Genomic DNA, 45,786 nt, shown 5'->3' on the forward strand with positions numbered 1-45,786 from the left:
GAGATCGTCAAGAGCGGCAAGATCACCAAGACTTTCACGCCCGACGAGCTCAAGGCGATCAACCTGAAGACGCCGGATCAATACACCCTGATCGGGGTTTCGGTGCCGCAGCTCGATATCCCCGCAAAGACCAACGGCACGGCAAAATACGGCATCGACGTCATGCTGCCGGGCATGGCCTACGGCAAGATCATCACGCCGCCGGTGCGCTACGGCGCCACCGTCAAGTCGGTCGATGACAGTGCGGCGAAGAAGGTGCCGGGCTTCATCAAGGCCGTCACCCTCGACGACAAGACCGGATCGACCACCGGCTGGGTGGTGGCGGTGGCCAACACCTGGGCCAATGCCGCGAAGGCCGCCGCGGCGCTGAAGATCAGCTATGACGGCGGTCCCAACGCCAGACTGTCGAGCCAGTCGCTGCTCGACGAGGCCAAGCGGCTGCAGGCGCTCGACGATTCCGGGCAGTTCTTCGTCAAGGACGGCGATACCGCCGCGGCCTTCGGGACGGCCGCCAAGGTGCTGGAGGCGGAGTACACCACCAGCATCAACATCCATGCGCCGCTGGAGCCGATGAACGCCACGGCCGAGTTCAAGGGCGACATCCTGCACATCTATTCCGGCAACCAGTTCGCGACGCGCTCCGGCGCGATCGCGGCCGGCGCGGCCGGGATCGACCCCAAATTCGTGGTGATGCACCAGATGTGGCTGGGCGGCGGCTTCGGCCGGCGTCTCGACGCCGACATGATGGTGCCGGCAGTGCAGGCGGCGAAAGCGGTCGGAAAGCCGGTCAAGGTGATCTACTCACGCGAAAACGACATGACCATGGACTATTCGCGCCCGCTCACCTTCCAGAAGGTCAAGGCAGGTCTCGACGCCGATGGCAAGTTGATCGCGCTCAACCACGACGTGGTCTCGGCGTGGCCGACCAAGCGCTGGGGCATCCCCGATTTCCTGTCGCCCTCGGTCGACAAGAAGGGTCCTCTGGATGCCTTCACCGTGAACGGCGCGGACTTTTTCTATTCCGTGCCCAATCACAACGTCCGCGCCATCCTCAACGAGATGGCGCACAACGCCACCCCGTCGGGCCAGTTGCGCTCGGTCGCGCCGGGCTGGACCTTCTGGGCGGTCGAAAGCATGATCGACGAACTGGCGCACGCCGCCGGCAAGGATCCGGCGCAGTACCGGATCGCTCTGCTGGACGGCAAGGGCAAGAACGACGGCGGCGCGCAACGCCTGCGCAACACCCTGCTCGCCGCGATGGGCATGGCCGGCTACGGCACCAAGGCGCTGCCGAAGGGTGAGGGCATGGGCGTCGCCTGCGTCTCGTCGCAGGAACGGGCGACCGCCAGCTGGACCGCCTGCGTGGCCCATGTCGCGGTGGCGCCGTCAGGCGAGGTCAAGGTCAAGAAGCTGACCGTGGCCACCGATGTCGGCACCCAGGTGCACCCCGACAACATCCGGGCCCAGGTCGAGGGCGCGGCGCTGTGGGGGCTGTCGCTCGCGATGTACGAGAAGGCGACGCTGAAGGACGGCGGCATCGAGCAGAAAAACTTCGACAGCTACAAGCCGCTGCGGATGAGCCAGGTGCCGGAAATCGCCATCAATGTCATCGCCAACGGCGACAAGGCCACCGGCGTCGGTGAGCCGGCGGTGACCGTGGTCGCGCCCGCACTCGGCAATGCGATCTTCAATGCCTGCGGCGCGCGGGTGCGCGCGCTGCCGATCACGGCAGAGGCGGTGAAGGCGAACATGAAGGCGTAAGGCGAGCGCGTCATCGATAGCGATCATCCGCCGGAGGTTTCCTCCGGCGGATTTTTTTCTTGGCGACTATGCCAGCTGCCGTCATTGCGAGCGCAGCGAAGCAATCCATGCTTTCCTTGCGCTGCGAGATGGATTGCTTCGCTGCGCTCGCAATGACGATAATGGAAGGCTTTCGTAGGGCGGGCTCACTTTAACCCGCCATATCGCACGGATCGGCGGGTTAAAGAGAACCCGCCCTGCGCAAGTGGCACGCGCCAGGACGCGGCGGTTGTTGCCAGCGGTGTCCTGTGACACCATCCAGGCACCGTTTTCTCTGACTTCCGGATGCCTATGCCACCTCGAAAATATGCCTGGGAAAAGCTGTCGGATGAGGAGTTGCTCAAGCAACGCCTCAGCAGTTTGAGGGTCAAGATCGAAGGCACATGGCTCGAGGATTGTCTCAGCACGCTGAATGATGAACTGCAGGCGAAGGGTATCCGGCTGCGGCCGCATGCATGGATATCGAGCGAATGGTTCAGTCCGGCGGATGTGCCGGGCATCGCGATTCCCTTCTATCTCGCCCATCCCCGCCTGATGAAACTCGAGAAGAAAATGATGCTCGACGTCGAGGGCGGCACCTGGTCCGAATGCATGGCCATTCTGCGCCACGAGGCGGGCCATGCCGTGCAGCACGCCTGGCAGCCGCAACGCCGCCGGCGCTGGCAGCAATTGTTCGGCCCGTCTTCGAAACGCTACCCGCGCCACTACCGGCCCAATCCGGCCAGCCGGCGTTTTGTCCAGCATCTTCGGCTCTGGTACGCGCAGAGCCATCCGGACGAAGATTTCGCCGAAACCTTCGCGGTGTGGTTACGCCCGCGCTCGAACTGGCGGACACGGTATGCCGGTTGGCCCGCGCTGAAGAAGCTTGAATATGTCGACGAACTGATGGACGAGATCGGAGGGACGCGGCCGCCGGTCATGACGCGGGAGCGCGTCGATCCGCTGCATGGGCTCAGCCAGACGTTGGGCGAGCACTACAAGAAAAAGCAGGCGTTCTACGCCTTCACGCCACCGAAGACCTATGACCGGGATCTCTCCCGTCTGTTTTCCGCCGATCCGCGACATCGACGGGAGCCGCCGGCCTCGGTCTTCATCAGGCGGCACCGCGCCCAGATCAGGCAGCTGGTCGCGCGGTGGACCGGCGAGAACCAGCTTACGCTCGATGCCGTTCTCGACGACATGATTTCCCGCTGCCGCGAACTCGATCTGCGTGCCGCCGGATCCGAACGAAAACTCGTGATCAACTTCACCATCCTGTTGACCGCCAAGACCATGCAAACGATGTTCGGACCGTCGCGGCGCAAATGGATCGCGCTATGAGACGCCTGCGCATTCTGGTGCTGATGCACCCGGACTTCATGCCGCCGGACTCCGCCGACGGGTACACCGCGCAGGAAATCAACGTATGGAAAACCGAATTCGACGTCGTGAGCACCTTGCGTGCGGCCGGCCATGAGGTTCGTCCGCTCGGCGTGCAGGAGGAAATCAAGCCGGTGCGCGAGGCGATCGAAAGCTTCAAACCGCATATCGTGTTCACGTTGCTGGAGGAGTTCCACAACAAGTCGGTGTTTGACCAGCACATCGCGAGCTATCTCGAGCTGATGAAGATCCCGTATACCGGGTGTAACCCGCGCGGCCTGATCCTGGCGCGCGGCAAGGACCTGTCCAAGACGCTGGTGCAGCATCGCCGGATCGCGGTGCCGGCCTTTGCCGTGTTCCCGATGCGCCGCAAGGTCAAACGGCCGCCGCGCCTTGCGCTGCCGTTGATCGTCAAGAGCCTGAGCGAGGACGGATCCTTCGGGATCTCGCAGGCGTCGATCGTCGATACCGACGAAAAGCTCGCAGAGCGCGTCGCCTTCGTTCACGATCGGCTTGGAACGGCCGCCATCGCCGAACAGTACATCGAGGGACGTGAGCTGTATGTCGCGGTGCTCGGCAACAATCGGCTGCGCGCCCTGCCGGTGTGGGAATTGAAATTCGGCAGCATGGGCGGGCAGGGGGCACGGCAGATAGCCACCGAAAAGGCCAAACACGATCCCGGTTATCAGGAACGCGTGGGAATTGTAGACGGGCCGGCCAACGACCTTGCGCCGGAGGTGTCTGCCCGCATCCAGCGAACAGCGAAACGCATCTACCGCACCCTGAAGCTCGATGGCTACGCACGCATCGACTTTCGCCTCGCTGCCGATAGCACTCCGTATTTCATCGAAGCCAATCCCAATCCGGAAATAGCGAAGAGCCAGGAGTTCGCTACAGCCGCCCGGCACGACGGGCTTGACTACCCCGACCTGCTGCATCGCATTCTGGCCCTCGGAATCAGCCGGGCAAAGGCCGGCGCATCCGTAGGCTGAAAGGCAACGCAAAATGGTCGTGCATTGGAATCAACCTCCCTCAATATCATTGCGAGGAGCCCTTGCGACGAAGCAATCCATCTCGGTTACCGGCGCCGCTGTGAAATGGATTGCTTCGCTGCACTCGCAATGATGTTGATGGGCCATACCGCATTCCCATAATCGTTAAACTTGTAATGTTCGCGCTAGCTTCGCATTCACGATGCCCATTAAGCCCCGAAGAACCCCTCGTCATGTAGCCTTGGTTGCAAGTTCGCCGACGCCATACCGAGGTTCCATGACTGCCCCAGCCCCCCAGTCTTCGTCCAAACGCCGGTTGCTGCTGGCGTCGGACCGGAGCGATCAGAGCAGTGAGCTGGCCAGCATCCTGCAGACGGTGAGCGAGGTCGATACCGTCTCGATGGCCGATCTTCCCGACGCGCCCAGCCAGTTCGCGGGTGTCGTGGTCGATATCAATCTGCGGTCGCCCGAATGCGTCCAGCTGGTCCGCAACAAGCTGCGCTCGGAGCCCTACCGCGCGATGCCGCGGCTGTTCGTTCTGGCCGACGCGCTTCATCACGGCTCGATGCAGGCCTGGGCGCTCGGTGCCACCGATACCATCGCGCGGCCGTTCGATGCGCAGGCCATTCTGCAGCGCATCCGCGCGGCGTTTCCCGATACTCACGGATATGACGCCACCGATCGCGGCAAGGCGCTGAACCGGGGCGTCGAGGCCGCGCATGCGGTGTTGGTCAAGATGTTCGAGAAGCTTCCGCAGGGTACGCCGCTGCAGTTCAGCGACGTCGTGGCGGCCGAAAGCAAAATTCTCAAGGCCATCAAGCACTCGTCGCTGCGCGAATGGCTGACCACGGTCGGCTGCCACCACACCGACACCTATCGCCATTGCCTGTTCGTCACCGGCTTTGCCGTCGCGTTCGCGCAGCATCTCGGCATGCGCGACGACGATCAGCGCCGGCTGGCGCGCGCCGCCCTGCTGCATGATGTCGGCAAGGCCTTCATTCCCGTTGATATCCTCGACAAGCCGGGACCGCTGACATCAGCGGAAGTGAGCGAAGTACGCCAGCATCCGCGCCGCGGCTTCGACGCGCTGGCGGCCCAGGGCGGCTTCCCGCCGGAAATGCTGGACGTGGTCCTGCATCATCACGAACTTCTCGACGGGTCAGGCTATCCCAACGCCCTGCGCGGCAATCAGATCAGCGACATCGTGCGGCTGATCACGATCGTGGATATCTACGCGGCGCTGGTGGAGAAGCGCGCCTACCGGATGCAATATACCCACGCCGGGGCGTTTGCGATGATGGAGGAGATGGGAGACAGGCTTGATCAACATCTGCTCCAGGCGTTCCGTCCGATCGCGTTCGGGTATCATTGAGGGTTACGGCGAGCACCAACCATCGTTCGTCATTGCGAGGAGCTCTTGCGACGAAGCAATCCAGCTTTGCCAAGGCAAGCAAGATGGATTGCTTCGCGGAGCCTGTCATCCTGCGGCGCTTCGCGCCGACCCGCTGGCTCGCAATGACGTCGAGAGGGCTTTGCCCGATCTCTAACGGCTCGCTAATCCAGCAGCTTCCGCAACTCCGCCTTCGCCACCTTCTCCAGCGTCGAGCGCGGCATCTCGTCGACGAAGTGGATTTCGCGCGGCACCTTGAAGTCGGCCAGCGCGCTGCGGCAGGCAGCCATCACGGTGTCGTGCAGGTCCTTCGGCGCGCCCTCGACGCCGGCGACGGGAATGATGAACACGACAGGCACCTCGTCGAGCATCGAGTGCTTCTTCGCCACCACCGCGGCCTCGCGCACGCCCGGCACCACCGCGATCACCTGCTCGATCTCGGAGGCCGCGACGTTCTCGCCGCCGACCTTCAGCATGTCCTTGGCGCGGTCGCCGAACTTTATGAATCCGTGGTCCAGCAGAGTGACCCGGTCGCCGGTGATGAAATAGCCGTGCTCGTCGTAACTCTCCCGCGTCGCCTTCTCGTTGTGCAGGTACTCCTGGAACAGCGACAACCCGGGAATGCCCTTGATCAGCAGATTGCCGGTGTCGCCGACCGCCGTCGGCGCGCCGTCGTCATCGGTGATGCGGATGGCGTATTCCGCAGCAGCCCGGCCGATCGACATCGGAATGTTGGGCTGGTCGACTTCGCCGACGATGCCGTGGGTGATGGTCTCGGTCATGCCCCACCAGCCGATCATCTTGATGCCGAAGGCCGCGAACGCCGGCGGGTCGTTGATCGCGGTTCCCCACAGCCGAAACTTGTGTTTCCGGGGAATTTCGTGGTCGAGCAGCGCCTTCATGCAGAACGGAATCGTCGAGGTCCAGGTGCAGCCGTGCTGGAGCGCGACGCTCCAGAACCGGCTCGCGGAAAACCGCGGCTGGATCACGCAGGTGGCGCCGACCCACAGGCTCGCCAGCATCGAATAGGCCAGCGCATTGGTGTGGAACAGCGGCAGATAGGTCTGGTGCACATCGCCTTCGTGCAAATCCTGGTGGGCGGCGTTGATCTTGGCGCCCCACAGCGCGTTGGCGTGGGTCCACAGCACCGCCTTCGGGCGCGATGTGGTTCCGGAAGTGTATTGCACGCTGCAGGGGGCCAGCGGATCGGTGGCGCGGCGTGGCCGGTCGGCGCTGTCGGCGAACAGCGCCTCGAAGCTGTCGCCGCGCCGGGTATTAAAACCCTGCGCAGGCGCGGCCCCCGAATCATGCGAAATCACCGCGAGCCAGCGCAAATTCCGGCAATGCGCCGCCACCATTTCGGCATAGGCCGGCTGGGTGATCGCGGCCACCGCGCCGCAATGATTGGCAAAATATTCCATTTCCGCCGGGGCCGAGCGAGTGTTGGTGGTCACAGCGATGGCGCCGAGCTCGACGCAGGCGAACCAGGCCAGCATGGCCTCGATGCAGTTGTCGAGATGGATCAGGACATACTCGCCGGGCTTGATGCCGCGCGCGACGAGCCCCGCGGCCAGCGCGCCGACCCGCTCGTGAAATTCGCCGTAATTCCAGCTCCGCGCCGGCGCATCGAACGGCGCCCAGACCAGAAACGGATGGTCGCGCCGCGTCTCGGCCCGCATCCGCAGCAGCCACGGCACATCAAGCCCCGCGAACGGCCCCACGATACCCGGCGCCGCCTGTGAATTTTGCATGGATCCTCCCACGCAGCCTTGCCGGCTGCTTCAGTGTTGTTGCTTGGGAGTAGTTCTGCCATTGGATGGCGCGGTGGGCAAATCCGCAATCCTCGTCATTGCGAGGATCGCCAGCGACGAAGCAATCCAGCGTCCTTGCTTGCCGCAAGCTGGATTGCCTCGCTGGCGCTCGCAATGACGGTCAGGGGGTTACGCCTCTCCCTCATACGACGAAATCTCGATCAAACTGCCGTCGGGGTCCCGGCAATAGACCGACCGCAGCGTGCCGCGGGCGCCTTGTTTCGCGACCGGGCCTTCCTCGATCGCCACGCCATGCGCCTTCAGATGCGCCACCACCGCGTCCGGCGCGCTCGAGGTGAGAAAGCACAGATCGTCGCTCCCTGCGGTTTGATGGTCCGCGGTGAACCACTCCACCTTGTCGGCGTCGCGCGGTCGCACATTGATCTTCTGGTTCCCGAACTTGAGCGTCGTCCGCGGCGTCTTGCCCGGGCCCGGGTCGAACACCTGGACCTCCATGCCGAGGATCTTTCGATACCATTCGGCGGAACGCGCCACGTCGGCGACATTGATCACGATATGATCGAGCGCGTTCACCATGACAGCCATGCATCATCCTTTCGTCGCGTCCAAGGGTGAACTGCCACACTGGCCGTCCCCCGCTTTGTTTGTTACAACGCGGCCCGTTGTCAATTCAACAGGTGCGGACCGCGCGATACGACGCGGCCGCCGGGAGAAAAACTGCATGACCTCACGTCGTACCGCGATTTGTCTGATCGCCACGGGTATTTCGATCGGCATTTCGGCAATCGCCTCGATCGGCAGCGCCGCGGCGCAGGATTATCCGACCCGCCCGGTGAAATGGGTGGTCGGCTATCCGCCCGGTGGCGCTACCGACATCATTGCGCGGCTGATCGGCCAGCGGATGTCCGAGCGGCTCGGCCAGCAGTTCGTGATCGAAAACAAGCCCGGCGCCGGCAACAATATCGCCACGGAGTCCGTGATCAATGCAGCACCCGACGGCTATACGCTTCTGTTCGTCAATCCCGCCAACTACATCAATGCCTCGCTCTACGCCAACCTCAAGTTCAACGTCGTTCGCGACATCGCGCCGATCGCGGCGTTCAATCGTGTGCCCAACGTCATGACGGTCGCCAAGGACGTGCCGGCCAAGACGGCGGCCGAGTTCATCGCCTATGTGAAGGCCAACCCGGGCAAGGTGAATTTGGCGTCGTCGGGCAACGGCACCTCGGTGCATCTGTCGGGCGAAATGTTCATGATGATGACGGGCATCAAGATGCAGCACATTCCCTACCGGGGCGCGGCGCCCGCGATCACCGACATGCTCGGCGGCCAGGTTCAGCTGATCTTCGACAACATGCCCTCGATCCTGCAGCACATACGTGCCGGTTCGCTGCGCGCGCTGGCGGTGACCTCGACGGCGCGATCCTCGCTGTTGCCCGACGTGCCCGTCCTCGCCGACACCATTCCGGGCTACGAGGCGAGCGCGCTGTTCGGCGCGGGGGCTCCAAAGAACACACCGAAGGAAATCATCGAGAAACTGAACAAGACGTTCAACGAGGTGCTCGCGGAACCCGCGATCAAGGCCAGACTGATCGATCTCGGCGGCGAGCCGCTGCCCGGGCCGCCGGAGGCCTTCGGCAAGATGATCGCGGCCGAAACCGACAAATGGGAGAAGGTGGTCAAGGCCGCCGGCCTCAAGGTCGAGTGATCTGCGTCACGGAACCTGGCGGGCGTGATCTGGTTTTCTAGGCGACGACGCAACTCAGACGAGGAAACCAGATCATGCGCTATGCAACATTGGCACTGTTGGCGACCGTGGCGGCAGGCGCCGCCACGATGATCAGCCCGACGCCTGCCGCGGCTTACGATTACCCTTATTGTGCTCAGGGCAGGGGTGTCGGTATTCCCGGCGAGTGCTCCTACCAGACCTATGCCCAATGCATGGCGAGCGCTTCTGGGCGCGGGCTCTACTGCAACGTCAATCCCCGCGCCGCCTTGAATCAACAGCCGCGCGGGCGGGTCTACCGCGGTTATTGAAATCCGGGATTAGCTGCCATCTCCGGTCACCGGGTTCGCCAACGGCGAGACCCGGTGACCGCGTATGACCGGATCATGCATGCTCCCCAATTCGTGAAAAGCCGCCGCACTTGACGCGGTCTTCTCGTCGTTATACTAAACCTTATGGTTAAGTATAACGACGAACTCCTGAACCGTACCTTCGCCGCGCTGGCGGATCCGACGCGGCGCGCGCTGCTGGCGCGGCTCGGCAGCCGGGACAGCATCTCGGTGAGCGAACTGGCGCAGCCGTTCGCGATGTCGCTGCCCGCGGTCATGAAACATCTCGACGTGCTGTCGGACGCAGGGTTGGTCGCGCGCGAGAAGACCGGGCGCACCGTGGCGTGCCGGCTCACCGCCAGCCCGATGGAGCAGGCGATGGAATGGCTCAATCGCTACCAGCGCTTCTGGTCCGAAAATCTCGACCGCCTTGCCGCATTCGTGGAGGAAGACACATGGCCACCCCATCAGCCGCTGCCGGCAACGCCGGGCTCGCCAGCCGGCCGAGCCTCACCCTCAAGCGTCGTCTCAATGCAATCCCCGAAAAAGTCTACGCCGCGTGGACCGACCCGGAAAAAATAGCGCGCTGGTTCGGGCCCGCGCAGGTCAGGGCCGGCTCGGTGCAGGCGAGCATCGACCTGCGCGTCGGCGGCCGCTACCGCATCAGCTTCGAAGGCGGCGACGGCGAGTATTTTCAGGTCGACGGCGTCTATCGCGAAGTCGTGCCGAACGCGCGGATCGCGTTCAGCTGGGCGTGGCACTCGACGCCCGAACGCGAATCGCAGGTCACAGTGTCGCTGCAGCCCGACGGCAGCGGCACGCTCCTGACCTTGCACCATGAACAATTCTTCAACGAAGCCGCGCGCGACGGCCATGCGCGCGGATGGGACGCATTGTTCGACAAGCTGGAAAAGTACCTCGCCTGAAGCAAGGAGGCAGCCATGCAACCGCACAAGATCGTTTCGCGCGCGGAATGGATCGAAGCCCGCAAGGCGCACATGGCGCTTGAGAAGGAATACACCAGGGCGCGAGACCGCCTGAGCGAGCAGCGGCGTGCGCTGCCCTGGGTCAGGGTGGACAAGGCCTATTCGTTCGACGGTCCGAACGGACCGCAGACACTGGGCGATCTGTTCGCCGGGCGGAGCCAGCTGGTGGTGCAGCACTTCATGTTCGCGCCCGACTGGACCGAGGGCTGCAAGAGCTGCTCGTTCTGGGCCGATGGCTTCGAGCGCCCGCATCTTGCTGCCCGCGACACCACGCTGGTGGCGATATCGCGCGCGCCGCTGCCCAGGCTTGCGGCGTTCAAGGCGCGGATGGGCTGGACCTTCGACTGGCTGTCCTCGGCGGCAAGCGACTTCAACTACGACTACGCCGTCTCGTTCACGCCGGACCAGATCCAGTCGGGCGCCAAAATCTACAATTTCGGCACCAGCGGCTTTGGGATCGAGGAAGCGCCGGGGATCAGCGTGTTCTTCCGCGACGATGCTGGCAATATCTTCCACACCTATTCCTGTTTCGCCCGCGGCCTCGACATGATGAACGCCGCCTACCACTATCTCGATCTGACGCCGCTCGGCCGCCACGAAGAGGGGCTACCGTACCCGATGGACTGGCTGCGGCTACGTGACCAATACCAACCGGCCGCGATTCAGGCGTCCTGTTGTCAAAGCTGAATTCGTCCTGACACCAACAAAGAGAAATGCCATGCCTTACGTCGACGGCTTCATCGTCGCGGTTCCCAGGAAGAACATCGCGGCCTATCGCAAATTGTCCACCAAGTGCGGCAAGATCTGGCGCGAATTCGGGGCGCTGGACTACCGGGAATGGGTGGCCGACGACGTCAAGGTCGGCAAGCTCACCTCGTTCCCGCGCGCGGTCAAGCTCAGGAAGGGAGAGGTCGTGGTGTTCTCCTGGATCACCTACAAGTCGCGCGCCCAGCGCGACAGGATCAACGCCAAGGTAATGGCGGATCCGCGGCTCGCGAACATCATGGGTCCGAATTCGCAACCTCCGTTCGACGGCAAGCGGATGATCTATGGCGGCTTCAAAAGCCTGGTCAAAGTCTAGCGCCGCGTACCGCTGTGCGGAATTCTCAAGCCTGCGGATAACTCGCCGCCTGCGCTGGACGCCGGCGCCGGGGCCACGCTAATCAAGCCTCAACGATCGCGCATAACAACAAGAACCGTTGCGGTCCAAGGCGCTGGCGTGAGTTTGCAGATTACCATTCTGAAAGTCCTGGCCAGTCACGACAGGGGCCGAGCCACGCTCGCTTCTCTCAACCGGGACATCGCGATCCTCATGGCCAGCGGCGCGGAATGGAGCGCGCGGACCAGGCGTTTGGCCGCGCGGGTGGCCGCCATCGATATTTTCGGCAGCGGTTACGTGCTGCGCGACGCCGAGGGATGGCAGATCACCGAAGCCGGCAGAAAATTCCTCGACGCGCTTGAAGCCATCACCCAGGATAACCAGCCGCCGGTTTTGATCCGGCGCCCGTCCGATGTCCCCGAGCCGTCCGCCCGCCCGGAAGGCGCGCTGATCGTGATCGGTCACCGCTTCAAGAGCCGGATCGGGCGCCACCGCGATGCGGCCCCGCGCAATCCCAGGGCGATCTAGTACGCAAGGACGGTTCAGGCGGCGGGCCTGGCCTGCTCGCCGGCGATGGCGCGATCAATGGCGTCGATCAGGACCTGGGTCTCGATGAATTTGAGCCGCGCCCGCTCCGCCTTGTCGCGATCGAACGGGGCGGCCAGCGTCTTGGCGAAGGCGTCGCGGTCTTCGACCATGCGCTCACGCGCCTTTTTCAGCGTCTCAAGTCGCTCGCTCATGTCAGGCTCGCCTTCTGTGGTGGCACATCCGGCCCGCCGCGCCAGCGGAGCCAATCCAGCTGAGACGACAGCGTTCGTGCCAGGATATCATAGCAGACACGCCGCCACCACGTGGCATGAAAATGCAGGAAGACGGGCTTGAGGACGGAGACTGTTTGCGTCTGATCGATGTCGTGTATTGTCGCAGAATCCACGACTGTCATGGTCTCTCGTCGCCGGCGCCTATGTCGCTGCGCGGGGAATACCCGGTGCCAATGTTTGACACCAGGTGATAGAATGTTTTCTGTATCAAGGAAGTCGGGATTTGCTCGCAAAGCGAAAGTCAGCCAGTCAGTTCAATCGCGCAGTTGCGGACTTCGCGGCTGCCGTTGAGCTTCGGCCGCTTTGGATCAGGCTTGGCTGGAACGACATTCTCTATCGATATAGACGCTCGACGCTGGGGCCGCTCTGGTCCACGGCAAACACGGCGATCATGGTCATTGCGCTGGGATTGGTCTATTCCCAGATTTTCAACATGCCGATCCGGCAATTGTTGCCCTACATTTGCGCCGGACTGATCGTATGGGGATTCATCAGCTCGATCATGCTTGATGCGGGGACGCTTTTCTCCGGTTCGGAGAGCTACATCAAACAGATACGTCTGCCTTATTCGCTTCACGCATGTCGCTTCGTGTTCAGCAAGTTGATACTCCTTGCTCACGATTTCCTCATCTATATCGTCGTGATCGTGTATTTCGAAGCATGGCCAGGCGCGGTTGCGCTATGCGCAATACCCGGGTTCCTGCTGCTGACGATCAACGCCCTGCTCATCAGTCTGACGATTGGAATGGCTTCCGCCAGGTTTCGGGATATCCCACGCCTCATTGCCAGTTTTATACAGGTCGTATTCCTGATTACGCCCATTATCTGGACCCCGGACTTGCTCGGGCCGCGGGTGTATCTTGCATACGCAAACCCCTTGTTTCACCTGATTGAGGTTGTGCGCGCACCCTTGCTCGGCTCCTTGCCGTCCGTGCAGACGGTAACATCGACGCTGGCAATAACCGCGACAAATCTTGTTGTTACGATTTGGTTCTTCGTCCGGTTTCGCGGCAGAATAGCTTACTGGATATGACTTCGATGATTTCGGATGGAGTGAGCGAGAGCGTTATCAGTCTCGACCGGGTATCGGTTTCGTTTCCGGTCTATCAGGGCGGATCGCGTTCGTTGAAAAAGCGCGTCCTCTACCATGGATCGGCGGGCAGGATCGGACGCGACGCGAGCCACAAGATCATTATCGAGGCGTTGCGGGAGGTTTCCTTCTCGCTGTCTGCGGGAGACAGGCTGGCGCTGATCGGCGCCAACGGCGCCGGAAAGACCACGTTGCTGCGGACGATCGCGGGAATCTACGAGCCCATCGAAGGCAGTGTCGTCACACGCGGGCGGATTTCCCCGATGTTCGACATCAGCCTTGGAATCGATGCGGACCTGAGCGGCTATGACAACATTCGCCTGCGCGCGCTCCTGCTCGGGCTGTCGCCGGGCGAGATCGAGCAGTACTTGCCCGACATCGCCCAATTCACCGAGCTCGATGAATATCTCGACATGCCGGTGCGGACCTACTCATCGGGAATGATATTGCGACTTGGTTTCGCAGTCGCGACGTGCTTCCAGCCGGAAATATTGCTGATGGACGAATGGATTTTGGCCGGCGATGCTCATTTCATGGGCAGGGCAGAGGCGCGGGTCCGGAGTTTCATCGAACGCGCGAGCGTGATGGTGCTGGCTTCGCATAATCTCCCGCTGTGCAGCCGCTGGTGCACCATGGGCGTCTGGCTTGATCAGGGGCGCGTCAAGGAAGTGGGGCCGGTCGACAAGGTCATCAAACAGTACACGACATCCGTCGCCCAGGGAGGGTCGCGCTGATCAACGTCTCACCAGGCCCAGCCGGTAGCTCCAGTGAAAGACAAACTGGCGTAACAAATAGGGCGCGATGGCGCGGGATATTTCGAGCTGGCTCGGTATGTATCCCAGCATTCTCAAGCGAAGGCTTTGCATTTCCTTTCGTCCGAGTTCGTAGTTTTTGGTGGTCTTCTGTTCGTCATGCACGCGAAAGCAGGCGAGAAACCCTCTCAGTCGCGCAAATTTGAATCCGGCAGCCTGGGCGCGCAACATGAAGTCCCAGTCCAGCGCATACTGAAAATTGACGTCAATCGGACCTATGGCGTCCCACACGCGGCGCCGCCAGAACATGGTTTCCTGTGGAACATACCCTGCATAGTGAAGGGCCTCGTCGCTATGCGCCGGCAAAATGGCGCGACCGATTTCGGAGCCGGCATAATCGATGAAAATGCGATGCCCGTAGACGATGTCGATATCCGGCCTCTCGGCGAAGAAATTGGCCACGCAGGCCAGTGCTCCCGGCAGCAAGGTGTCGTCACTGTTGAGATAGGCCATGATCTCGCAGTCAACGCCCGCGAAGCCGCGGTTGATCGCATCGGCCTGTCCCCGGTCCGGCGCGCTTAGCCAGCTGATTTTGTCGCCGTAGCCCTTCAGGATTTCGACGCTGTCGTCCACGGAGCCGCCGTCCTGGACATGGTAGAACAGCGCCGGGTAATTCTGGGCGAGGATGCTGTCGATGGTCGCAGCCAGGAATGGCGCCTGATTGAAGCTTGGCGTCACGATCGCGATGCTGGGAACACGACTGGGCAATGCCGGTGAGCGCGGCAGGGAATGCAGATCGAGCGGGCGGGGTGAATGCTGCTCGAATGTCCACATCGGCGGACGCAGCCAGAAGCGGCGAAGATGCGCACGAGACCTGGCATAAGCCTCCTGCAGTTGGCCCTGACTCGTCTCAAGGCCGTCCAGCCGTTCCTCGATTTTCTTCAGTCGTTCCAGCAACTCGCGCGTTAACTCGTCGTCCATCTGGCCGCAATCCATAAAATAATGTGGTTCGGACGTTCAAGCTGCGTCCGATGGGCCCGAGCGTAATTTGCATTGGTCGTTCGGCCTACCATTGGCCGGGCGACGTGGCAAACCGAACCTGTACTCGGTTGCAATCGTTCTCATGACCGTCAAGGCGAGTGTGTCCGCCGGCGACATCGCTGATGGCGCGACGCTGGCTTGCGATGGATTTGTCCGGCGCTTCGTTGACGCGATTTCGATGCTGCAGTATGCTGTGACATATTGTCAACCAAGGTGTGCCCGTTTCTTGAGCTGAGGACTAGATTTTGACCGTCGCTTACAAGATCCTTGAGGCTGATATTTCACACAACAGGTTCGATGACGAGATCATCGCCGTCAATCTTGCAACCGGATCCTATTTCAGCCTTCACAATACGGCTGCCGAACTGTGGAGCTTGCTGGAGCGCGGTCCGGCTACCGCGGACTCTCTGAGCGCGGCATTTGCGGATGTGCCGGCAAGCGCAAGCGAGGAAATCGGTATGTTCCTGACGCGCCTGCAGGACGAAGGATTGCTGACAACCAGCACAGAGGACCCGGTACGGCTCACCTCGGCGCGAGCCTATGCGACGCCTGTCGTCGAAGAGTTCGACGAGTTGCGCGAACTTCTGCTCGCGGACATCGTGCACGATACCGATGAGGCCGGCTGGCCGCATCTGATCACGACGTAAGGCAATCAATTGTTCGCGGGTGATGTGAATACGCCGCGGACATCGCCGGTTTCGGATCAGGCGTATCGGCTATTGGATCGGGTGCTGTCGATCGCGCCCGCGGTGCGCTGCAGCTACGAGATCGGAGCGCAGAATATTGCAGTCCACTATCTTTCGGAACAACTTTACTCCCGCCTGCATCCATCGCTGGCGCACCTTTGCAGCGCGTCGGATAGGCCCGCTGAACTGACGATCGTTGCGCAGGTCAGTGAATCGCCGCCGCTCCAGCTTAGGAATGACGAATGGACTGTCGCAGGTCAGCGCTGGTCGCAATCCGACGCATCGCCAGACGCGGTTTCGGCGAACTTCACCCCCGGCGACGGCGGGCGCCTCGACCTGATTGCGCCGACCCGGCGCGTTGCATTGTCGTCGTTCCGCGACATCAACCTCATTCCGGCCTGGGACATGGCAACGCCATTTCGCGATCTCCTGCAACGGTGGTTCAGGGAGCATGATGGCCACCTGATCCATGGCGCTGTCGTCGCGGATGGACGAGCTGCGGTGGCCCTGGCCGGAACCTACCGGGCGGGCAAGTCCAGCACGGCCTTTGCGTGCCTGCACCACTCCATCCTCGAGTGTCTTGGCGACGATGTCTTTCTCGTGCGCAGACTCGGCGGCGAATGGCATGCATTCAGCCTCTACAACGCCTGCAAGCTTCTGCCTCACGACGTGGATCGCTTCACGCAAGATCTCACGGCACTCGACGACTCGGTGCGCGGCGACGGCAAGCCGACATTCTATCTCTATCCGGCGTTTGCCGGCCGGTTGCCGCGCCAGCGGCGGCTTGCCGCAATCCTGCTGCCGCGCATCACGGGGGAGTTCGAGACGACCGTCGCGCCGGCCAAACCCGGGGAGACATGGCGTGCGCTGGTGCCGTCGACCTTGGCTCTCACGCCGGCAACTCCGGAAGGCATCAAGTGGCTGACGGCCCTTGCCCGCGACCTGCCATCCTGGTGGCTCAACATTGGAACGCATCGAGAGGCGATACCGCCTCGTATCGAGGAGCTGATTCGTCTTGCCGGGCAAACAGGTTTGACGGCGCAGACAGATCTGGTTCCTCACTCGTCATGATCTCGATCAGCGTTGTCATCCCCGCCTGGAACGCCGCTCGCTATATCGGCGATGCCGTCGACAGCGTTCTGACCCAGTCGGCGGCGCCGGACGAGATCATTATCGTCGACGATGGCTCCACGGACCACACTTCCGAGTGCGTCCGGGAGTTCGGCTCTCGCGTCCGGTTGATTGCGCAGTCCAATGCGGGGGTTGCGGCAGCGCGCAATCGCGGCATCGCCGCGGCGCATGGCGAGGCGATTGCCTTGCTGGATGCCGATGATTTGATGGCGCCCCGGCGCCTCGAGCTCCAGCGCGCGGTGCTTTCGCATGATCCGCATTGCGGGATCGCACTGGGAAAGCAGCTGACTTTCCGTTCGGAGCAGGAACGACTTGCCCTCGACAGCAGCCCGCCCAATCTCTCCGCCGTCCGCCCGGGCTATGTGCCGAGCGCCGCGATGATCCGTGCCAGTGTGTTCGGTGTGGTCGGGCTATTCGACGCCGGGCTGCGTATTGGCGACTTTCTCGACTGGATCACGAGGGTACAAGCGCACGGCGCGCCGATCATGGAGATGGAACAGGTTGTCGCTTACCGGAGGCTTCACGAAGGCAGTCTCTCCCGATCGGCCGGCACACAATACGCGAACCTCGTGCACAGGCTGCGCGGGAAGACCGGCAAGACGGAATGAGTGCGCAGTCGGGTCCGGGCCGTTTTCATCCCGTCTGGCCCCATGGCGTGTGGCCGAACGCCAATCAGGAAATGCTGATCAAGGCCGCCTTGCTCGACGATGCAGGCGCGGCACGTGCTGCCTTTCGCGACTGGAGCCGGGCCGACGATCTGTTCTTCGTGGACAACGGCCTCAACCTGTTCCTGATGCTGCTCTACGAACGCCTCAAACACTGGGGAGAAGCCTATCGTGACCATGATCGGCTGCGCGGGGTCGTGCGCCATGCGTGGGTCATGCATCAGAGATTTCGCCGGGATATCCGCGAGGTAGGCAGCACGCTTGGTTCGGCTGGAATCGAGATCATGCTGCTCAAGGGGGCAGCGCTCAACGTGAATGCCTATCCCGATGCCAATCGGCTCATGTCGGATATCGATATCGCCGTCCCCCACGGCCAGTTGGGCCAGGCGATCGAAGCGCTGAAGCGCGCGGGATGGAATGCCAATTTCCGCAATCTGGACCTGCTGCCGACGGCCACCCATGCCTGCCAGTTCTTTCGTGGCGACAGCCAGCTCGATCTTCACTGGGAGTTCTTCCACGGCCGCCCTCTCGACCCGGCGATCATGGCCGATATCTGGAAGTCAGCGCGGACCACCGCGCTCGACGGGGTCCATTATCGTCTGCTGTCTCCCGAATTCGGCCTGATTCATACATGCGAGCACGGCTTGCGCTATAATTCGACCCCACCCATGCGATGGCTTGCGGATGCATTCTTCCAGATCAGGCATGGCGGCGCCATCGATTGGCGGGTCCTTCAGGCGCTGGCCGCGCGTCTCGGTCTGTCGCAGCACGTCGGGCTGACCCTGAACTATCTCGCCTCCAGACTGCAGCAACCGGAAGCGATCCTGGCCTTGCAAAGCGTGCCGCGCTGGGATGGCGATTTCTGGTCTCGTGCCGAACTGGCTCTCGAGATTCGGCGAACGCCCGGCTGTCATCAATTCTGGCGCGAACTGCCATCCCATATTCCGTCTTATCTGCGTGTTCGGCGCCGGTTTCGCGGCCTGCGCCTTTCCGACTACATCCGTGCCGTCAATAATTTCGAAGGACCGCTCGCTCCCATCCTCCGCCGTCTCACGCGGCTTCAGCTTCGCGCGATCCTGGAAGGGATCGAGGCTCGACGCCGCAAGCTCGCACGATGGTGGCGGGGCGACAGGACCACATTGGAGCTCTCGCTGTTTCAAGAGACCGGCTGGACTGGCTGGTTTCCGCCGGAAGATGTTCCCGACGGCTTTCTTCGCTGGTCGGAACCGCGCGCATCCTTCCCGGCACCGATCTCCTCGCAACACGGGTTGCTCGCATTGACGGTGCTGGAAGTCCGGCCTCTCGATGCCGGGTTCCTCGAAAGCTTCCGTGTCCGGCTCAATCGAACGCTGATTGCCAAAGGCTCGATCCGGATTGATGGAACGACCATCATCGTGCCGCTGCCCCTCGCCGGACGTCTCGACCGGAGGGAGCAGCGCATCGAACTGGTATGCGATCCCTGGTTTGCCCCCGGCGACCCGCGCCCGCTCGGGATACCCGTCCTCGGTGTCACTCTGAAAAGCGATCGGCCATGAACCATTCGCAACCGCGCGGGACGATCCGGATCGGGGAACAGCAGGTGTTCGGTCATCACCGGTCGGGATGGGCGATCGCCATCGATGCGCTAAGGCCGGAGCATTCCGATGCGGGCGTCCTTTTCGACGGCTTCCTCGACAGGACCTTCAGCCGGGAAATGAACCCGCGCTACCAGCAGGATCTTCCCTTCGCACGTCCCTGGACCGGTTTCTTCCACAACCCTCATTCCTTGCCGGCGTGGTTCCCCGACGGACCGAGGATCGAGCGAATGGTGGCATCGGACAAGTTCCAGCAAAGCCTTCCACATTGCGTGGGTCTGTTCACCTTGTCGGAAGATCTTGCCGAATTCCTGCGCGCGCGGGTCGGTGTCGCGGCGTCGGCACTTGTTCATCCAACCGAGATTCCGTCCGCTCACTTCGATTTCGAATCGTTCCTCGCCAACTCCGACAAGAAAGTCATCTCCATCGGGTGGTGGCTGCGCCGGACACTGTCGATCCAGTATCTTCCGCTCGATACGACGTCCCCTTACCGCAAGATACGCCTCAAACTCGGCGATCCGCTTCTCGACAACACGCAGAAGGGATTGTCGCGACTAGAGTTTGTTCACGAATGGCGCAATCGTAAGCTCGACTCCAGATATCGCGACAACACGATCGAAACCAGCTATTTGCCGCCATCCGACTACGATGACTGGCTCACCCGCAACATCGTGTTTCTCGATCTGCTTTGCGCGGGTGCGAACAACGCTGTGATCGAGTGCATTGCGCGTGGAACGCCGCTGCTCGTCAACCCGCTTCCCTCTGTCGTCGAATATCTTGGTGCGGACTATCCATTGTACTTCCATTCACTCGAGGAAGCGGCTGAAAAGGCGTGTCAGTTCGATCTGGTGCTGAAGGCTCACCACCATCTGATGGCCAATCCGGTGCGCCTGCGGCTTGCGCCGGACGTGTTCCTGCACAGCTTCCGGCAATCGGCGGTCTATCAGCGTCTCCTTGAAGTGCAGCAACGTTCAAGCGGGGAATAGCGTTCGCTCGGGCACTTGATGGACCCGGTCAATCGCGCGGGCCGTCGCGCGGACGACCTAACCGGCGTCCTGCAGACGCTGGCGCACCCGACACGATTCGAACGTGTGACCTTTGCCTTCGGAGCAATATAGGCTGCCCATCCGAAAAACGCGATAGGGCACGCTATGGTACACTATCTCTCTGTAATCTCTATACCTTCTCAAGGGTCCGAGCGACGTTCCTATCCGAAAGTTCGCCGTGATTTCCGCCCGCCTGCTTACGCGGTGCTTACGCGAGAAATCCGGCTCGGGAAGGAAGAAGCACGTGCCTAAGATCACTAAGAGGGTCGTCGACGCCGCCGAAGTCCGAGAGAAGGACTACGTTGTCTGGGACGACGAATTGCCTGGCTTTGGACTCCGCGTGTTTGCCTCCGGCAAGCGGAGCTATGTCATTCAGTATCGGGCCGTTGGCCGCTCGCGTCGCTATACGATCGGACTTCACGGGGTCTGGACGCCTGATACCGCGCGGCAGGAAGCAAAGGTCCAGTTCGGCCGAGTGGCACAAGGTGACAACCCAGCCGAAGAACGCCAGCTCGACCACAATGCTACCACTGTCAAAGAACTCTGCACCCTCTATCTGAACGATTTGCAGGCCGGCCTGATCCTGGGGAAAGGCAGGCGTCCGAAGAAGCCGTCGACGATCGGCACCGACACAGGCCGCATTGAACGTCACATCATTCCGCTCATAGGCACGAGGCGCGTTAGAGACCTCACAAAGGCTGACATCAACAAGGTGCTGAAAGACATCATGGTCGGAAAGACACGGGCGGCGGTCAAGACCAAAAAGCTGCGCGGAAAAGCCATTGTCCGTGGCGGCGCCGGTACCGCAACGCGCACTGTCGGTCTCCTCGGCGGTATCCTCACCTATGCCGTCGAGGCTGGCATCATCGAGACGAATCCAGCCCATGGTATCCGCAAGCCAAAAGACAACGTTCGCAAGCGCCGACTGTCGGAGGCGGAGTACCGAACACTTGGGCAAATGCTGCGAGCTGCCGCCGAGGAGGAGAAGTACGCGACGACGGTAGATATCATTCGACAGATCGCGTTGACCGGCTGCCGGCGCAGCGAAATTATCACCCTAAAATGGACGGAGGCCGACACCCAGGCAAGCTGCTTGCGATTGGAGGACAGTAAGGAAGGGGAATCCATTCGCGCAATCGGCCTACCCGTGGTCGAGTACCTCGAACAGCGTCGGATCGATGCCCTCGGCACCTACGTCTTCCCCGGCCTAGGCGAAGACAATGCCTTCGGCAGCTTCCCGAACCATTGGCAGAAATTGTTCAAAGACTCTCCACTCTCAGATGTAACGCCACACGTCCTGCGCCACAGCTTTGCGAGCATCGCCAATGATCTTGGTTTCACCGAGGTGACGATCGCGGCCCTTGTTGGCCACGCTAAGGGGTCGGTGACGAGCAAATATATCCATACGCTCGACACAGCTCTCATCATGGCTGCGGACACGATCGCGGGCTATATTCAGGGACTCCTTGACGGGATCGAGTTCAAGCAAACCGCTTACGCACTGGACCGCGATTCACGGAAAGCCGCCTTGGCCCGTTTCCTGAGTAAGGCTGTGGCTGGTGATGATGAGAAGGCTGAAGAGGAGCGCCGTCTGGCTGCGTAGAAGGCTGCGGCGTGTCTGTTATGCGATCCAGAGCCAATCCAGGGCGTTAAAAACTCGAGTCGATCCTACACCTGATCCACGTTTTGCGGAACTCTACGTAGTTGAACTTGGCGTGGCGCGCCGAATCACACTGGCCGAGCACCATGCCGTCGTCGCGAGAACCCATCTGGCCGCCGCAGCGCGGCCGACGTCCAGTCGGCGCTCGACCGGCGCGCGACACCTTGACTTACGCATTCTTCGATTATGAGACCTCTTCGTCGTAGGCGAGGTCCAGGCCTTCGGCGCGTTCGAGTTGGCATTGAAGCATCGCCTCAACGGCCACGGCTTGCCTCTGGCGGGCTTTTTCATGCGAGACATGCTGTTTCCAAGCGTTACCAAGCATTCCATTGAAATTTTTATTAGCTTGATTGCTTTCTTCCGAGTTGTGCCGTCGGCTAGAATAGACCTTATGTGCGGCGCGTACCGAGCGGCATCATTTTAGGATTCTACCACCACCCGAGGCTATGCCCTGCCAAGGCTGCGCTGGTTAGCGCTGTAATCAGAGGCGCAAGTTGGCCGATCGCATTTAGCGCCTTCTGAAAATCTTCTAAACGAACAGGGCGACGTTTAGCCATGGTCCCCGGCCTCCGCGGATTCTAGCGCCGGCCGCTCATTAACAGGGCATCGAACCGGCAACGCATTTATCGCAACTTGCGACCAGCAGCGTAAGGTTAAGCTCGGCGTCCCGTAATCCAGAGCGAGAAAAGGCCCCGCCGCTATTTCTTGGCGATCGCGGCACCCAAAATAGTCGGCGGCGCGTTCCGCATGGCCATGCGCCAGCGGCGCGCTTCGAAGGCAGCGGCGCGGGCGCGCTCTTTGCGTTCCTTCACCAGCTCCCTGATTTGGGTGGCGATCGCGCTCGCCGTGTTTCCCAGCTCGATCCCCTCATTCCGCAGCCGCCGAGAAAGAACGGCCACCGTTTCACCATTCTTAACTACAGCTTCGTCGTAAGCAGCAAGCAAACGGTGATCGCGGTCGGCCGCCAGTATCCTACCCCGACCACGCTTCGGTTTCCGTGTGGCCTTCGCAAAAAGCTTGCGCGCTTGATCCTCTCCAATGTGACTCACGGCCGCCTTGAACGCAGCGATCACGCCGTGCTCGACCTTAGCTATTCGTTGTTGTCGTTGCTCATCGCTCTCGCAGGCTTGACCTAATATAGTTAGATGATGAAGGCCAAAGATATCTGGCCGCGGCTCAAGCGGAGGGTAGAAAGGGCGCGTCGGCATTTTCATATACAGTGTCCCCCACGCTGCTGTTTGATCAAATCACCGCTGGCAAATGAGAGAAGCCCGCTGCGATGGAGCCGTAGAAGCGGTGGAGCCCGTTGAGAACACGATAGCGGTAAGGTGAATGCGCAAACTCAAATAGCGGCATTTCGAACAAGGGTACTGGCTCTATGGAGTCGTCAGCAACAAAGCCCTTCAAGAGCCGGACTAGCCGCTCACGATCAAAACCATGCCAATCCTTGGGATGTGTTGTGAACCGTGGGACCGGTTCGATCGCCATAAGGGGAATCAGCACGGCTTCCCCGTCGGGCAGATAGGATGTCGCCCTCGGCTTGAACTCAATCATGCCTGCTTCGGATAGCCAATCGTCGGGTATTTCGAATTCGCAGGGAAAATGAGGCATAGAAAAGCGCATCAGGAGCCTTTTGCACAGCTCGACAATTGCTGCACGAACAACATTTCCCTATCTGTACGCATCATGCCCTCCGGGCATATTATTGCTGAGCACAGCATCGTATCGCAAATGAAGGCGGGGCAAATCTTTGGCCAGCACCGACGTCGAAGGTCAACGCAGCACCTACACCTAAATCTGTCCCCCCCCCATTCTAATTGAGTATGAACCGCGATGCGGTAAGCGCTTTAACTGGATAGACTAAGATCAAGATATTGAACGTTGTGTCGAAGGCTTCCGCGACGCACTCATGGGCCTGACCGTTCCGGTCCGTGATCGAGATGGTCGTCGGTCGGGTCATCCGTCGGCCTATTGGCAACACCCGTCCCAGTGAATGATCGAGTGTAATTGCCAGCTCGGCAGGTTGTCCGAATTGCTGCCTAAACGACCCTGAGATTTCGATCCTGCGGACATCAGCGCGCGCGCCTGTGCGTTCACAGTATGTGATCGGCTCAAGTACGTAGACGGCGCAAGCCCGGTGATGGGTCCGCGCAAATTCGCGGCACGACGCATAGACAGACGCGCCGAATTTGCCGGCCAGCTTCATCGGCGTCTTGATCTCAAATTTGTGGTCCGCCGCCATATCGCGGTAGCCGTCGCCCTGAAAAAGAACGAAGCGAGCAAAGTTATTGGCTTCGCGCTCGAAAAGGTCGGCGATATCCGGAGCGAGGGTCTTTTCGCAATCCTGAAAGATGCGGAACAGCTTGCGGTGTGTGGGGAGCTCGTGATGTCCGGCTTCGTGCAGCTTGAGAAAGTTCTGCTTCGATGCATGCATCGTGTGGTCGATGTGGATGAGGCTTTCGTCGGCGTCATAGATGCCAAACACCTTGGAGATCGCGGACTTCAACACCTCTGCCGCATGCTCTGCCTTGCCCATCAGGTATTCGACGATCCGTCGCGGGTCGAACGCGCTCGCGGGCGCAATTTTGAGCTTCGCTGCCTCAAGGATATCCGGGATAGGTGTAGGAAAGACGCCCCATCCAGCGGCTCGGTCTAAAGCGCGCCGTGCAGCCAACTGCACGGCGCCTAACTGCTCGGGGTCGAGACTGCTGTCGTCGGCTTTTGCCACTAGGGCTTTTTCCTGCTGCGTAGATAACCTAGAAACTTAACAAGCTCGGCCTCTTCCTCGCCCGTCAAATTATGCTCGGCGAATGTTGCAACGCGCCCATGCCGCTGTTCGGCGGTGCTGCGGGATCGTGTAGGCGCAACAAAGCCTGCGCGTTCCATTAAGTTCTCGTAGCTAACGGCGTATAGCTCGGCGAGTGCGTGCAGGATATTCGGACTTGGTCTTTTGATTTGATCGTTTTCAATCTGGCTTAGGTAAGCGTTCGAAACAATTTTGTTGGTAGCTCTCTCGACATCGCGCTGAGAGAGCTGGCGGTCTTCACGGATTGAGGCGAGAAATTGTCCAAGCGTGAGCTTGATCTCCGCTCCCACGCTTTTCTTGGCCATGACATCACTCCTCCAAAGTCGTTGATTCACCTCACATATTTAGCCTCATCTGATAAGAATGTCAAGCGTGCCCAGTGAATGCTTGACAAACCTAGCATGCCACCTTATCTTATCATCATCGCTTCGGTATGGACCGGGGGAATTCAAAAAGGTGAAGCAGATGGAAAATGTGGTTACGGGCGGCCAGGGCCGCGATGACAATGTCACGGGCCAAGGCGGGCGCGGGCCCGACTCCGGGGGCCATTTCTTCACCACGCTCAACGGAGTGACCGTGAAGTTCGCGGAGGCCATGCCGAAGGGGGAACACGTTCTCGACAAGGCGGATTTGAAGCCGGCCAGCGACTATGTGCTGATCCAGCTTATGGCGCACAGCAGCCGCTCGGTGGGGCTTGAGGAGGCGGTGGACTTGCGGGCAGAAGGAACCGAAGTGTTTCGTGCCTTCAAGAGCGATCGCATCTTCCGCTTCACCAATAACGGACACGGCTTCGAGTGGGGCGAGGACAAGATCCCCGAGTCCGAACTGCGCACCATCTGCCACGTCCGCGAGGACGAGGTTCTGGTCCTGGAGCGCGACGGCACCGACATCGACCTGAAGCCGAATGACGCTCTCGACCTTGGTCAGGCCGGGACCGAGCACTTGCACACCGAGAAACGCCTCATCACGGTCTTCTATGAGAACGAGCCACGCGAAATCGCGCGCGGCACCTACACCACCGAGCAGCTCAAGCAGAAGTTCGGCGTGCAGGAGGGCTACGTCCTCGAATTCATCAACGAGGAGGGGCAGCTCACGCCGCTCAAGCCCGGCGCGAAACTCAAGGTGAAGGAGGGAATGAAGTTCTTTGAACAGGTTCCCTGCGGAGGCTCTTCGTGAGCGACGTCGCCAGCAAAGAGTACGCCAATCTCAAAGTCATGCACGCTGACGCCGTCCTCCTCAAGGAGGGCGGCCAGCCCGTGGCCCTGCTGCCGGGCTTCGGGTTCACCGCTGGCGATCAGCCGTTCAAGATGGACCTGTTACTGGTGCCCTTCGCGCATTCCGGCTACGTCACGCGCCTTTTCTTCGAGCGCCAAATTCAAGGTCGCGCGGGCAACTGGAACCAGCACCGCGTGGTCGAGCGCAATTGGTGGGCGCCGTCATGGAACCACGTGCCGGCCTCGATGCGCTGGACCCAAATGCTATCCGCTCACCTGCGAGCCGTCGCATGAAAATTCGCTTCAAAGTCACAAGTGCCTTGCTCACCACGATCCGCATTGATTTGCGGCGACCGCACCCGTTCGCCCACGAACGCGTTGGCTTTATTGCCGCAGGATTGGCTGCGGCGCACGACGAACTTTTCATTTTGGCCCGGGAATACCGTCCTGTACGTGATGACGAATATCTTCCCGATCCTCGCGTCGGCGCGATGATGAGCGCAGAAGCTATTCGCCGTGCTCGCCAATGGGCGATGGATGACCGCGTCGCTATCTTCCACGTGCACACGCATGGCGGCCAGGGCATCCCGGGCTTCAGCGGCATCGATATTCGTGAAAACGGCAAGTTCGTTCCGAATTTCGTTTCGGTTGCCCCGCACAGCGTGCACGGCGCCATCGTACTCAGCGACAAGTCTGCGTTCGGCCAAGTGTGGATCGACCGTACGTCTCCCCAGCCCGTTATCGCCAAATTCAGTGAGGTTGGCATGCCACTTCGCAGTTGGAGCACAATATGAGCCGTCTTGACCGCCAAAGCTTCCTTGGTCCCCAAAGCGACGCCGTTCTGGATGCCGCCACGATCGGGATCGTCGGGCTCGGCGGCGGGGGTTCTCACATCGCGCAGCAGACTGCACATATGGGCGTCGGCGGTTATGTAAATGCTGATCCGGACGTTATCGAAGATACCAACACCAACCGATTAATTGGCGGTACGCTGGCAGACGTTGCGGTGAGCCTTCCAAAGGTTACCATTGCCGAGCGACTAATCCACGGCTTGCAGCCAAACGCTCGCATCCTCTCGATTCAGAAAGATTGGCACGCTGCGGTCGATGACCTCAAGCTGTGTGATGTCATCTTGGGAGCGGTCGATGGTTTCAAGGAGCGAGAGCAGCTTGAACGCTTCGCTCGCAAGCACTTGATCCCTTACATCGACATCGGGATGGATGTTCACGATCTCGGCAAAAAGGGCTTTCTGGTTAGCGGTCAGGTGATCCTGTCCATGCCGGGCGCGCCCTGCATGCGTTGCTGCGGATTCATTACCGATGAACGACTGGAGCAGGAAGCCAAGCGGTACGGCGCAGCAGGCTCGCGCCCGCAAGTGGTGTGGTCAAACGGCGTGCTGGCATCCACGGCGGTTGGCCTGCTCACGCAGATACTAACGCCTTGGTATCCGAACCCGCCAACCTTCGTCTTCCTTGACTATGACGGCAACAAGGGAACCATCATCCGTAATCAGCGCATGGAGCTGCTGACGAACCATGTGTGCCCGCATCATCCGCCCGACGAAACCGGCGACCCGCTCTTCGACATCCGCCAGCAGAGTTTTGCTTCGCGGCCCACGATCTTGCCGTCCCGGATTGCGCCCTGGTACCGCCGGATGTGGAATCGCCTCCGTAAGAGGCCAGATTGACCACGGTGCGCGAAACAGAACAATTCCAGCGCAAGTGGTCGATTTCGTCCACATTTAAGCTTATGAATCTACTTGGCTATTCGTCACTGTGGACGACTTCAAAATCGGCCTTTGTAAAATCGTCCGCCCACCCTTACGGTGGCTTGCCCGACATTTTCTTCTGTCACGCGAGTCACATGACCCCAGAGAACAACAAAAAGACTGACATCCAAGCCGATTTCCTCCAACTCGCTCGCATTGCGTTGTCCGGCCGTCCTCAAGACGTACAGGTTATCCTACGCCGTGCCGCCAAGCGTTATCACGCTTTCGTGCCGCAATTTGCGGACGCGTTAACCGCGCTCTTGCATGAACTACCTTCACATGCTTCGCCCCTGCGGCAGCAAGCTGAAGTGCCGCTCCCCGTCGATATCGACTCGCGACTGCATCTCATGCGCGTCGAGGCAGAGCCATTCCTCGAACATGAACCGGTCTTCGCGCCGGGTCTTGCAACTTCATTGCAGCAAATTGTCGAGGAACGTCGGAATCCGCAGGCGCTTGTCCGCGCCGGGCTCGATCCTATGCGGGCCGCGCTCTTTGTCGGCCCGCCAGGCGTCGGCAAGACAATGGCCGCGCGATGGTTAGCAAGGGAGCTGAAACGTCCACTCCTCATTCTCGACCTTGCCGCCGTCATGAGCAGCTTGCTTGGTCGAACCGGTAGCAACCTCCGTCATGTGCTTGAATATGCCAAGACCATTGATTGCATTCTGTTGCTGGACGAACTCGACGCGATCGCCAAGCGCCGCGACGACCATGGCGAGATTGGCGAACTGAAACGGCTTGTAACCGTGCTCATTCAGCAAATTGACGACTGGCCATCTTCCGGCGTTCTGCTCGCTGCGACTAATCACCCGGACCTTCTTGACCCGGCGATCTGGCGCCGGTTCGAGCTGCACATTGAATTTCCGCTTCCCGATCAGGATGCGATTAACAGCTTTATCGAAGGACGCCTCGGGCCGTATTTTCCTGCGACCAAAGCCTGGAGCCGCCTGCTAGCCCTCGCGTTCGCCGGGCGGTCCTTCAGCGACATCGAACGCGATTTGTCGACGGCGCGTCGTGGGGCAGCTTTAGGCGATGCGCCGCTCGAGGAACACCTTGCCGGTCTTTTGACGAACAAATCTCTTCCGAAGACGAGGCGCATTCATCTTGCCGCGGCCATCGTGAATCAAGGGCTTTTGTCACAACGTAAGGCCCGCGAACTAACGGGTATTGCCCGTGACACCATTCGTGTTCGCGCCGCGCGTAAGCGCGTGCCGACACGCACTAAAAAGAGAGATTCATCATGACGAAACGCAACTTCCTTTTAGGCAAGGGCGAGCGGCTTGTTGAAGATGTCGCCGGCGTGCGTGGCGGCGGGCCGAAAAGCCACCCTTATACGTTCAGGGAAGCCAGAGAGCGCATCGCGCCCATGCTGGCGCGCGTGGTGAGAGGTATCGACCAGTTACCCGATGCCGCCTGCCCAAACGACCGCGCCGTTGCGACGATCACCCTCAATCCTGAGTATATTGCCAAGTCGTACTTCCCTGAAAAACTGTTTGAGTCGGTTGGCTTGGAGCTGGTCGGTAGCCGCCCGCGGCGGATCACACCGGAAAAGCGCTCCAAGGGCCGCGAACCCGAAGAGACGATCACAACTGAGTTGTTCGTGATGGGTCCGCGGTCAGCCTTTCGTGCCTGGCGCTCTTCGCTGCCGAATTTGCGCGAGGACGCTGTCACCGCCAGCGACCTGCCCACGATTGAGGAGGTCGCGGCACCGACTGCCCGCGACAAGATCAAAGGTCGGCTTCCGAAAAAGGGGAATGTCGTCCTTGAAGCTGTTCTTCACAGCGATGGCGGAAGCGGTGCGAATAGCGTCGTCACGCAATTCAAACACTACCTTGGCGAAATCGGGATTGATCAACCGCTGGACCGCCGCTTCGCCGCAGGTGGACTGTGCTTTGTGGAATTGGAGGCTCCGGTCGAACTAGCCGACCGCATCGCGACATTCACTCCCGTGCGGGCCTTGCGGCAAATGCCAACGCTGCGAATTTTGCGTCCAAGCTTCCGGTCTTCACGCGTACCTATGGAAGCGATCCAATTACCCGATGCGGGCCCGATCGATCCGAAGATCCGTGTAGCGATTTTTGACGGCGGATTTCCGAAGGGGCATCCGATCAGCAAGTGGGTTAAAGCTATCGAACCACCGGGCATCGGAAGCCCCCTGGATGACTTTCAGAAGCACGGTGTTGGCGTGTCATCCGCCTTCCTGTTCGGCCACATCGATCCGACCAAGCCGCTCCAGCGCCCCTATGCATCGGCCGATCATTACCGGGTTCTCGACAGGGCAGCGCTGGGCCAAAATCCTCACGAACTTTACGAAGTGCTTGGCCGTATCGATCAGGTTTTGGTCGAGAAGGATTATCAGTTTGTCAATTTAAGTATCGGCCCGCTTCTTCCGGTGGAGGATGATGATGTGCATGCGTGGACGGCCGTTATCGATGATCGTCTTTCGCGCGGTACGACACTTGCGACTATCGCCGTCGGCAATGGGGGCGACGGATCTGCCAAGGATGGCTTGAACCGCATCCAGGTGCCAGCCGACTGCGTGAACGCCCTTGCGGTGGGAGCCTGCGATAGCCACGAGACACCCTGGCAGCGGTGCACGTATAGCTCGGTTGGGCCCGGCCGCAGTCCCGGCGTCGTCAAACCGGACTTTGTTGAGTTCGGCGGCTGTCTACAGCGGCCTTTCATCGTTCTCAACGAAGGAAAAGCGTTTGGGCTCGAAGCGACCGAAGGGACCTCTTTCTCCGCGCCGTCCGTGCTGCGCCTCGGCGCAGGGCTGCGCGCGCATTTCGGTGATACGTTAAGCATACTGGCGATAAGGTCACTCCTGATCCACACGACAGAAGCGTCTGCCTCTCCCTGCGAAGAAATAGGGCGTGGTCGCGTCGCCCGTTCGGTGCAGGACATCGTTCTTTGCGACGATGACACCGTGCGGGTTGTTTACCAAGGCACCATCGCACCGACGCGCTATATTCGAGCGCCCATTCCGATTCCGTCGGGCACCATTCCCGGCAAGGTCACCATCACCGCAACGCTGTGCTATCCAACCGGCGTTGATCCACACCACCCCGGCAACTATACGCGCGCCGGCCTTGAGCCAACTTTTAGGCCGCATGATCAGAAGCGCAAAGACCCCAAACAGGTGCACGCTGATAGCAAGAGTTTCTTTGGCAAGACACAAAGCGGCTTGATGGAGGACGAACTACGCCGTGACGCGTGGAAATGGGAAAACTGCCTGCACACGCGCGTTTCATTTCTCGGAAAGACCCTTCGTAATCCCGTACTCGATATTCACTATAACGCGCGCCAGGACGGCCGTAATTTTGCGCCGAAAGAAGAGTTGCCTTACGCCCTTGTTATCAGTGTCCACGCGAAGCATCTTGGCGATCTCTACGACAAGGTGGTGCGGAAATACGCCCGGCAGCTCGAAGCCCTGCGTCCTGTTGTTGAGATCCCGATTGATGTGTAGGCCGTGTGTGATCCCTTATTCGCTAAGGTCAATGCCTTCAGCGAGGCCGGCATCTGGCGCACTGTAACCCTGCGGCGTAAATGGCATGCGCGGTGGTGCCGTACGCCACATCAGCTCGACTTCATCGGCAGTCAGGCCATAGGCCTGATTTACCAAATCGGACAAGCGGCGTTCCGAAGCGAGCACCTCCAAACGCATGTTTCTCGCCGGTTCAACCGTAGTGGCATATTCGCGCTTCAGTTCCGCAAGCTGAGCAACAGACAGCTTCCGTTTTTTCGGTATGAAGTCCCGAACGGCGCTTAAAAAGCGATCCGCATCGAGCAACGAAGCCGACAGCAGCGCTGGCTTCAATCCCCTCAGCTCAAACTCGAGCCTGAGCCACTCAGCCAAATTGTGGTCCGCGACCTGGTACTGCTCCACCAGAGTGGATGAACGTGCGACAAGGATGCCGACCTCTTCCCGCGCAGCTTCATCCAGTGGCGCGACAGGATAGGATTCCATGAAGGACGTAAAGAACCGCAAGGCTTCGTCTTTGCCATGCTGGGCTTTCCTCCAAGCATACCACCAGCCGATCGGCGCGTTGAGCGATGCTGCGACATCGGGTGCAGCGGATGGCAGAAAATAGCAGGTGTTGTTCGTAAAGCGTCCACGTGTGTCTACGAGGAACGACGGCGTCCACGCTATATCAACGTATAGCGTCTTCGGAGCATCAAACGACGCGTAGTAGGCACAGGGCCGCAATTCCCACCAATACCGGCCTTGATCTTCACGGTGGCGCAGCCCTTTTGGGCGACCGCCTCGGGGGTCGGGAATCTCTTCGAAAACCTTGAAATGGCGGTACAGCGCGGGATATGTCGCCTCAAAAATCCGTTCCGCTGACGGTTCGTCGGGCGCGCTCGCCCAGGGCCAGGGATGATCGCTGCTCGATTTCATCACGATCATGAAGAGACCGGTATCCGGGCAAGACCAACGCGAGATGTCTTGGCCGCGCAAGTACGGCCGGAACAGGCTGGCGGACTCTGGGGACGCGCTGATAAGTCGGTCACGCGTGGGCGCATCAACGATAAAGGCTTCGTTGTAACCGGTCTTGATACCGTAGAGAGGATCGGCGCCTATGACTGCCTTCAGTGGCTGCCCGCGCTCCCGGACTTTGTTCAGCAGCGCAATGCCTTCGGGCCGGTCGAGGACCCACGTCTCGCGCGTGAAGTGAAGCCGCGGCAGAAGGAAATTGTACGCAGGGTTTGCGACGGCTTGCTCAAGGTTTTTGTCCGGGACGTCGTCACGCGGCATCGAACACACCACGGTGTTCTCCGGTGGTAAGGCTTCAGTCGGCTTTTGGAGGACGAGTACCGAAGGGAATACGTCGGCATCGGGAAAGAATTTCTTGGCGTGGCCAAAATCTGCAACGAATTCGACCCAAGCCTTTGTTTCAAACATTGTGCGCAGCCGTTCCGCATAATCGGCACGCATCCATTTGTTCGTTACGACATACGACAGCCGCCCGCCGGGCTTGAGAAGCTTCAGGCCTTGTTCGTAGAAGTAAACGTACAGGTCAGCTTGGCCGGCAAAGGTCTCGTAAAATTCTTCGAGAGCGGCCTTATACGGGCGGATTAGCTCTTGCCTTACATACGGTGGGTTGCCGATCACGGCGTGAAAGCCACCCCGGAGATCCAGGCTCTCCCATTGTGTCCAGACACCAGGAAACGCGACTTGCCAGTTGTGAAAGGCTTCCTTGAGCACCAGTGCCCGCGCGCGCAACAAAATACCCGCAAACCGGCTTGCATTGGCCTTCCCCGAGGCGGGAATCTGATCAAGCACGTCTCTTGATTGAGCAGTTCCGCCATTTTCCAGCGGCAGACCAAGCGTGAGACGCCCGCGCGCAATGTCGAAGGGGTCTCCATACTGGCCATCAAGCCAGCTCTTTACGGATGTTTCGTCGGCCTTGTCGAGCTTCAGCCAGTCGAGCGCATAAAGCAGCTTCACGAAGCTGTTGAACGGGCGCGTCTCGCTTTCGATGCCATCGAACAGCGTCTTGGATTGATGCACTTCCGCAATATCAATGTCGTTCACTCGCTCCAGCTTCTGCATCGCGAGCGCTTGAGCCATGGCCTTTTGGATAGGCTCATTTATCAGAAGCTGACCACCCCAACCCGTAAGGCGATCCATCGCCTCCCTTATCCAAAAACCGAACAAGGAGTTGCCGCAACGAAGATGATGGTCAAGAAATGAAAGCGGTGCGCCTACTGTGAAGGTATGAAGCCACAGAGCAACTTTCGCCAACTCTACGGCCATCGGATTCTTATCGACACCGTAAATGCAGCGCTTGAGGATCGTTCGCCTCACAATGTGCCGGTCATCGAGATGCTCAACCACGAAGGGCCATTTGTGAAGAGTGGCTTGGCGGATGATATCGACGCGTGTCTGTTCGATGCTCGCGACGACCGGTGAACGATATGGCTTGTCGCTCCAATCGACGACCAATTCAGCTTCAGCAATGGAAGCGAGGGCCTTATCGGCGAGGTAATCCACGAGGTTGACGAGGAAGTGACCCGAACCCATCGCAGGATCGCAAATACGCAGTTCAAGAATTTGAAGGGCGGGATCAAAGCCCTGGAGAAGTGCAAGTCGGCTGTCGACGGGCCGTTTGTCTTTTGCAAGCTTGGCAGCTTCTGCCCTAAACGTCGCGAGACGCTCCTTGATAAACGGACCGACTGACTTTTCGATGATGAGCGAAACGAGACTATCGGGCGTGTAGTAGCTGCCCGATTCATGACGGGCCGTGTCGTCTGCGTCAACGACGACGGTGTCACTCGTGGGATCGTATCGAAGCCCGTATTCAAGGGTGCGTTCGTAGATTGTGCCGAGCTGCTGGACACCAAGATCACGATAGTTGATGTAGCGAAATACTCCGGGCGCTTCTTCTCGGTGCGAAAGCTTGAAGATCAAATGCGCGATAACGGCGTCAGGAAGTTCGATCCCGGCAAGTAGCGAAGCGCTGTCGCGGGCAAACAGTCCACCGTTATAGGGCGGTATGCCGAGCGCATCGTCGCCTTCCGAGATTGCCGTGAATACTGCCGTCAGCTTGGGCCAGAACGTGGCAATTGTGGAGGAGAACACCAGCCCTCTGGCCAAGCGATCCGCGATCTCCCCGCGCATGGTCGTTAGCGAGTAGGATTTATAAGGCTCTTGCCTGTCCGGGAGAAGTTCACGGTCTTCCGCGTACACCACGAAAAGAAGCCGATAAAGAAGAATGAGGGAACTTTGACGGACGCTCTCAAGGTAGGGCGCGTCGATTGCCGCCGGGCGATTACGGTCGTGACGATGTATGGCCGCGACGAGACCCGGATACAGGTCGTGAAAGACAAGATGGGAGAGATCACGAGTGACTCTTGCTTCCCAAATCTTTCCTTCGTCCCGCGCCAGGTCATGGAAAGTTCGCGCACCGTCAACCGGGAGGAATGCTTGCTTGCGAAACATCAACGCAAACAGCCGCAGACAATGAAGAGGTGTCAGGAGCGGATTGGCGCGTTCGACGAGATCGAGCTCGTGGCCGGGTAGTTCGAGAGCCTTGCCCAGATCGATCTCGAAAAAGTCCTCGGAGACGGAAAGCGCGCCTTGGAAATAGAGACGCCATTTGACGCCGTTTGTCAGAATTCCGAGCCGCACCTTGCCGGAGGTCTGAATATCTACTCGGCTCAGGTATTGCAGCATTTGGTTGGAAGGCACGCCTTCTTCGTGCGCTTCGCTTTTGTCGGATCGATCAAGGGCGCGCGCCCAGCGCTTTGCTTCTACGACAGCCAGGCCATGCTGATAGCGTTTCCAATGATCTTTCTCCGCGACCGCGCTATTCCGGGCTTGCTCGTTTGCAAACAGCAGGGCGTCCGGGACCTGCTTGCGGCCTTTTGATGAAAGGATCTGTTGAACCTCGATATCGTTCCAGCCAAGAAGCTCCAGGACTGGGTAGATCAACGTTTTCTCAGTTTGTGCTTCGTTCGGGCGGTGAACCGCCAGCAAACTCTGCACGCTCTTGAGCGCCTTCTCTCTCAAGTCGATAACGTCGGCATCAGGAAGCGCCAACCATTCATGGCTGCGCGTGATGCCTTCGAGGAGGTAATCGCGTGTGAAGAGGTTGCCGGCGATCAAGAATAAAGCCTTCGTGTCGATTTTGCCGGGCGCGAACCTGAAAAGCCGACAGTGGCTGGTCCAAGGGCATCGATACGATGGCCCATGCGGCGCTTCGGCACCAAGGCCGCCTGCTTCAGGCTAACGTAGCGCTACCCCTGAATCGACACCTCGGCGACCGGCGGGAAAGTGAATTCATAGTGCCGCCACCGCATTGATTTCTCAAGCGATTTCTATGGTAAGAAGCAGCGCTACACGAGATGTTCCCCAAGGAAATCAATCGACGTGATGCCGACTAACCGGCAAATCACTCCTGGGCCGGTATCGGCGGAAAAAGTCCCGCCAGAACCGTACGACGACCTCGATTACATGGGTCGCCGGCAGCCAACGCGTCTCACCGTCACTTTCACCGAGATCGATGACAAGATAGCCTTGGCCGTTCGCGCCGACAGGCAAGGAGCCGCTGACATACCGGATTGGCCCGTTCCAGGCGCCCATCTCGAAGCCGGCATTTTCCTGATCTAACGCAAAGGGCAGCGCGGCGACACGATAGCTGTCAAAACCGCGATTGCGGTCGAAGTGCTTCGCGCCGTTGGCTAGACTCTGAACAAAGCCGAACCAGACACAACTCGCGTGAAGCCATTTCACATAGCTGTCTTTGTCGCGAATGCCGAGAGCCGCCTTAACTGCTTCGTCACGTTTCAGCCAATCGCCCCAAACCCACTCGTGCAAGTGATAGGCCGTCATAGCACAGTGAAGCGCCCGGCGTGCCGAATGCGGCTCGGCCATCAAGTCGTCAAAATCATTGACGAGTGACGCGTAAAAGTCTTCTGAGCTTGCGATATCAAACATGGCTCACTGTTATCGTCATTTTTTCGGTCCATAGATCATATCATCGGTAAGCGCCGTCGACATGACGCGGCGTGTTTCACAAGGCCCGTGCCGGCGCCTCGGGTTGCCGGGATAGACCGGCATACTGCCGATAATCTCCCGCATCGCGCGGACAAACGCGATGATCGCCGCCTGGTTGGTGGGGAGGCTGTAGAGATTGCACATGGCCCAAATTTAGGGGCGAGGCCTTTATCCGCCGAACGGGCAGGCCGATTGGCTTGGCAGACACTCATCTTAAGTGAGGCGACACCCCGAAAATCTCGCGGGGAGGGCGATTCCCCTGCCGCTCGGGTTCCAGCACACTGGAACGCCTGCTAGGCCGTTGGATTCCATGGTCTTTCTGGAAAACACAAATTGTTGTTGCCGCGAGCGCCGAGGCCCCCTATATGTATCTCATCAACTGCAGTGAGATAAATGAAGACAGTCACTCTCCCCATGCTTCGCCCCGGTGTTGACCCCATCCTTGCGGGCCGGCTCTCAGGCAAACGCGCCTTCGTGGCAACCCTCGAACAGTTCCCGGAATTGGCCGAACCCGCGCTCGTGGTGCTCGACTTCACCGGGGTGGATCTGGCGACGTCCTCCTACCTCAGCGAGGTGCTCGTGCCGCTCCGCGATCATCTCCGTCTGCGCCGCCAGCCCGGCTACGCCGTCGCGGCGAACCTTTCCGAAAAGGTGCGCGAGGAGATCGAGGAACTGCTGCGCCGGTCGGGCGATGCCTTCCTCACCTGCGCCACCGACGCCTCGGGCCGGATCACGGACGTGCAGCTCTGCGGCAAGCTCGACGACAAGCTTCAGGAAACGTTGCTGCTTGTCAGCCGCAAACGCGAAACCACCGCCGCGCAGCTCTACGAGGAATCCCGCACCATCGACATGGTCGGCGCGACGGCCTGGAACAACCGCCTCGCATCCTTGGCGGCCAAGAGCCTCGTTGTGGAAATTTTGCAGGGCCGCACCAAGAAGTACCGGCCCGTTCTGGAGGTTGCCTGATGGGTTTGGACTTTATCCGCACCGCCGCACCGGGTTTTAACAGAGTGCTCGACCGCCGGCTGGTCGAGCTGCACTCGCCCAAGCTGTTCAGCCTTAACATGCCGATCGTCTCGCGCACCGCGCGCGCCGACCTCTACGGCGATGCCGATGTGACGCCCGGGGAAAAGGTGCTGCTCCGCGTCGTCAAGGACAAGGTGATCGTACAGCGACTCAATACTATCATCGCCGCATGCCCGAACGCTCCGGCCGAGTTCGTCGCCCATCTCCGTGCGGGCGCGGGCATAGCGGAGGGCGAGATCGTGTCGGTGCAGCCCATCAGCCAAACCCTGGAGATCGGCATTTGCGAATAATCACCCGTCCGCAGGAACAGCCGGTCACACCGACGCTCCGCCGCCAGCGGCGGCGCTGGGATGAAGGCGACACCTTGCCGATGGCACTCGGGTGCCTCGGCTGTCCCGACCTCGGCACCTGCGGCGGCATCCGCAAAAGGCAAGACGCCTATTGGTGTCTCGACGATTGCTGCGGCAAGCCCGAGACCTGCGACGGCATGTGCCCCAACAACCCGCTTGGCTTCCGTGACCGCATGCGGGAGATCAACGGGCTGGAGCTTGATAATCTGCCACGCGCCGAGCCTTGCCCGGCCCCGGCGCTTCCCTCGTACATTCCCTACATCTATCACGGCAACCGCCGCGCGGTGCCGCTAGACATTGAAGCCGTCGCGCTGCCGCTGCGCCGCTTCTATCGCCCGGACGGGCGGCCCCGCTTCACCAGCCGCGCCGAGGTTGAGGCAACATTCGGCATCGCGCCGCATACGCAGCTTGTCCTGATCGGCAGCGGGCGCGATGTGGCGATCGAAGCGTGGTGGAAGCTGAGCGAAAATCGGGGGCCCTTGCTTGCCGCACTCCGCGCACTCGGCGTCGTACTGATTACCGGGCCAAACTATTCGATGTTCACCGACGAGGTGCGCTACAACGACATGCACGCGATGAAGCGGATCGGTACGACCTGGCAAGAGATCATCGACGCGGGCGTCCCTGGTGCATACCATCTAAACGCCCGTTCGCCTCAGGATTACCGCCGGCTCGCAACCTTCATCGCGGCGCGGCCCGAAGTGACCGACGTTGCCTTTGAATTCAAGACCGGCGCGGCATGGCGCACCCGGCTCGGCTTCCATCTTAAAGAGCTTCCCCAGTTGGCCGGGCGCGCCGGCCGCCCGCTCAACGTCGTGATGATAGGCGGCATCAACACGATCCCGATCTTGGCCCCGGCCTTCCGCCGGCTGACGTACATCGACACCTCGGCCTTCATGAACTCGGTTTACCGGCAACGCCTGTACCTGAACAATGAGGGCAAGATGAAGAAGATCGCTGAGCTGACGCTGACGGGACAGCCCATTGACGATTTACTCGTCGAAAACCTCGCCACGATGCGGGCCCGTGTCGAAAGCTTGCTCAATGGCGGGTAGCTGATCGGGGCAACATCGGCTGGCAGCGCACGGCGGCAAGAAAACCCTTAAACGGCGTCTTTTGCGCCAGGCGTGCCGTTTTCAACTCGGGATGCGGGCCGCTGATCAGCAGGGCGTGATCGCCCGAGCGGAAGCGCAAATCGGCGTTCAGATGCGCAAGGCCGAGAAACAGGTCCCGGAAGCCGTTGCCGTGGCCGGACGCGCGGCCATACCGCGACACGTTTTCCTGAAGCGCCGCGTGCATCGCTAGACCGTGATCGTTTAGCTCGGCGAACTCCTCGTCTTCGCGCAATGTCGCCAGCACACCCGCGCCGCAATCGGCCACGACAAATTCGAACAGCGACGGCCGCGCCTGGAACGCAAGGATGCCCGTCGAGGCAGCGCCGGAATGCTCATGAATGTTGGATTCCATTTCGCGCAACGCGGCAGCGAGGCATTGCGCGACTGGTTTGACGAGGCCGGCCGCTTCCGCCGCTGTCCGCGCCGCGATCAGAAATCGGTTCCGCTGAAGATCATCGGCCTCGACACGTGGATCGAACGTCGTGCGCATGAACCCGCAGCGGCGCATCTCGTCCAGCCAGATGTTCTGGTTGCTTGCGAGGGCCGTGCGAAGATCGAGTTGTGTGATAGAATCGAGCCAAGGTGTTTGCAGAAGCGGCCCGGTTCGGCCGTTGCTGGCTTCCATCATCAATTCGATCAGCGGGCACATATCCGTCGCGGCATAACGAACCTGCGGCGCCCCGGTGAGCCGGCCGCGAGCATGAGCCCCGACAAGATCGTCGACAACCTCAAATGTCAGATTTTCCCGCGGCAAAGATTGATTCGAAAAATCCACGTTTGACTCAAATTGGGACGGAAAAACCCGGCTGCCGGGGAGGGCATTTTAGGCGAGTCGGCCCGTCCGGCGTGAGTCGATTTCTGCCCTTTACCCCACCATTTGCGTTTGGGCGCGCCAGACCGGGTCCTGCTTCGAGCCGCATTCCGCAGCCCCTCACAAACTCCCAAGAGTGTCGCCGGCAGATATCGCAAAAGCTGCGTTAGGAGTGGTAATCCGCGCTTTTTCAGATTGGTAGATCCTGTTGGACTGGCGTTGCTGGCAGCATTTCAGCGAAAAATGCAGCATTGTCAGTACCCGCCTGCTTTCCCCCAGCAGGGCTACCGACGGGGCCCAGTCAGGTGCCGCCAACCGCCACTACAGGTCAGTCCAACCCGGCCGGTCGTCCACCACAATCCGCCAAAGTTGCTATTGTGGCGTTTCGGTTCCGGGGCATCCCATGGTTGCGACTTTCAAGCAGAATGACCTTTTCAGAGGTCTCCAGAACGACCTTTCACGCTTCAACGCGTGCGTCGGCAACAACGGTGGCCCTTACGATCTCTACGATTACTCTTGGGGATATTTCGAGGGCACACGGTTGCTTCTGATCGATGCGAAAGAGCCTGGCGCCACGATCGACGTCCTAGTCTATCCGATTTGCTTCAACTTCCGACACGCCGTGGAGCTCTACGTCAAATACATCATCGCCGACCTGGGCCGGGTAAGGAGAACAGGTCAGCAGTACCGGGTGGGCCACACGCTTCTTCGAAACTGGAAGAAGGCCAAAAAGCTTTTGAGTGCCATCGACCATACCGCCGAGGACGCCGCGCTCTTCGAGGAAGTGGTCAAACACATCGAACAGGTCGATCCGACCGGTCAAACGTTCAGATACCCCGAGTCGATCAAATACGACCAGCATCTGAAAGATTGGCCCAGCATTAACCTCGCCGTGCTCGAATATCACTACATTCGTCTGTTCGCGGTCGCGAAGGATTGGCAATATCGCATCGACCACGCGGTAGACCGTGCCGCGCAAGACGGAGCGTTAGCGCCGCCGTATCGGCGGCCGCCCGACAAGAATCCGCTCGTCGGACGCTGGCACTTCTTCATCTACAAAGCCAAGAACGCCGGTCTAAGGGTCCGAAACCTCTTCAAAGGATAGAGAGCGCCTCGGCTTTGCATTTCCTGAATTCGAGAAAGACCAGGGGTTTCACTCGCTAATGCCCCAAATCTCCAAGCGGGGAAGCGCCCCGAACGATCCGGGATGGACGAATTGCGTCTTCTGCGGCTGTCCGGTCGGCAAGGCCGCGCGATCTCGCGAGCACATCATCCCCATGTGGCTGCTTCGCGTGACCGGGGATCCGAACCGCGTCATCAAGATCGAAAACGATCCCATAACGGGTGCCGACGTCGTCCGGCCTGCGTCGACTTTCCACTTCCCGGCCTGCAAGCCGTGCAACGAGAGATATGGAAAGAAGCTGGAAGCGCGGGCGAAGAACGCGATCGAATCCCTGATGGCCGGCAAGTCGCTCGCGGCGTCCCATTGCTATTGGCTGCTCGACTGGCTCGACAAGGTGAGAGTCGGACTCTGGCTCGGCTACAACATGCTGCACAAGGAGGAGTTCGCGCCCAAATTCAGAATTGATCAGCGGATCGGGATCAAGGACCGGGTCGCGATCGTGAGCGTCGATCCCAACGACCGCACGAAAGGCTTCGGCCTTGGTGGAATGGACAATCAGATCTTCCGGACCAGCCAGGCCGGGATGTACTTGAAGATCAACAATCTTCGGATTCTCTCACTTTCGTTCGACGGCTTCGTCTCACGCTACGCCGGCATGCCCTTTCCGAAGGAGTTGCTCGCATTCAGCGATGATCCTGAGAAGCACATGGCAGTGATGGGAAGAACAGACTACCGCCTGAAGCAGAATTGGAAGCAATTCGCCATCCCGGGTGCGACGGTCATCGCGCAATCGAGTTTTTGGCTGGCCAACTGCGCGGACGACGAAACGTTCGCCATGTACATCAATAAGAACACCGTTCCCCGCTTTAGACGGATCCCGCGTATCCGGAAACGCGAAGACCTGGAACAGTTCGTTCAGACGCACCTGATCTCGAACACCACGGGAAGTTTCACTTATCATCCCAACCCGCGTCAGAAACTGCGGTTCGGATGCGCCAATGACAACACGGACTGGCATTTCATGCGGTCGTTGTACGCCTTGTTCATCCAAGAGGTACTGCCGCTTAATCCCAAGAGAGTGGTCGATCCGGACGGTACGCGACGCGGGACCACGCAGCTCTCGATGCTCTGGCTCGAAAAGGCCGTTCAGTTGATGCTGCGCTTCCGTCAACTCGGTGCCCCGGACGAAGGAAACTTCGGCCTGATGGTCGACGAATTGCAGCACGTCTACAGGGACTGGGAAGAACTTCGCGCAAACACACTCGGCCAATGGGCCCGCGACGCTTCTGCTTGTCCACCACTCAAGGAGTAGGGCCGAGTTTTAGCTTCGAGCCCCCGCGCTCGATTCAGCGAGCGCCGGCGACGAACCTTGTTCCGCAATTCGCCAGTTGATGGTCGCCTGAAGGCCGAATTTGCTACCCGGGAAATTGCTAGAGCAGGTGGAGAAGAACGGAAGAAACGTTTTCCGATGCTTCAGATCCAAGTCTATAGTGCGTAGACGAACGTTCACGAGGAAGTCTGGATTCCTTGAGCTTAAGTGGTCGCTGCTTCTCCGTTTTTGCGCATGCGGCTGCTGCCGCACCGGGCTCTCGTGAACCGAGCCGCAATCGCGTCTCGGCCTTCGGCTTCGATCCCTCGCGCGATAATGTGTCGCTCGCCGGAGGCACTCGCCCTCGGTCCCGCCGTCATTTCATTCCGGCGTCGCTATCACTGCCCTTCGTTCGGGTGCCTTATTAACCGGTCTCGCGACTGCCGACTGGCCTTCGCTTCGCTGCGGCACAGACGCCCTCTTTCTGTTTGGGAGAGCTAAGGGCTCCGCCCTCGCGCGGGCAAGGGTGAAGTCCCGGAAGATCCGGGACCGGCCGGGGCGGTCTCCCCCACCTTCCGCGCGGACGTCAGGACCGGACAGCTGCCACCATCGGAATCCGCTTGTGCAGGCCGGGTGATCCCCCTCCACCCCGTCCGCCCTTGCCCTTGCTACCCCGGTCTCGCCGACGGGCAGGGGTGCAGGCGCGAGGTGCGCTCTGCACCCAAGCCCTAAAAAGGAGGTTGATCATGACTGCCAAGAACGTTGAAATCGTCACGGCGAGCGGGACCGAGAGCTTCATTCCGCTCAACAAGCTCAAGAAGTCCCCCAAGAACGCGCGCAAGACGCCGCACAGCGAGGCGTCGATTGAGGCCTATGCGGCCAGCATCGGCGCCAAAGGCATCCTGCAAAACCTTGTCGTCGAGCCGGAACTGTCGGATGGGGCGGCCACCGGGTTCTATTTTGTCACCATCGGCGAAGGCCGCAGATTGGCGCAGCTTCTCCGTGTGAAGCGCAAGGAGATCAAGAAAACCGAACCGATCCGCTGTGTCATCGACACCGCGAACGACGCCTTCGAAATCAGCCTCGACGAAAACGTTACGCGCGAGAACATGCATCCCGCCGACCAGTTCGAGGCATTCAAGAAGCTCGCCGATGAACGTGGTTTCGGCGCGGAAGAAATCGCCGCCCGGTTCGGCGTGACGCCGCATGTGGTGCGGCAGCGCTTGCGCTTGGGCGCGGTCTCGCCCAAGCTGATGGAAATTTATCGCAACGGCGATCTGGCGCTGGACCAGTTGATGGCCTTTGCGATTGCGGAGGATCATGCCCGCCAGGAAGCGGTGTACGATCGATTGTCGTATAACCGCGATGCCAGCACCATCCGCCGGCTGTTGACGGAGACGCATGTGGCCGCAACGGATCGCCGGGCGATCTTTGTCGGCGCGGAGGCCTACACGGAAGCGGGCGGCACGATCCTGCGTGATTTATTCACCGAAGATCGCGGCGGCTATTTCGAAGACGTAGCGCTGCTCGATCTGTTGGTGACCGGAAAGCTAGGACGCGCCGCAGATGATCTGCGGGAAGTCGAGGGCTGGAAATGGACCCAACCCCATCTCGACTTTCCGCACGCCCATGGTTTGCGCCGGACGTACCCGCATCCGGTGGAGCTCTCAGCGGAAGATCAGGCCGCCCTCGATGCTGCGCAGGCCGAATTCAATGCCCTCACCGAGCAGCACGAGGCGGCTGAGGAACTTCCCGACGAGGTGGACGCGCGGTTTGGCGAGCTTGAGGCCGAGATCGAGCGGTTGGAGGCAAAGCGACAGGCCTATGACCCGGACTACATCGCGCGCGGCGGGGCTTTCGTCATCCTCAACCATGATGGCACCGTGCGGATCGAACGCGGTTTCATCCGAACCGAGGATGAAAAACCCCAAGTCGAAACCGATCAGGCGGGCGATGCTTCGGAGAGCGCCGACGCTAGGAGTAGTGACAGCCGGTCAGCGGAGGAGGGGGACGGGGAGGTAGATCAGAGTTCCGCGGACGAGGAAGAAAACGACAGTCCTTTGTCGGATATCCTTGTTCGTGACCTCACCGCCCATCGCACCTTGGGGCTGCGGCTCAATCTGAGCGAACAGCCCGAAGTCGCCATCGTTACCGTCACCCATGCTCTCGCCGCCCAAATCTTCTATCTCGGGGCGGAAGCACACGTCGTCGAGATTCGTCCGGTCAACACGGTGTTGGCGTCTCATGCGGACGGGATCGAGGATACCCCGGCGGGCAAGGCTTGGGCGGATCGTCATGCCAATTGGGCAAGGCAGATGCCCCGTGACGTGACCAGCCTGTGGATGTTCGTGTCCGAACTGGATCATGACAGCCGTATGGCGTTGCTGGCGCATTGCGTCGCGCTGACGGTCAACGCGGTCAAATTGCCTTGGGAGCGGAAACCTCGGGCCCTCGCGACAGCCGACCGGTTGGCGGAAGCCGTCTCGCTCGATATGACCGGCTACTGGCGGCCGACCGTGCGGAGCTATTTCGGGCGCATTACCAAGGCGCGTATCCTTGAGGCCGTGCGGGAAGGCGCAAGTCACGAAGCGGCCGACCGTATGGCGGATATGAAGAAGCCGGAAATGGCGGAAGCCGCCGAGCAGTTGCTGGCCGCGACGGATTGGCTGCCCGCGCCGATGCGGGCGTCGCGCGCCGTCCAGGAGCCTGCCGAGCCACGGCAGGCAGATGTCGTCACAGAGAGGAGCCCGGACGCGTACTCTGTCGCCGCCGAGTAAGCGGCATGGCCGGGACCGCTCACGCGGTCCCGGCGTGTCATCGTGCGGCTGTCGAAATTTTTGGCCGCGCGCCCTCAGGCGCGCGGTAAACTTCATGTTACTCACGCCCTCGACCGGATGCATTCTTTAGGGAAAGCAAGGCGTTTTTTTGGCCGGAAGCCGGTCGGGCAGGGCGCGTTGTGGTCAACGCCCGTTGACCCCACCGAAGAGGTACGTCGCTTCGATCCGGTTGGATCAGTCGCCGTTGCGGCGGGACCAGATCAGCGTGAAGCTGTCGTCGCCCTCACCCTTCACCAGCGAGGCGTAGATCGGGGCGGACCTATCGGCCATCTCTGACATCGAGATCGCAGTCTGGACTCTCCGCGGGTTTGGATCGAGGGCGCGCGACCGGCCGCGCCGCTATACGAAATCATACGCCATCGTTCGTTGGGTCACGCCTTCGCCTTCGTGGATGCGCGGGTGCAGGTCTTTGTGCGACCGGTGATGCCAGGTCCTTGTACGGCGATGATGATGGCAGTCATGGTGGTCTCCAGCAGTCTGTTTGATGGGCGCGCACCAACGCAACCTCGAATGGACGGATCAGGCCCGGGGGACGGCTCCGCCTCGATCGCCTTCCCGCAACGGCTACGTCGGCCTTTTTCCCCTGCCGCGAAGTGGCGGCATTCCTCGCGAGGCAAAAAGGCCGGCTACCGCCGTCCTCCGCTGCGCTGCGGGCCTGACGGCTGCGGGCCGATCGCTCCCCGGGCCAAGGACCGCCATCGAGGCCGCGATCGTCGCGGCCCGACAACAGACGGAGACCACCATGGCTACCATCGGAACCTTCACCGCAGCGGACAACGGTTACACCGGCTCGGTCAAGACCCTCACGCTCAACGTCAAGGCGAAGTTCGTCGCGACCGAGAAAGAGAACGACAAAGCGCCCGACTATCGCATCTTCGCCGGCGCCACCGATTATGCGAAGCGTGGCGTTGTGCGGAGTGGTGTCGTCTGAGTGCAGGTTTTCTGCGGGTTTGGTGATCGCCGCGCTCCACATAATCCCGAGGGAAGAGCCGCGACGGCTCGGCGGGCGAG

43 protein-coding genes and 1 pseudogene (1 of these 44 cut by a window edge) are annotated in these 45,786 nt (G+C 60.4%); 32 read left to right on the forward strand and 12 right to left on the reverse strand.

Going from position 1 to position 45,786, the window contains the following annotated elements; all coding sequences use genetic code 11:
- From Q7U29_RS15800 to Q7U29_RS15815, 4 genes are all read left to right on the forward strand, one after another.
- On the forward strand, positions 1-1,761 hold the 3' portion of the coding sequence (locus Q7U29_RS15800; RefSeq protein ID WP_304743001.1) for a molybdopterin cofactor-binding domain-containing protein. The gene continues 531 nt to the left of window position 1, outside the view; only the last 1,761 of its 2,292 coding nucleotides appear in the window; its start codon lies off the left edge, out of view; its stop codon occupies positions 1,759-1,761.
- 330 nt (positions 1,762-2,091) lie between these two features.
- Complete coding sequence (locus tag Q7U29_RS15805) at positions 2,092-3,120, forward strand: putative zinc-binding metallopeptidase (RefSeq protein ID WP_304743003.1); 1,029 nt, start codon at positions 2,092-2,094, stop codon at positions 3,118-3,120.
- Positions 3,117-4,151 carry an ATP-grasp domain-containing protein gene (locus tag Q7U29_RS15810; protein WP_304743005.1) on the forward strand — a complete coding sequence of 345 codons (1,035 nt, stop codon included), beginning with the start codon at positions 3,117-3,119 and terminating at the stop codon, positions 4,149-4,151. The genes Q7U29_RS15805 and Q7U29_RS15810 overlap by 4 nt, the downstream gene beginning before the upstream one ends.
- Before the next feature lie 277 nt (positions 4,152-4,428).
- A complete protein-coding gene (locus tag Q7U29_RS15815; protein WP_304743007.1) occupies positions 4,429-5,523 on the forward strand; it encodes an HD domain-containing protein in 1,095 nt (364 codons plus the stop codon).
- A 182-nt stretch (positions 5,524-5,705) separates the two neighbouring features.
- On the opposite strand, the gene Q7U29_RS15820 is transcribed toward Q7U29_RS15815, so the two are convergent.
- Together Q7U29_RS15820 and Q7U29_RS15825 are read right to left on the reverse strand one after the other, a co-directional pair.
- Entirely contained in the window at positions 5,706-7,292 is a 1,587-nt protein-coding gene (locus tag Q7U29_RS15820) for an AMP-binding protein (RefSeq protein ID WP_304743009.1), read from the reverse strand.
- A 189-nt stretch (positions 7,293-7,481) separates the two neighbouring features.
- Positions 7,482-7,898: a VOC family protein gene (locus tag Q7U29_RS15825; protein WP_304743011.1), complete on the reverse strand. Its 417-nt coding sequence runs from the start codon at positions 7,896-7,898 to the stop codon at positions 7,482-7,484.
- 136 nt (positions 7,899-8,034) lie between these two features.
- Between Q7U29_RS15825 and Q7U29_RS15830 the strand changes: the two genes are divergently transcribed.
- From Q7U29_RS15830 to Q7U29_RS15860, 7 genes are all read left to right on the forward strand, one after another.
- Entirely contained in the window at positions 8,035-9,021 is a 987-nt protein-coding gene (locus Q7U29_RS15830; RefSeq protein ID WP_304743012.1) for a tripartite tricarboxylate transporter substrate binding protein, read from the forward strand.
- Between the two features lie 74 nt (positions 9,022-9,095).
- The gene (locus Q7U29_RS15835; RefSeq protein WP_304743014.1) at positions 9,096-9,350 is read left to right on the forward strand and encodes a DUF3551 domain-containing protein; all 255 of its coding nucleotides are present in this window, start codon (positions 9,096-9,098) and stop codon (positions 9,348-9,350) included.
- Between the two features lie 144 nt (positions 9,351-9,494).
- Positions 9,495-9,950, forward strand: coding sequence for a helix-turn-helix transcriptional regulator (locus tag Q7U29_RS15840; RefSeq protein WP_304743015.1), 456 nt, complete (start codon positions 9,495-9,497; stop codon positions 9,948-9,950).
- Positions 9,905-10,294 (forward strand): SRPBCC domain-containing protein, encoded by a 390-nt coding sequence (locus Q7U29_RS15845; RefSeq protein WP_304743078.1) that lies wholly within the window; start codon positions 9,905-9,907, stop codon positions 10,292-10,294. The genes Q7U29_RS15840 and Q7U29_RS15845 overlap by 46 nt, the downstream gene beginning before the upstream one ends.
- 15 nt (positions 10,295-10,309) lie before the next feature.
- Positions 10,310-11,041, forward strand: coding sequence for a DUF899 domain-containing protein (locus Q7U29_RS15850; RefSeq protein WP_304743017.1), 732 nt, complete (start codon positions 10,310-10,312; stop codon positions 11,039-11,041).
- A gap of 31 nt (positions 11,042-11,072) precedes the next feature.
- Positions 11,073-11,435, forward strand: coding sequence for a DUF1428 domain-containing protein (locus Q7U29_RS15855; RefSeq protein WP_304743019.1), 363 nt, complete (start codon positions 11,073-11,075; stop codon positions 11,433-11,435).
- Between the two features lie 138 nt (positions 11,436-11,573).
- On the forward strand, positions 11,574-11,981 hold the full coding sequence (locus tag Q7U29_RS15860) for an aminoacyl-tRNA deacylase (protein ID WP_304743021.1): 408 nt from the start codon (positions 11,574-11,576) through the stop codon (positions 11,979-11,981).
- A gap of 14 nt (positions 11,982-11,995) precedes the next feature.
- Here Q7U29_RS15860 and Q7U29_RS15865 read toward each other — a convergent pair whose 3' ends face one another.
- Positions 11,996-12,193, reverse strand: coding sequence for a hypothetical protein (locus Q7U29_RS15865; protein WP_304743022.1), 198 nt, complete (start codon positions 12,191-12,193; stop codon positions 11,996-11,998).
- A gap of 304 nt (positions 12,194-12,497) precedes the next feature.
- On the opposite strand from Q7U29_RS15865, the gene Q7U29_RS15870 reads away from it, so the two are divergent.
- Together Q7U29_RS15870 and Q7U29_RS15875 are read left to right on the forward strand one after the other, a co-directional pair.
- A complete protein-coding gene (locus tag Q7U29_RS15870) occupies positions 12,498-13,307 on the forward strand; it encodes an ABC transporter permease (protein ID WP_304743024.1) in 810 nt (269 codons plus the stop codon).
- Positions 13,304-14,098 carry an ABC transporter ATP-binding protein gene (locus Q7U29_RS15875; RefSeq protein ID WP_304743080.1) on the forward strand — a complete coding sequence of 265 codons (795 nt, stop codon included), beginning with the start codon at positions 13,304-13,306 and terminating at the stop codon, positions 14,096-14,098. Before Q7U29_RS15870 ends, Q7U29_RS15875 begins: the two co-directional genes overlap by 4 nt.
- On the opposite strand, the gene Q7U29_RS15880 is transcribed toward Q7U29_RS15875, so the two are convergent.
- Positions 14,099-15,097, reverse strand: a complete 999-nt coding sequence (locus Q7U29_RS15880; RefSeq protein WP_304743026.1) for a glycosyltransferase — start codon at positions 15,095-15,097, stop codon at positions 14,099-14,101.
- Between the two features lie 305 nt (positions 15,098-15,402).
- On the opposite strand from Q7U29_RS15880, the gene Q7U29_RS15885 reads away from it, so the two are divergent.
- The 6 genes from Q7U29_RS15885 to Q7U29_RS15910 all read left to right on the forward strand — a co-directional run bounded on the left by Q7U29_RS15885 (position 15,403) and on the right by Q7U29_RS15910 (position 21,862).
- The gene (locus tag Q7U29_RS15885) at positions 15,403-15,804 is read left to right on the forward strand and encodes a PqqD family protein (RefSeq protein ID WP_304743028.1); all 402 of its coding nucleotides are present in this window, start codon (positions 15,403-15,405) and stop codon (positions 15,802-15,804) included.
- Between the two features lie 9 nt (positions 15,805-15,813).
- The gene (locus Q7U29_RS15890) at positions 15,814-16,914 is read left to right on the forward strand and encodes a hypothetical protein (RefSeq protein ID WP_304743030.1); all 1,101 of its coding nucleotides are present in this window, start codon (positions 15,814-15,816) and stop codon (positions 16,912-16,914) included.
- Complete coding sequence (locus Q7U29_RS15895; protein ID WP_304743032.1) at positions 16,911-17,582, forward strand: glycosyltransferase family A protein; 672 nt, start codon at positions 16,911-16,913, stop codon at positions 17,580-17,582. The genes Q7U29_RS15890 and Q7U29_RS15895 overlap by 4 nt, the downstream gene beginning before the upstream one ends.
- A complete protein-coding gene (locus tag Q7U29_RS15900) occupies positions 17,579-19,174 on the forward strand; it encodes a nucleotidyltransferase family protein (protein ID WP_304743034.1) in 1,596 nt (531 codons plus the stop codon). The genes Q7U29_RS15895 and Q7U29_RS15900 overlap by 4 nt, the downstream gene beginning before the upstream one ends.
- Entirely contained in the window at positions 19,171-20,199 is a 1,029-nt protein-coding gene (locus Q7U29_RS15905) for a hypothetical protein (RefSeq protein ID WP_304743036.1), read from the forward strand. Before Q7U29_RS15900 ends, Q7U29_RS15905 begins: the two co-directional genes overlap by 4 nt.
- Before the next feature lie 304 nt (positions 20,200-20,503).
- Entirely contained in the window at positions 20,504-21,862 is a 1,359-nt protein-coding gene (locus Q7U29_RS15910) for a site-specific integrase (protein WP_304743037.1), read from the forward strand.
- Between the two features lie 755 nt (positions 21,863-22,617).
- On the opposite strand, the gene Q7U29_RS15915 is transcribed toward Q7U29_RS15910, so the two are convergent.
- From Q7U29_RS15915 to Q7U29_RS15930, 4 genes are all read right to left on the reverse strand, one after another.
- On the reverse strand, positions 22,618-23,133 hold the full coding sequence (locus Q7U29_RS15915; RefSeq protein WP_304743039.1) for a hypothetical protein: 516 nt from the start codon (positions 23,131-23,133) through the stop codon (positions 22,618-22,620).
- 28 nt (positions 23,134-23,161) lie between these two features.
- Complete coding sequence (locus Q7U29_RS15920) at positions 23,162-23,473, reverse strand: hypothetical protein (protein WP_304743041.1); 312 nt, start codon at positions 23,471-23,473, stop codon at positions 23,162-23,164.
- Between the two features lie 259 nt (positions 23,474-23,732).
- Positions 23,733-24,647, reverse strand: a complete 915-nt coding sequence (locus tag Q7U29_RS15925; RefSeq protein WP_304743043.1) for an ImmA/IrrE family metallo-endopeptidase — start codon at positions 24,645-24,647, stop codon at positions 23,733-23,735.
- Positions 24,647-25,030: a helix-turn-helix domain-containing protein gene (locus Q7U29_RS15930; protein ID WP_304743045.1), complete on the reverse strand. Its 384-nt coding sequence runs from the start codon at positions 25,028-25,030 to the stop codon at positions 24,647-24,649. The genes Q7U29_RS15925 and Q7U29_RS15930 overlap by 1 nt, the downstream gene beginning before the upstream one ends.
- A gap of 160 nt (positions 25,031-25,190) precedes the next feature.
- On the opposite strand from Q7U29_RS15930, the gene Q7U29_RS15935 reads away from it, so the two are divergent.
- From Q7U29_RS15935 to Q7U29_RS15960, 6 genes are read left to right on the forward strand one after another with little or no spacing between them, the layout of a single operon-like run.
- Positions 25,191-25,901 (forward strand): multiubiquitin domain-containing protein, encoded by a 711-nt coding sequence (locus tag Q7U29_RS15935; protein WP_304743082.1) that lies wholly within the window; start codon positions 25,191-25,193, stop codon positions 25,899-25,901.
- On the forward strand, positions 25,898-26,233 hold the full coding sequence (locus Q7U29_RS15940; RefSeq protein ID WP_304743047.1) for a hypothetical protein: 336 nt from the start codon (positions 25,898-25,900) through the stop codon (positions 26,231-26,233). The genes Q7U29_RS15935 and Q7U29_RS15940 overlap by 4 nt, the downstream gene beginning before the upstream one ends.
- Complete coding sequence (locus Q7U29_RS15945) at positions 26,230-26,733, forward strand: hypothetical protein (protein WP_304743048.1); 504 nt, start codon at positions 26,230-26,232, stop codon at positions 26,731-26,733. The genes Q7U29_RS15940 and Q7U29_RS15945 overlap by 4 nt, the downstream gene beginning before the upstream one ends.
- Positions 26,730-27,626 (forward strand): ThiF family adenylyltransferase, encoded by an 897-nt coding sequence (locus Q7U29_RS15950; protein ID WP_304743050.1) that lies wholly within the window; start codon positions 26,730-26,732, stop codon positions 27,624-27,626. Before Q7U29_RS15945 ends, Q7U29_RS15950 begins: the two co-directional genes overlap by 4 nt.
- Before the next feature lie 5 nt (positions 27,627-27,631).
- On the forward strand, positions 27,632-28,948 hold the full coding sequence (locus Q7U29_RS15955) for an AAA family ATPase (RefSeq protein ID WP_304743084.1): 1,317 nt from the start codon (positions 27,632-27,634) through the stop codon (positions 28,946-28,948).
- Positions 28,945-31,170 carry a S8 family peptidase gene (locus Q7U29_RS15960; RefSeq protein WP_304743051.1) on the forward strand — a complete coding sequence of 742 codons (2,226 nt, stop codon included), beginning with the start codon at positions 28,945-28,947 and terminating at the stop codon, positions 31,168-31,170. Before Q7U29_RS15955 ends, Q7U29_RS15960 begins: the two co-directional genes overlap by 4 nt.
- A gap of 15 nt (positions 31,171-31,185) precedes the next feature.
- On the opposite strand, the gene Q7U29_RS15965 is transcribed toward Q7U29_RS15960, so the two are convergent.
- From Q7U29_RS15965 to Q7U29_RS15975, 3 genes are all read right to left on the reverse strand, one after another.
- A complete protein-coding gene (locus Q7U29_RS15965) occupies positions 31,186-35,313 on the reverse strand; it encodes an Eco57I restriction-modification methylase domain-containing protein (RefSeq protein WP_304743053.1) in 4,128 nt (1,375 codons plus the stop codon).
- A gap of 255 nt (positions 35,314-35,568) precedes the next feature.
- A complete protein-coding gene (locus Q7U29_RS15970) occupies positions 35,569-36,144 on the reverse strand; it encodes a hypothetical protein (protein WP_304743055.1) in 576 nt (191 codons plus the stop codon).
- A 15-nt stretch (positions 36,145-36,159) separates the two neighbouring features.
- A complete protein-coding gene (locus Q7U29_RS15975; protein WP_304743057.1) occupies positions 36,160-36,348 on the reverse strand; it encodes a hypothetical protein in 189 nt (62 codons plus the stop codon).
- Positions 36,349-36,597: 249 nt separating this feature from the next.
- On the opposite strand from Q7U29_RS15975, the gene Q7U29_RS15980 reads away from it, so the two are divergent.
- The 3 genes from Q7U29_RS15980 to Q7U29_RS15990 are packed head-to-tail and all read left to right on the forward strand — an operon-like array spanning position 36,598 to position 38,635.
- Positions 36,598-37,170, forward strand: coding sequence for a hypothetical protein (locus Q7U29_RS15980; RefSeq protein WP_304743059.1), 573 nt, complete (start codon positions 36,598-36,600; stop codon positions 37,168-37,170).
- The gene (locus Q7U29_RS15985; RefSeq protein WP_304743061.1) at positions 37,170-37,520 is read left to right on the forward strand and encodes a hypothetical protein; all 351 of its coding nucleotides are present in this window, start codon (positions 37,170-37,172) and stop codon (positions 37,518-37,520) included. Before Q7U29_RS15980 ends, Q7U29_RS15985 begins: the two co-directional genes overlap by 1 nt.
- Positions 37,511-38,635, forward strand: coding sequence for a hypothetical protein (locus Q7U29_RS15990; protein WP_304743063.1), 1,125 nt, complete (start codon positions 37,511-37,513; stop codon positions 38,633-38,635). The genes Q7U29_RS15985 and Q7U29_RS15990 overlap by 10 nt, the downstream gene beginning before the upstream one ends.
- On the opposite strand, the gene Q7U29_RS15995 is transcribed toward Q7U29_RS15990, so the two are convergent.
- Entirely contained in the window at positions 38,622-39,470 is an 849-nt protein-coding gene (locus tag Q7U29_RS15995; RefSeq protein WP_304743065.1) for a hypothetical protein, read from the reverse strand. The genes Q7U29_RS15990 and Q7U29_RS15995 overlap by 14 nt on opposite strands.
- Before the next feature lie 439 nt (positions 39,471-39,909).
- Between Q7U29_RS15995 and Q7U29_RS16000 the strand changes: the two genes are divergently transcribed.
- The 4 genes and pseudogenes from Q7U29_RS16000 to Q7U29_RS16020 form a co-directional block, all read left to right on the forward strand.
- The gene (locus Q7U29_RS16000) at positions 39,910-40,611 is read left to right on the forward strand and encodes a hypothetical protein (RefSeq protein WP_304743067.1); all 702 of its coding nucleotides are present in this window, start codon (positions 39,910-39,912) and stop codon (positions 40,609-40,611) included.
- A gap of 172 nt (positions 40,612-40,783) precedes the next feature.
- On the forward strand, positions 40,784-41,941 hold the full coding sequence (locus tag Q7U29_RS16005; protein ID WP_304743069.1) for a hypothetical protein: 1,158 nt from the start codon (positions 40,784-40,786) through the stop codon (positions 41,939-41,941).
- Positions 41,942-42,684: 743 nt separating this feature from the next.
- The gene (locus Q7U29_RS16010; protein ID WP_304743071.1) at positions 42,685-44,715 is read left to right on the forward strand and encodes a ParB/RepB/Spo0J family partition protein; all 2,031 of its coding nucleotides are present in this window, start codon (positions 42,685-42,687) and stop codon (positions 44,713-44,715) included.
- Between the two features lie 802 nt (positions 44,716-45,517).
- Positions 45,518-45,670: pseudogene (locus Q7U29_RS16020) on the forward strand (DUF736 domain-containing protein); the annotation flags it as partial.
- Positions 45,671-45,786 lie beyond the last annotated feature (116 nt).

The sequence above is a fragment of the Bradyrhizobium sp. genome (assembly GCF_030654605.1).
GTDB lineage: Bacteria > Pseudomonadota > Alphaproteobacteria > Rhizobiales > Xanthobacteraceae > Bradyrhizobium.

Excerpts from the sequence above, each read along its gene's own strand:
- Q7U29_RS15805 (WP_304743003.1), top strand. The coding sequence starts at position 2,092 with ATGCCACCTCGAAAATATGCCTGGGAAAAGCTGTCGGATGAGGAGTTG.
- Q7U29_RS15810 (WP_304743005.1), top strand. The coding sequence starts at position 3,117 with ATGAGACGCCTGCGCATTCTGGTGCTGATGCACCCGGACTTCATGCCG.
- Q7U29_RS15815 (WP_304743007.1), top strand. The coding sequence starts at position 4,429 with ATGACTGCCCCAGCCCCCCAGTCTTCGTCCAAACGCCGGTTGCTGCTG.
- Q7U29_RS15820 (WP_304743009.1), bottom strand. The coding sequence starts at position 7,292 with ATGCAAAATTCACAGGCGGCGCCGGGTATCGTGGGGCCGTTCGCGGGG.
- Q7U29_RS15825 (WP_304743011.1), bottom strand. The coding sequence starts at position 7,898 with ATGGCTGTCATGGTGAACGCGCTCGATCATATCGTGATCAATGTCGCC.
- Q7U29_RS15830 (WP_304743012.1), top strand. The coding sequence starts at position 8,035 with ATGACCTCACGTCGTACCGCGATTTGTCTGATCGCCACGGGTATTTCG.
- Q7U29_RS15835 (WP_304743014.1), top strand. The coding sequence starts at position 9,096 with ATGCGCTATGCAACATTGGCACTGTTGGCGACCGTGGCGGCAGGCGCC.
- Q7U29_RS15840 (WP_304743015.1), top strand. The coding sequence starts at position 9,495 with ATGGTTAAGTATAACGACGAACTCCTGAACCGTACCTTCGCCGCGCTG.
- Q7U29_RS15850 (WP_304743017.1), top strand. The coding sequence starts at position 10,310 with ATGCAACCGCACAAGATCGTTTCGCGCGCGGAATGGATCGAAGCCCGC.
- Q7U29_RS15855 (WP_304743019.1), top strand. The coding sequence starts at position 11,073 with ATGCCTTACGTCGACGGCTTCATCGTCGCGGTTCCCAGGAAGAACATC.
- Q7U29_RS15865 (WP_304743022.1), bottom strand. The coding sequence starts at position 12,193 with ATGAGCGAGCGACTTGAGACGCTGAAAAAGGCGCGTGAGCGCATGGTC.
- Q7U29_RS15875 (WP_304743080.1), top strand. The coding sequence starts at position 13,304 with ATGACTTCGATGATTTCGGATGGAGTGAGCGAGAGCGTTATCAGTCTC.
- Q7U29_RS15880 (WP_304743026.1), bottom strand. The coding sequence starts at position 15,097 with ATGGACGACGAGTTAACGCGCGAGTTGCTGGAACGACTGAAGAAAATC.
- Q7U29_RS15895 (WP_304743032.1), top strand. The coding sequence starts at position 16,911 with ATGATCTCGATCAGCGTTGTCATCCCCGCCTGGAACGCCGCTCGCTAT.
- Q7U29_RS15900 (WP_304743034.1), top strand. The coding sequence starts at position 17,579 with ATGAGTGCGCAGTCGGGTCCGGGCCGTTTTCATCCCGTCTGGCCCCAT.
- Q7U29_RS15905 (WP_304743036.1), top strand. The coding sequence starts at position 19,171 with ATGAACCATTCGCAACCGCGCGGGACGATCCGGATCGGGGAACAGCAG.
- Q7U29_RS15915 (WP_304743039.1), bottom strand. The coding sequence starts at position 23,133 with ATGAAAATGCCGACGCGCCCTTTCTACCCTCCGCTTGAGCCGCGGCCA.
- Q7U29_RS15920 (WP_304743041.1), bottom strand. The coding sequence starts at position 23,473 with ATGATTGAGTTCAAGCCGAGGGCGACATCCTATCTGCCCGACGGGGAA.
- Q7U29_RS15930 (WP_304743045.1), bottom strand. The coding sequence starts at position 25,030 with ATGGCCAAGAAAAGCGTGGGAGCGGAGATCAAGCTCACGCTTGGACAA.
- Q7U29_RS15935 (WP_304743082.1), top strand. The coding sequence starts at position 25,191 with ATGGAAAATGTGGTTACGGGCGGCCAGGGCCGCGATGACAATGTCACG.
- Q7U29_RS15945 (WP_304743048.1), top strand. The coding sequence starts at position 26,230 with ATGAAAATTCGCTTCAAAGTCACAAGTGCCTTGCTCACCACGATCCGC.
- Q7U29_RS15950 (WP_304743050.1), top strand. The coding sequence starts at position 26,730 with ATGAGCCGTCTTGACCGCCAAAGCTTCCTTGGTCCCCAAAGCGACGCC.
- Q7U29_RS15960 (WP_304743051.1), top strand. The coding sequence starts at position 28,945 with ATGACGAAACGCAACTTCCTTTTAGGCAAGGGCGAGCGGCTTGTTGAA.
- Q7U29_RS15970 (WP_304743055.1), bottom strand. The coding sequence starts at position 36,144 with ATGTTTGATATCGCAAGCTCAGAAGACTTTTACGCGTCACTCGTCAAT.
- Q7U29_RS15975 (WP_304743057.1), bottom strand. The coding sequence starts at position 36,348 with ATGTGCAATCTCTACAGCCTCCCCACCAACCAGGCGGCGATCATCGCG.
- Q7U29_RS15980 (WP_304743059.1), top strand. The coding sequence starts at position 36,598 with ATGAAGACAGTCACTCTCCCCATGCTTCGCCCCGGTGTTGACCCCATC.
- Q7U29_RS15985 (WP_304743061.1), top strand. The coding sequence starts at position 37,170 with ATGGGTTTGGACTTTATCCGCACCGCCGCACCGGGTTTTAACAGAGTG.
- Q7U29_RS16000 (WP_304743067.1), top strand. The coding sequence starts at position 39,910 with ATGGTTGCGACTTTCAAGCAGAATGACCTTTTCAGAGGTCTCCAGAAC.
- Q7U29_RS16005 (WP_304743069.1), top strand. The coding sequence starts at position 40,784 with ATGTGGCTGCTTCGCGTGACCGGGGATCCGAACCGCGTCATCAAGATC.
- Q7U29_RS16010 (WP_304743071.1), top strand. The coding sequence starts at position 42,685 with ATGACTGCCAAGAACGTTGAAATCGTCACGGCGAGCGGGACCGAGAGC.